This is a genomic window from Bacillus sp. EB106-04-02-XG92, from assembly GCF_058791995.1.
The window spans coordinates 57,672-110,349 of record NZ_JBYTEA010000004.1; the positions used below are offsets into that span (position 1 = coordinate 57,672).

General features: G+C 32.4%; 60 protein-coding genes and 4 pseudogenes (1 of these 64 running past the window's edge). 42 read left to right on the plus strand and 22 right to left on the minus strand.

Annotated elements, in window-relative coordinates:
- Both AC3WVA_RS11665 and AC3WVA_RS11670 read left to right on the plus strand, forming a co-directional pair.
- On the plus strand, positions 1 to 676 hold the 3' portion of the coding sequence (locus AC3WVA_RS11665) for an ABC transporter permease subunit (RefSeq protein WP_141539654.1). It extends 191 nt beyond the left edge of the window; only the last 676 of its 867 coding nucleotides appear in the window; its start codon lies off the left edge, out of view; its stop codon occupies positions 674 to 676.
- Between the two features lies 1 nt (position 677).
- Positions 678 to 1,682 (plus strand): ABC transporter permease, encoded by a 1,005-nt coding sequence (locus AC3WVA_RS11670; RefSeq protein WP_492321922.1) that lies wholly within the window; start codon positions 678 to 680, stop codon positions 1,680 to 1,682.
- Positions 1,683 to 1,733: 51 nt separating this feature from the next.
- Here the strand turns inward: AC3WVA_RS11670 and AC3WVA_RS11675 are convergent, their stop codons facing one another.
- Complete coding sequence (locus tag AC3WVA_RS11675; protein ID WP_098345652.1) at positions 1,734 to 2,471, minus strand: ZIP family metal transporter; 738 nt, start codon at positions 2,469 to 2,471, stop codon at positions 1,734 to 1,736.
- Positions 2,472 to 2,605: 134 nt separating this feature from the next.
- Here AC3WVA_RS11675 and AC3WVA_RS11680 point away from each other — a divergent pair, with 134 nt between their 5' ends.
- The 3 genes from AC3WVA_RS11680 to AC3WVA_RS11690 all read left to right on the plus strand — a co-directional run bounded on the left by AC3WVA_RS11680 (position 2,606) and on the right by AC3WVA_RS11690 (position 5,131).
- The gene (locus tag AC3WVA_RS11680; RefSeq protein ID WP_098521246.1) at positions 2,606 to 3,394 is read left to right on the plus strand and encodes a class I SAM-dependent methyltransferase; all 789 of its coding nucleotides are present in this window, start codon (positions 2,606 to 2,608) and stop codon (positions 3,392 to 3,394) included.
- 48 nt (positions 3,395 to 3,442) lie between these two features.
- Complete coding sequence (locus AC3WVA_RS11685) at positions 3,443 to 4,072, plus strand: immunity protein Imm33 domain-containing protein (protein WP_071758199.1); 630 nt, start codon at positions 3,443 to 3,445, stop codon at positions 4,070 to 4,072.
- Between the two features lie 192 nt (positions 4,073 to 4,264).
- The gene (locus AC3WVA_RS11690; RefSeq protein WP_098880974.1) at positions 4,265 to 5,131 is read left to right on the plus strand and encodes an MBL fold metallo-hydrolase; all 867 of its coding nucleotides are present in this window, start codon (positions 4,265 to 4,267) and stop codon (positions 5,129 to 5,131) included.
- A gap of 164 nt (positions 5,132 to 5,295) precedes the next feature.
- On the opposite strand, the gene AC3WVA_RS11695 is transcribed toward AC3WVA_RS11690, so the two are convergent.
- Positions 5,296 to 6,237, minus strand: coding sequence for a nucleoside hydrolase (locus tag AC3WVA_RS11695; RefSeq protein ID WP_142342008.1), 942 nt, complete (start codon positions 6,235 to 6,237; stop codon positions 5,296 to 5,298).
- Between the two features lie 33 nt (positions 6,238 to 6,270).
- A complete protein-coding gene (locus AC3WVA_RS11700) occupies positions 6,271 to 6,873 on the minus strand; it encodes a DUF2441 domain-containing protein (RefSeq protein WP_001972497.1) in 603 nt (200 codons plus the stop codon).
- A gap of 203 nt (positions 6,874 to 7,076) precedes the next feature.
- Between AC3WVA_RS11700 and AC3WVA_RS11705 the strand changes: the two genes are divergently transcribed.
- The 6 genes from AC3WVA_RS11705 to AC3WVA_RS11730 all read left to right on the plus strand — a co-directional run bounded on the left by AC3WVA_RS11705 (position 7,077) and on the right by AC3WVA_RS11730 (position 11,108).
- Positions 7,077 to 7,562, plus strand: coding sequence for a DUF2798 domain-containing protein (locus AC3WVA_RS11705; protein WP_098880972.1), 486 nt, complete (start codon positions 7,077 to 7,079; stop codon positions 7,560 to 7,562).
- Between the two features lie 179 nt (positions 7,563 to 7,741).
- Entirely contained in the window at positions 7,742 to 8,167 is a 426-nt protein-coding gene (locus tag AC3WVA_RS11710) for a DMT family transporter (protein ID WP_071758204.1), read from the plus strand.
- A gap of 19 nt (positions 8,168 to 8,186) precedes the next feature.
- The gene (locus AC3WVA_RS11715; RefSeq protein ID WP_492321923.1) at positions 8,187 to 8,882 is read left to right on the plus strand and encodes a Crp/Fnr family transcriptional regulator; all 696 of its coding nucleotides are present in this window, start codon (positions 8,187 to 8,189) and stop codon (positions 8,880 to 8,882) included.
- Between the two features lie 16 nt (positions 8,883 to 8,898).
- Positions 8,899 to 9,369, plus strand: a complete 471-nt coding sequence (locus tag AC3WVA_RS11720; protein WP_098880970.1) for a DMT family transporter — start codon at positions 8,899 to 8,901, stop codon at positions 9,367 to 9,369.
- 611 nt (positions 9,370 to 9,980) lie between these two features.
- Complete coding sequence (locus tag AC3WVA_RS11725) at positions 9,981 to 10,388, plus strand: GNAT family N-acetyltransferase (protein WP_098345657.1); 408 nt, start codon at positions 9,981 to 9,983, stop codon at positions 10,386 to 10,388.
- Between the two features lie 66 nt (positions 10,389 to 10,454).
- Positions 10,455 to 11,108 carry an MBL fold metallo-hydrolase gene (locus AC3WVA_RS11730; RefSeq protein WP_098880969.1) on the plus strand — a complete coding sequence of 218 codons (654 nt, stop codon included), beginning with the start codon at positions 10,455 to 10,457 and terminating at the stop codon, positions 11,106 to 11,108.
- A 141-nt stretch (positions 11,109 to 11,249) separates the two neighbouring features.
- Here AC3WVA_RS11730 and AC3WVA_RS11735 read toward each other — a convergent pair whose 3' ends face one another.
- The gene (locus AC3WVA_RS11735; protein WP_492321924.1) at positions 11,250 to 11,867 is read right to left on the minus strand and encodes a TetR/AcrR family transcriptional regulator; all 618 of its coding nucleotides are present in this window, start codon (positions 11,865 to 11,867) and stop codon (positions 11,250 to 11,252) included.
- A 122-nt stretch (positions 11,868 to 11,989) separates the two neighbouring features.
- Here AC3WVA_RS11735 and AC3WVA_RS11740 point away from each other — a divergent pair, with 122 nt between their 5' ends.
- Positions 11,990 to 14,221, plus strand: coding sequence for an MMPL family transporter (locus AC3WVA_RS11740; RefSeq protein WP_098880968.1), 2,232 nt, complete (start codon positions 11,990 to 11,992; stop codon positions 14,219 to 14,221).
- A 47-nt stretch (positions 14,222 to 14,268) separates the two neighbouring features.
- On the opposite strand, the gene AC3WVA_RS11745 is transcribed toward AC3WVA_RS11740, so the two are convergent.
- Positions 14,269 to 14,451 carry a DUF4021 domain-containing protein gene (locus tag AC3WVA_RS11745; RefSeq protein ID WP_098345660.1) on the minus strand — a complete coding sequence of 61 codons (183 nt, stop codon included), beginning with the start codon at positions 14,449 to 14,451 and terminating at the stop codon, positions 14,269 to 14,271.
- Between the two features lie 199 nt (positions 14,452 to 14,650).
- On the opposite strand from AC3WVA_RS11745, the gene catA reads away from it, so the two are divergent.
- The 4 genes from catA (at position 14,651) to AC3WVA_RS11765 (ending at position 17,808) form a co-directional block, all read left to right on the plus strand.
- Complete coding sequence (gene catA / locus AC3WVA_RS11750) at positions 14,651 to 15,301, plus strand: type A chloramphenicol O-acetyltransferase (RefSeq protein ID WP_098345661.1); 651 nt, start codon at positions 14,651 to 14,653, stop codon at positions 15,299 to 15,301.
- 335 nt (positions 15,302 to 15,636) lie between these two features.
- The gene (locus AC3WVA_RS11755; RefSeq protein ID WP_098345662.1) at positions 15,637 to 16,164 is read left to right on the plus strand and encodes a GNAT family N-acetyltransferase; all 528 of its coding nucleotides are present in this window, start codon (positions 15,637 to 15,639) and stop codon (positions 16,162 to 16,164) included.
- Positions 16,165 to 16,215: 51 nt separating this feature from the next.
- Complete coding sequence (locus tag AC3WVA_RS11760; RefSeq protein WP_088315610.1) at positions 16,216 to 17,142, plus strand: GNAT family N-acetyltransferase; 927 nt, start codon at positions 16,216 to 16,218, stop codon at positions 17,140 to 17,142.
- 153 nt (positions 17,143 to 17,295) lie between these two features.
- Entirely contained in the window at positions 17,296 to 17,808 is a 513-nt protein-coding gene (locus AC3WVA_RS11765) for a GNAT family N-acetyltransferase (RefSeq protein WP_098345663.1), read from the plus strand.
- A 38-nt stretch (positions 17,809 to 17,846) separates the two neighbouring features.
- Here the strand turns inward: AC3WVA_RS11765 and AC3WVA_RS11770 are convergent, their stop codons facing one another.
- A complete protein-coding gene (locus AC3WVA_RS11770; RefSeq protein ID WP_098880967.1) occupies positions 17,847 to 18,734 on the minus strand; it encodes a DMT family transporter in 888 nt (295 codons plus the stop codon).
- A 171-nt stretch (positions 18,735 to 18,905) separates the two neighbouring features.
- Here AC3WVA_RS11770 and AC3WVA_RS11775 point away from each other — a divergent pair, with 171 nt between their 5' ends.
- From AC3WVA_RS11775 to AC3WVA_RS11795, 5 genes are all read left to right on the plus strand, one after another.
- A complete protein-coding gene (locus AC3WVA_RS11775; protein WP_098345665.1) occupies positions 18,906 to 19,466 on the plus strand; it encodes a helix-turn-helix domain-containing protein in 561 nt (186 codons plus the stop codon).
- A 25-nt stretch (positions 19,467 to 19,491) separates the two neighbouring features.
- Complete coding sequence (locus AC3WVA_RS11780; RefSeq protein WP_098880966.1) at positions 19,492 to 20,439, plus strand: hypothetical protein; 948 nt, start codon at positions 19,492 to 19,494, stop codon at positions 20,437 to 20,439.
- A 166-nt stretch (positions 20,440 to 20,605) separates the two neighbouring features.
- The gene (locus AC3WVA_RS11785) at positions 20,606 to 20,755 is read left to right on the plus strand and encodes an aspartyl-phosphate phosphatase Spo0E family protein (RefSeq protein WP_048529060.1); all 150 of its coding nucleotides are present in this window, start codon (positions 20,606 to 20,608) and stop codon (positions 20,753 to 20,755) included.
- A 114-nt stretch (positions 20,756 to 20,869) separates the two neighbouring features.
- Positions 20,870 to 21,598 (plus strand): alpha/beta fold hydrolase, encoded by a 729-nt coding sequence (locus AC3WVA_RS11790; RefSeq protein ID WP_098345667.1) that lies wholly within the window; start codon positions 20,870 to 20,872, stop codon positions 21,596 to 21,598.
- A gap of 60 nt (positions 21,599 to 21,658) precedes the next feature.
- Positions 21,659 to 23,059: a protoporphyrinogen oxidase gene (locus tag AC3WVA_RS11795; protein WP_492321925.1), complete on the plus strand. Its 1,401-nt coding sequence runs from the start codon at positions 21,659 to 21,661 to the stop codon at positions 23,057 to 23,059.
- 204 nt (positions 23,060 to 23,263) lie between these two features.
- Here the strand turns inward: AC3WVA_RS11795 and AC3WVA_RS11800 are convergent, their stop codons facing one another.
- The gene (locus tag AC3WVA_RS11800; protein WP_098345669.1) at positions 23,264 to 23,812 is read right to left on the minus strand and encodes a hypothetical protein; all 549 of its coding nucleotides are present in this window, start codon (positions 23,810 to 23,812) and stop codon (positions 23,264 to 23,266) included.
- Between the two features lie 373 nt (positions 23,813 to 24,185).
- Between AC3WVA_RS11800 and AC3WVA_RS11805 the strand changes: the two genes are divergently transcribed.
- Positions 24,186 to 24,737: a GNAT family N-acetyltransferase gene (locus AC3WVA_RS11805; RefSeq protein WP_048529068.1), complete on the plus strand. Its 552-nt coding sequence runs from the start codon at positions 24,186 to 24,188 to the stop codon at positions 24,735 to 24,737.
- A gap of 38 nt (positions 24,738 to 24,775) precedes the next feature.
- Here the strand turns inward: AC3WVA_RS11805 and AC3WVA_RS11810 are convergent, their stop codons facing one another.
- Positions 24,776 to 24,961 (minus strand): cold-shock protein, encoded by a 186-nt coding sequence (locus AC3WVA_RS11810; protein WP_000286198.1) that lies wholly within the window; start codon positions 24,959 to 24,961, stop codon positions 24,776 to 24,778.
- An 86-nt stretch (positions 24,962 to 25,047) separates the two neighbouring features.
- On the minus strand, positions 25,048 to 25,251 hold the full coding sequence (gene cspD, locus AC3WVA_RS11815) for a cold-shock protein CspD (RefSeq protein WP_000176368.1): 204 nt from the start codon (positions 25,249 to 25,251) through the stop codon (positions 25,048 to 25,050).
- A gap of 371 nt (positions 25,252 to 25,622) precedes the next feature.
- Between cspD and AC3WVA_RS11820 the strand changes: the two genes are divergently transcribed.
- Positions 25,623 to 26,513, plus strand: coding sequence for a CPBP family intramembrane glutamic endopeptidase (locus AC3WVA_RS11820; RefSeq protein WP_098345670.1), 891 nt, complete (start codon positions 25,623 to 25,625; stop codon positions 26,511 to 26,513).
- A 4-nt stretch (positions 26,514 to 26,517) separates the two neighbouring features.
- Complete coding sequence (locus AC3WVA_RS11825; RefSeq protein ID WP_141539650.1) at positions 26,518 to 27,177, plus strand: nucleoside/nucleotide kinase family protein; 660 nt, start codon at positions 26,518 to 26,520, stop codon at positions 27,175 to 27,177.
- 37 nt (positions 27,178 to 27,214) lie between these two features.
- Here the strand turns inward: AC3WVA_RS11825 and AC3WVA_RS11830 are convergent, their stop codons facing one another.
- On the minus strand, positions 27,215 to 27,976 hold the full coding sequence (locus tag AC3WVA_RS11830) for an arginase family protein (RefSeq protein ID WP_071759371.1): 762 nt from the start codon (positions 27,974 to 27,976) through the stop codon (positions 27,215 to 27,217).
- A gap of 311 nt (positions 27,977 to 28,287) precedes the next feature.
- On the opposite strand from AC3WVA_RS11830, the gene AC3WVA_RS11835 reads away from it, so the two are divergent.
- The 4 genes and pseudogenes from AC3WVA_RS11835 to AC3WVA_RS11850 form a co-directional block, all read left to right on the plus strand.
- Complete coding sequence (locus AC3WVA_RS11835) at positions 28,288 to 29,061, plus strand: HAD family hydrolase (protein WP_098345671.1); 774 nt, start codon at positions 28,288 to 28,290, stop codon at positions 29,059 to 29,061.
- A gap of 101 nt (positions 29,062 to 29,162) precedes the next feature.
- Positions 29,163 to 29,768 (plus strand): PRK06770 family protein, encoded by a 606-nt coding sequence (locus AC3WVA_RS11840; RefSeq protein ID WP_098345672.1) that lies wholly within the window; start codon positions 29,163 to 29,165, stop codon positions 29,766 to 29,768.
- Positions 29,769 to 29,883: 115 nt separating this feature from the next.
- Entirely contained in the window at positions 29,884 to 30,300 is a 417-nt protein-coding gene (locus tag AC3WVA_RS11845) for a MarR family winged helix-turn-helix transcriptional regulator (protein WP_048529079.1), read from the plus strand.
- 139 nt (positions 30,301 to 30,439) lie between these two features.
- Positions 30,440 to 30,676: pseudogene (locus AC3WVA_RS11850) on the plus strand (MFS transporter); the annotation flags it as partial.
- Here AC3WVA_RS11850 and AC3WVA_RS11855 read toward each other — a convergent pair.
- From AC3WVA_RS11855 to AC3WVA_RS11875, 5 genes are all read right to left on the minus strand, one after another.
- The gene (locus tag AC3WVA_RS11855; protein WP_492321926.1) at positions 30,671 to 31,399 is read right to left on the minus strand and encodes a glycosyltransferase family 2 protein; all 729 of its coding nucleotides are present in this window, start codon (positions 31,397 to 31,399) and stop codon (positions 30,671 to 30,673) included. The pseudogene AC3WVA_RS11850 and the gene AC3WVA_RS11855 overlap by 6 nt on opposite strands.
- Before the next feature lie 476 nt (positions 31,400 to 31,875).
- Positions 31,876 to 32,340 (minus strand): exosporium protein D, encoded by a 465-nt coding sequence (locus AC3WVA_RS11860; RefSeq protein ID WP_071757827.1) that lies wholly within the window; start codon positions 32,338 to 32,340, stop codon positions 31,876 to 31,878.
- Positions 32,341 to 32,747: 407 nt separating this feature from the next.
- On the minus strand, positions 32,748 to 33,032 hold the full coding sequence (locus AC3WVA_RS11865; RefSeq protein ID WP_001123247.1) for a DUF4183 domain-containing protein: 285 nt from the start codon (positions 33,030 to 33,032) through the stop codon (positions 32,748 to 32,750).
- 464 nt (positions 33,033 to 33,496) lie between these two features.
- Positions 33,497 to 33,634: a DUF3956 domain-containing protein gene (locus AC3WVA_RS11870; protein ID WP_048529087.1), complete on the minus strand. Its 138-nt coding sequence runs from the start codon at positions 33,632 to 33,634 to the stop codon at positions 33,497 to 33,499.
- Between the two features lie 106 nt (positions 33,635 to 33,740).
- A complete protein-coding gene (locus AC3WVA_RS11875; protein ID WP_180235633.1) occupies positions 33,741 to 33,899 on the minus strand; it encodes a hypothetical protein in 159 nt (52 codons plus the stop codon).
- 168 nt (positions 33,900 to 34,067) lie between these two features.
- Here AC3WVA_RS11875 and AC3WVA_RS11880 point away from each other — a divergent pair.
- Both AC3WVA_RS11880 and AC3WVA_RS11885 read left to right on the plus strand, forming a co-directional pair.
- Positions 34,068 to 34,289: pseudogene (locus AC3WVA_RS11880) on the plus strand (phage terminase small subunit-related protein); the annotation flags it as partial.
- A gap of 23 nt (positions 34,290 to 34,312) precedes the next feature.
- A complete protein-coding gene (locus AC3WVA_RS11885) occupies positions 34,313 to 34,507 on the plus strand; it encodes a hypothetical protein (protein ID WP_048529091.1) in 195 nt (64 codons plus the stop codon).
- 1,314 nt (positions 34,508 to 35,821) lie between these two features.
- On the opposite strand, the pseudogene AC3WVA_RS11890 reads toward AC3WVA_RS11885, so the two are convergent.
- Positions 35,822 to 36,043, minus strand: a pseudogene (locus AC3WVA_RS11890) (restriction endonuclease); the annotation flags it as partial.
- Between AC3WVA_RS11890 and AC3WVA_RS11895 the strand changes: the two are divergent.
- Positions 36,041 to 36,136 (plus strand): annotated as a pseudogene (locus AC3WVA_RS11895) (replication-relaxation family protein); the annotation flags it as partial. The pseudogenes AC3WVA_RS11890 and AC3WVA_RS11895 overlap by 3 nt on opposite strands.
- 214 nt (positions 36,137 to 36,350) lie before the next feature.
- Here the strand turns inward: AC3WVA_RS11895 and AC3WVA_RS11900 are convergent.
- On the minus strand, positions 36,351 to 37,223 hold the full coding sequence (locus AC3WVA_RS11900; RefSeq protein ID WP_098345675.1) for a LysR family transcriptional regulator: 873 nt from the start codon (positions 37,221 to 37,223) through the stop codon (positions 36,351 to 36,353).
- A gap of 129 nt (positions 37,224 to 37,352) precedes the next feature.
- Here AC3WVA_RS11900 and AC3WVA_RS11905 point away from each other — a divergent pair, with 129 nt between their 5' ends.
- Positions 37,353 to 38,396 (plus strand): aspartate-semialdehyde dehydrogenase, encoded by a 1,044-nt coding sequence (locus AC3WVA_RS11905; protein ID WP_098345676.1) that lies wholly within the window; start codon positions 37,353 to 37,355, stop codon positions 38,394 to 38,396.
- 68 nt (positions 38,397 to 38,464) lie between these two features.
- Here AC3WVA_RS11905 and AC3WVA_RS11910 read toward each other — a convergent pair whose 3' ends face one another.
- A complete protein-coding gene (locus tag AC3WVA_RS11910; protein ID WP_492321927.1) occupies positions 38,465 to 38,887 on the minus strand; it encodes a hypothetical protein in 423 nt (140 codons plus the stop codon).
- Between the two features lie 280 nt (positions 38,888 to 39,167).
- Between AC3WVA_RS11910 and AC3WVA_RS11915 the strand changes: the two genes are divergently transcribed.
- Together AC3WVA_RS11915 and AC3WVA_RS11920 are read left to right on the plus strand one after the other, a co-directional pair.
- Positions 39,168 to 40,274 (plus strand): C45 family autoproteolytic acyltransferase/hydrolase, encoded by a 1,107-nt coding sequence (locus AC3WVA_RS11915; protein WP_098880962.1) that lies wholly within the window; start codon positions 39,168 to 39,170, stop codon positions 40,272 to 40,274.
- Between the two features lie 65 nt (positions 40,275 to 40,339).
- Positions 40,340 to 40,603 (plus strand): hypothetical protein, encoded by a 264-nt coding sequence (locus AC3WVA_RS11920; RefSeq protein ID WP_141539524.1) that lies wholly within the window; start codon positions 40,340 to 40,342, stop codon positions 40,601 to 40,603.
- A gap of 255 nt (positions 40,604 to 40,858) precedes the next feature.
- Here AC3WVA_RS11920 and AC3WVA_RS11925 read toward each other — a convergent pair whose 3' ends face one another.
- Positions 40,859 to 41,761: a LysR family transcriptional regulator gene (locus AC3WVA_RS11925; protein WP_098345680.1), complete on the minus strand. Its 903-nt coding sequence runs from the start codon at positions 41,759 to 41,761 to the stop codon at positions 40,859 to 40,861.
- Between the two features lie 159 nt (positions 41,762 to 41,920).
- On the opposite strand from AC3WVA_RS11925, the gene AC3WVA_RS11930 reads away from it, so the two are divergent.
- The 5 genes from AC3WVA_RS11930 (at position 41,921) to AC3WVA_RS11950 (ending at position 48,148) form a co-directional block, all read left to right on the plus strand.
- Positions 41,921 to 42,607, plus strand: coding sequence for an MOSC domain-containing protein (locus AC3WVA_RS11930; protein ID WP_098880961.1), 687 nt, complete (start codon positions 41,921 to 41,923; stop codon positions 42,605 to 42,607).
- Positions 42,608 to 42,867: 260 nt separating this feature from the next.
- Positions 42,868 to 43,752 carry a GNAT family N-acetyltransferase gene (locus AC3WVA_RS11935; protein WP_492321928.1) on the plus strand — a complete coding sequence of 295 codons (885 nt, stop codon included), beginning with the start codon at positions 42,868 to 42,870 and terminating at the stop codon, positions 43,750 to 43,752.
- Positions 43,753 to 43,785: 33 nt separating this feature from the next.
- Entirely contained in the window at positions 43,786 to 44,382 is a 597-nt protein-coding gene (locus AC3WVA_RS11940; protein WP_048529112.1) for a DUF1349 domain-containing protein, read from the plus strand.
- Between the two features lie 222 nt (positions 44,383 to 44,604).
- The gene (locus AC3WVA_RS11945; RefSeq protein WP_098880959.1) at positions 44,605 to 46,359 is read left to right on the plus strand and encodes an ABC transporter ATP-binding protein; all 1,755 of its coding nucleotides are present in this window, start codon (positions 44,605 to 44,607) and stop codon (positions 46,357 to 46,359) included.
- Positions 46,352 to 48,148: an ABC transporter ATP-binding protein gene (locus tag AC3WVA_RS11950; RefSeq protein WP_098345684.1), complete on the plus strand. Its 1,797-nt coding sequence runs from the start codon at positions 46,352 to 46,354 to the stop codon at positions 48,146 to 48,148. Before AC3WVA_RS11945 ends, AC3WVA_RS11950 begins: the two co-directional genes overlap by 8 nt.
- A gap of 109 nt (positions 48,149 to 48,257) precedes the next feature.
- Here AC3WVA_RS11950 and AC3WVA_RS11955 read toward each other — a convergent pair whose 3' ends face one another.
- Positions 48,258 to 48,515, minus strand: coding sequence for a hypothetical protein (locus tag AC3WVA_RS11955; protein WP_048529120.1), 258 nt, complete (start codon positions 48,513 to 48,515; stop codon positions 48,258 to 48,260).
- 224 nt (positions 48,516 to 48,739) lie between these two features.
- Here AC3WVA_RS11955 and AC3WVA_RS11960 point away from each other — a divergent pair, with 224 nt between their 5' ends.
- Entirely contained in the window at positions 48,740 to 49,477 is a 738-nt protein-coding gene (locus AC3WVA_RS11960) for an N-acetylmuramoyl-L-alanine amidase (RefSeq protein ID WP_048529122.1), read from the plus strand.
- Positions 49,478 to 49,799: 322 nt separating this feature from the next.
- On the opposite strand, the gene AC3WVA_RS11965 is transcribed toward AC3WVA_RS11960, so the two are convergent.
- Complete coding sequence (locus AC3WVA_RS11965; RefSeq protein WP_088315583.1) at positions 49,800 to 50,384, minus strand: LysE family transporter; 585 nt, start codon at positions 50,382 to 50,384, stop codon at positions 49,800 to 49,802.
- A gap of 57 nt (positions 50,385 to 50,441) precedes the next feature.
- Here AC3WVA_RS11965 and AC3WVA_RS11970 point away from each other — a divergent pair, with 57 nt between their 5' ends.
- Positions 50,442 to 51,056: a helix-turn-helix domain-containing protein gene (locus AC3WVA_RS11970; protein WP_141539525.1), complete on the plus strand. Its 615-nt coding sequence runs from the start codon at positions 50,442 to 50,444 to the stop codon at positions 51,054 to 51,056.
- Between the two features lie 404 nt (positions 51,057 to 51,460).
- On the opposite strand, the gene AC3WVA_RS11975 is transcribed toward AC3WVA_RS11970, so the two are convergent.
- Positions 51,461 to 52,084, minus strand: a complete 624-nt coding sequence (locus AC3WVA_RS11975; protein WP_492321929.1) for a BclA C-terminal domain-containing protein — start codon at positions 52,082 to 52,084, stop codon at positions 51,461 to 51,463.
- Positions 52,085 to 52,291: 207 nt separating this feature from the next.
- On the opposite strand from AC3WVA_RS11975, the gene AC3WVA_RS11980 reads away from it, so the two are divergent.
- On the plus strand, positions 52,292 to 52,678 hold a 387-nt coding region (locus tag AC3WVA_RS11980), incomplete at its 3' end, for an exosporium leader peptide-containing protein (protein WP_492321930.1).

Consider the following 52,678-nt stretch of genomic DNA (forward strand, 5'->3'; position numbering starts at 1 on the left):
TCGGGACTCAAGAAAATTATTTCCGCAAATATGGATTCATTATATTGAAACGATGATTGTATTTCTTTCAGCTTTTTTACTCTCTTTGCTTATTGCGTATATACTTGTCATTTGGGTATTACAGCGTTCTCATATGAAACAGAAAATGTGGAACGGGATTTTTCTTACGCTTGAGAGTATACCAGATATATTACTTATTTTATTATCGCAACTTCTTGTCGTAATTATGTTTCAAAAAACAGGATTTATGCCGATCAAACTGGCTGGATTAGGGGAAGAAAGGATACGTTTGTTACCAATTATATGTCTTACAATACCAACAACATTATTGTTTATTAAACTGTTGTTATTACGGTTTAAAGAAGAATTAGAGAAAGATTATAGTTTGTTTGCCAAGAGTAAAGGGCTAAGCTTACGGTATATTTTGACACATCATATTTCAAGAAATGTTTTATTAACGACAATTTATTACGCGAAAACAAATATTTTATTTATGCTTTCCAATTTATATATTATTGAATGGATATTTAATACATATGGTATGTTTGTTTTTGTGAAAGGAAATTCAAAATTAGAAATATTTATGGTGAGTCTAGTAATATTATATGTACCGCTTTTTATACTATTTCGTATATTACATACGCTCTTACAAAATGTGATAAAGGAGCGTGTGTAACATGTGGCAAGTTGTAAAAAGAGATGTGAGATTTTGGATAGGTATTACTTTTTTGAGTGTACTAATGATTGTTAGTATTGGATATACGTTGTTTTTTGATGGGAATATTCGTGAACTTACGATGATGTATAACGAAAAAGGAGAACTAGAGGCAGCTCCATTTTCGCCATCAAGTAAATTTTGGTTTGGAAGTGATGTGAAAGGCCGCGACCTTGTTCAATTAATAATAGAAGGCGCGAAATGGACAGTTGGAGCGAGTATAATTATAGCGATATTACGAGTTATAGTTGGAGGGGGAGCTGGTTTACTGTTTGGTATGTATGGTAAACGTTCTTTTCCAGTTATTTCATCCTTTTTTGATCCTTTTAGTATTGTACCAATGGTCATGATTTCTTATTTTATGCTAAATGAAGTTTTAACGTTTGACAGTGGAGCGGAAGTTGTGCCGTTGTATTTGCGGGTCGCATTTCAAATTATAGTTCTTGTATGTCTTGCTGTACCAACGGTTATGTTGTATGTAGCGCAAGAAGTAAAGCGTATTAAGAAAGAAGAATTTATGTTGGCAGCTACTGTGCTCGGTGGAAGTAAGTGGCATCGGTTGAAGCGCCATATATGGCCGCATATGTTACCACCATTTCTTTTATTAGTAGCTCAACAATTTGTGAGTACTTTATTGCTTCTTTTACACCTTGGTTTGTTGCAATTATTTTTTGGTGGAACTATAACCTTCAGTGGAATGGATCCAGATAGTGTAACAAAAGAATGGACTGGCCTAATTGGTCAAAACTTCCGTCACTTAACTACACATACATGGATTGTACTTATACCAATTGCTTTTTATAGTATGACAATTTTAGCGGGAAATCTAGTTAGTAATAGTATGCAAGATGCGATTAAACTGGGAAATGTAAGAATGACTAAGAGTAAAGATAAAGAAAGGAAGGAAGAGATACAAGTGCAACATACTGTGAATGATTTTTCTTTCTATAGAGAGCTACAAAAATAAAGAAAGATAGCTGAAGACAAATCGTTTTCAGCTATCTTTTTTTCGTTTCATTTAGTGGTGTCCAGTTAATAGAGTAAACACTATTATTAGTAAAAATCCACCAGTTGCCCACATTAAAAATGTAAGGAAAGAAAGCTGTTTCTTTGCCTTCCAAAGCATTTCATGAATTGTAACATAGCCAAGTGAACCGATAGCACTCCCCATAATGAGTCCTTGTAAATGTAGAGCTTTTCCTTCCATCAAAATGCCAAAAACCGTACCAGTACCGAGAATAAGAGAAAGTAATAAAGTTGTTAATAAAAAGGAAACATATTTATGCTTTGTAAAGAGAAAGGGGATAATTAATGCTAATCCTTCAGGAATATGGTGAACGACAATTGCTATTAAAAAAGGAATGGCAGAGTCAGCATGATTAATAAAAGCTGTACCTAAAGCAAATCCACTCGGCAAATTATGAATAAATATAGCGAAAGAGAGAAAAAGGAAAGTTTGCCAAGCTTGTTGATCTTTTTTATGTATCATTGGATGATGACAATAGTTATCTAATAAGCTCATAACTAAAATACCGATAGCTATACCAAGTATAGGACCAATTATTTCAAAGCTTGAAAAAGTTTCAGGAATAATTTCAAGAGATAAAAGTCCTAGCAAAATTCCGCCACATAATGCGTATAAACGATGCATTTTTTCTTCAATTAGCTGGCGCGTAGCAATGCCGACAGCACCGCCTAATAGTAATCCACCGAATGAAAAAAATGTAACTATCATAGGAATCCATAATCGTTCCATCGTATCACACTCCGATTTTTCCGCTTATTTTTAGCTTACGAAAAGGAAAGTTAGATTAGTCCAAGTAATTGTGTTTGATTATAGAGAAAAAACTAGCAATTCGTTATAATTTATATATTAAATATAAGTGGAAAATGAAATGGGGAATACAATTGCAAACAAAATGGAGTCTTTCTGAATATGAAAATCCAAAACGATATGATGCGGAAAATAAAAGTTTTTCAGATTTTCCGTTTTTACTATCATGGGCACAAAAACTAAATATCAAAAATGAATGGATTCTAGATATTGCTTGCGGAACAGGAAGAGTTACCATTCCCTTTATAGAAAACGGATATAAAATAATCGGTGTAGATATACATGAAGGAATGCTTGCTGAAGCGAAGAGAAAATCTATGAAATATAAGAAAGTAAGATGGTTACAACAAGACTGCTTACAATTGAAGATTGAAGAAACAATTCCGTTAGCATTTATGGTTGGCCATGGATTTCAACATTTTCTTACGAACACTGATCAAAATAAGTTATTAACATCTATTCATCATGTGTTAGCTGATAATGGTATATTCATATTCGATACACGTTTTCCTTCAAAAGAAGAATTAATACAACCATCTACAGAAGAATATTGGACAACTATTAGTGATGAAAAGGGAAGAAAATGTGATTTATATACTGAAATGACATATGATTCAATTCAGCAAATACAGCACTACATAACAACAAGAAGGTTTTATGAGGGTGATGTGCAAGTAGAAGAACTGAAAACAACGATTGATCTTCGCTATACTTATCCGCAGGAGTTAGAAAGAGTATTAGTGGCGAATGGTTTTGAACTATTACATATATATAATGATTGGGAAGGAAATGAGTTAGGAGAAGACTGCTATTCTATGGTAGTAGTTAGTCAGAAGAAAAAATAATATTATTTTAAAAATATGAGTGTAAAAAGTTTGTAAGGAGAGAAAAAGATGCCTTGGTACCTAGATAATGTTTATGAATTAAATAAAGAAGCGCCCTATACATTCTACCTTCCTAGTTCAGAAGTGTTGGAGAAGTTAAAGGTTGGAGATTTGGTAAAGTTAATTTTTGTATCTAAAAATGAGGAAGAAGATGGGTTTCATGGTGAAAGAATGTGGGTTGAAATTACTGAAAGGAACGAGAAAAATTTTGTAGGGACACTCAATAATAATCCGTATCGTTTAGATTTAAAAATAGGTGATAAAATTTCATTTGGAATTGACAATATATGCGATACGGAATATAACGATCCAGCTTCAAAAGATTGGGACTTTTATTTTGATACGAAGGTAATTGTTAGTAATGATGTACTTGAAAAAAGAGAATTTAACTTTATGCTTAAAGAGGATTCAAGAGAAGAAGGTGACTCTGGTTGGTCAATACTGAGTGGTTATGAAAGTGATGACTATGTCAATAATCCTAAAAACTTTCAAATTATTTCAATTGGAGTCATTTTGAATATAGATGATTCTATTTTAAAATTTCTTGAGGAACCACCTTTATGTGCATATGAAAGAAATGATGAAGGTAGATTCTATAAAATTGAAGACTACGATTGGGATGCATATTTAAATGGATAGAAGAATTTACTATGTTTTAAAGAAAAGTACATTTAGAGAATCAAGAGCATCCTGCTGAAAAGAAGATGAGAGATTTAATGCAGCATGTACAAGAACAGTATATGAATAAAGTGAAATAGTTATTATGTTAGATCGCAGAAATTTAAAAGTGGTGGAAATTGAAGAGAGTAGTAGTAAATGGAGGGTTTTGTAATGCAGCAAATTAAAAAAATAGGAAACTCATTTTGGTATATGACACCTGTTTCTGAAACAGATAGACCTATATTAGGAATGGTCGTTGGACGAGATAAAACTTTAATGATTGATGCTGGGAATTCAGAAGAACATGCACAATTATTTCTAGAAATGCTAAAAGAACAAAATGTATCAAGTCCGGATCTCGTAGCATTAACGCATTGGCACTGGGATCATATTTTTGGATTGCCTGTACTACAAAATGCATTAACTATTGCGCATGCTGAAACGAAAAAAGAAATGCAATCACTAGTATTTTATGAATGGACAGATGAAGCGTTGGACGCACGCGTAAAAGAGGGTACTGAAATTGCATTTTGTGCGGATTGCATCAAAAAAGAGTTTGAAGAAAAAGAGAGAAATATTAAAATTATTCCTCCAACCTTAACGTTCCAGGATCAAATTGAATTAGACCTTGGTGAAGTGACATGCGTGTTAAAACATGTCGGCGGAGATCATGCACATGATTCAGTTGTTATTTACGTGAAAGAAGAAAAGATATTATTTTTAGGAGACTGTATATATGCAGATATCTTTTCTTCAAAGTGGAATTATACGACGAAACGAACGTTTAAATTAATAGATGAATTAGAGAAATTTGATGCGGAGACATATATTCTGTCTCATGGGACAGCTATAAGTAGGGATGAATTTTTAAACGAGATGTATTTGCTAAAAACAGTAGGAACATATACAGAAGCTCATAAAGGCGATGAAGAGAATATAAAGGAAGCATATAAACGAGACGTAAATAGAGAATTAAATGAAGATGAAATAGAAACAATAACGTTTTTTGTAAATGGTTATGAAATGAATAATCTGTAAAACACAACATTAATCAAATTGAATAAAATTGCGCAAAAAGAGTATTGAAATTTAATTCAATACTCTTTTTAATAGTTAAATATGTAGTTTTAACCAAATTCTAAATATGGGAGTTCATCGTCTGAAGCAATGTCATTCTATCTATTTTTCGTATAGATAGAGGTTCAAGTAGAAGCTTTCTTCGCTAATTCAGTTATATAGTTAAAAAATCCATTGTGGTTTACATCATATACTACATTTACAGGTCGTCCATCAACAGTTTCCATTGTACGCCCCTGGCTAGGTCCATATGTATGAACAGTACTATTAATTGTTTGTAATTTTGCAAGATCAGATTTTCCTACAAACGCAGCAGTTAATACATCCCACAAATAGTAAGTAGAGTTCGTTGAGAAGTGAACGAGAGGAGGAACCATTGCATAGCATTGACCAAGGAAATCAATACCAATATATTTTCTCTCTTTTGCCCAACTTTCACGTATGTCTATAGTTAATGGAACTTGGTTTGTACTTTCTAGCGTTACTAAGTCGATTTTAATTTTTGATTCCCAAACACGGGCTACTGCTTCAGGGTCCCAAAACGAATTCCACTCAGCTGTTCCATCATGTTCGGGTTCATGAACGTTGCCGGCAGTACGAAATGTGCCTCCCATCCAAATAAGACGTTCAATTTTTTCTTCGATTATTGGTGCTTCATATAGTGCACGCGCTAAATCGGTAAGAGGACCCGTAAATAATAAAGTTGTTTTCTCTTCAGTTTGTAGTAAAGTTTCAATTAAATGATGATGTGCAGGTTTTTCTGCTACGGGTGTTACAACTTTTCCAGACTCATTTAATATTGGTAAAGCATCTACATAAAATGCATGCATCCGCCAATCTTTTGGAAATGGATTTTTGGCACGGGAATTTGATGCGGCTACTTCAATATTTCCTTTGCCGAAGCGATCAATAATTTTGCGACTTGCAGACATTGCTGGTTCCAAATAGCAATCAGCAGGGATAACTGAAACACCTGCAAGTTTGACATTATCCATCTGAAGTAATAAAAATAGTGAAATTAAATCATCTACACCACCATCATGATTGAAGTACACTTTTTTCATCATTGTAATCTCCATCCTATTTGATTTAGTTAGAAATTAAACATGAATTGAGGAAAAGTCATCAATAATTTCAACCACTTCAATTTCGCCATTAATGAGTAGTTCAGGGAGTTCGTTATTCACATTTCCTTTCCAATATTCTCTAGCTTGTTCCATTTTTTGAGAAAAAGGAATAGCATCTTCTTTCGGTAAAAGATTCCCGTCACCTTCAAAAGAACTTCCGATTACTCGTAGTTTAACAATCTGCAAAACTTCTCGATTGTAAGAATCAAATAATGCTTTCCATTTTAAAGCATCTTCATAGCTTTTAGCGGCATATAAACAAGACAACCTTGATGGATAATCAGGATATTCTTGCAGCCTAACCATTTCCACAATCGTTTCTCTAATGGCTCTAATTGTTTGATCCATGTAATTCATAACTACTGTAGCATTTTCATTCTTTATATGTAATTCTTCATTTGTATAATGTTCTTTTAATATTTGTATAGAATCTTCACCACTAGAATTTAAATGTTCTCTTTCAAAAAAGAAGTGGAATAACGTATTAGTTTGATTTTTATTAAATTGAATGCTTTGTCCGATCTTCATTTTTTTCCTTGTTACGATATGATATACGAAAAATCCTTGTTCATTCATGGTTCTCCTCCTAGTAGTAATGTTTAAATTTAGTAATTCAACATTGAAATATGTAAAACCTTTATAAGTAAAAGTGAGAATTTGAGTTGAAAGTAAAGAAAATATATGAAAACGTTTTAAATTTGTTCACAAAATGTTCACTTACGAAGAGGTTTCCAATATCGATATAATGACAAAGACTCAAAGAGAAAGGATGATGAATTTTGCCAACAACAAGAAAGGAAAATCTCCAATTTGGTATGATGATGTGCCTTGGGATGGTTATCGTAATGACGTTTTACAATTTACTAACGAATGGATCAGGAGGGCCAATTCATATTAAGGAGATCGCATTAGAACTACTAATTGGATTCATTATTGCACTATTAATTGAAATATGTATCGTTGGACCTTGTGCGAAAAAACTTGTCTTCACGTTACCGTTTGATAAATCGAAAAAAGTAAATATTATTATTTCGATGGCAACAACGATGGTAATCGGAATGGTGTTCTTCATGTCGTTTTATGGTATGGCTATGATGTATTTGCATAATGGGTTACATGGTGAATCATTCGTTTCAATGTATTTCTCGATTTTTATTAAAAACTTCATTATGGCGTATCCATTACAATTAATTATTATGGGGCCGCTAGTGCGTTTCTTATTTGGAAAGTTTGTTTTGAAGAAGAAATCTGTTAATGTAGCGTAGTTATAATTATTAAAATTATATATATTAATAAAAAATAAAAGTGCATCTCAAATATTTTGAGGTGTGTTTTTTTATGGTCATTCGCAGTTATTTTCATACTGATGTGACATTTGTCCTTTTGCCTATATAGGATTATAGCTTTTAATTAAGTCAGAAATAGAAGATTAGGAGATGATTTTTTGAAAGGCATTGTATTTGCTGTATTTGCTGGCGTATTTATTACACTTCAAGGCACATTTAATGCAAAACTTAGTTCACATATTGGTATATGGTCGACAAGTATTATTACGCATTTAATTGGCTTCATTATTGCAACAACAATATTTTTGTTAAAGAAAGAAGAGAAAGTAACGGATTTAAAGCGTGTGAAAAAAATATATTTAGCAGCGGGTGCATTTGGTGTATTAATTATTTGTGCGGAAACGCTGGCAATATATTCACTAGGAGTTACATTGACAGCAGGTACACTTATGGTTGCGCAATTGTTAACAGCAACTTTTATTGAGATGAAAGGATTATTTCAAATGAAAAAGATACAGATGGAGAGATATCATATTGTGGGAACAATAGTAATGATTATAGGTATTGTTGTATTTAATATGTAAATGAAAGGAGGAAATGAAAGTGGAGAATAGATCAGATTTAATTATTCATTACTTGAAAACCAATAAAACACTAGAGGCTTTTTCAGAAATAGATACAGTTTATTTTCAATTAAATCATTTTGAAAAAGGCGAGCTTATTTGCAATATAGATGACGAAATGGATCGTTTATATTTTGTTGTTAAAGGTAAAGTAAAGGTTTATACGATTACACCAGAGGGAAAGAAACTGATTCTTCGTTTTATCAATCTATTGGCGGTTGTTGGTGATATTGAATTCATACAAAATAGCAAAGCGCATAATGCGGTTGAAGCTTGTTCCGAAGTTGTAGCGATCTCTATTTCTCATACGGTTATTAGAAACAAGTTATTACAACATCCTAAATTAATGAATTTCTTGCTTGAAAACATTGCGAACACATTAAAAATATCGACTCGTTTTACAGCTCTTAATTTACTTTATCCTGTAGAAGTACGTGTAGCTAGTTATTTATTTTCAATTTCAACAGATTGTAACGGGAATATGTATAAAGGGGATTTGGATGCAACTTCGGTAACGAGTATTGCGGATTTTATAGGGGGAAGTTATAGGCACGTAATACGGGTATTACAAAAATTTTATAATGAAAAATTAATTGAAAAGAGTAATGGAGTTATTGTAATTAAAGATTTTTCTAGAATGAAGGAAGTCGCTAAAGATAATATATATGAGCAATGAAGGGGAGAGGAAGATTTTGATTGGATTTAGTTTAGCTATATTAGCAGGAATATTAATTAGCTTACAATCTGTTTTTAATGCAAAAGTAAATGAAAATGAAGGACAGTGGTTAACGACTACATGTGTCCTTGGAATAGGTCTCATTAGCTCTATTCTATTTTATATCATTACAGAAAACAGTATTAACATTAAAGTGTATACTACAAATTATTTGTTTTATGTAAGTGGACTGTTTGGCATCGGGTTAATTATTTGTATAATGGGTGCAATAAAGAGCTTAGGTCCAGCATATACGGTGCTAATTAGTCTTATTACTCAATTGGTCGTTGCATTATCCATTGATACATTTGGATTGTTCGGAATGGAGATCGTCCCATTACAAATAAATAAGTTAGTTGGTATAGGCTTATTAATTTTTGGAGTAGGAATTTTTAAAAATATCTTTTCGAATAAGAGAGCTATTAGAATAACTGAGGATGAGATTTAAAGGTTATAAGGATGTTAATAATCAGATTATAGATGTTTATGTATTGGGGAAGGCATTTCATACATGTCTCTGTTAGTGAAGGGTTTATATATATTCGATAAAAAACGTGAATTAGCTATTAGTGTAGTTGAAAAGAAGACGTCAATAAGTTGAGGTCTTCTTATGTATTGTTCTGAGGTTATCAGAACTTAAGTATAAGGGGATGAGAAGTGGTTTAAGTTAAGAAGAATATGACCGAAAATAAAATATTACTAAACATATATAACTAATGAATACAATGTCTTTTTCAGTTATTAAGTTGTAAATCATTTTATGATAAAATCTTTTACATAATTTAATAAAGGGGTAGTATTCAATGGGTTATTTCTCAAATGGTTTATTAGTTTTGTTTGTGCTAATCGTATGCAGTTGTATATTTTTTGGTTGATAATATAATGAGAGTCTTACATAAAAGAAGTTATCTCAAGTGAGATAACTTCTTTTTATTTTATGTTGAGAAGGAATTCTATCTTTCTTATTGAAGGTTGTTCTAGTTATTTTCACGTCAATCGCAATTTTCATAAGGGAAATTTTATGGAACATTAACAAACTATAGAATAAGGAGTATTTACATGAAAAATAGTATACACTACACAAGTGAACATCCTACAAAATTTAATGAATTATTAGCTTTATATGAATCTTTAGGATGGAATTCTCTTAAATTAACAGTGAATGAATTAGAACAAATGTGTAAACAAAGTTGGTATGCAATATACGCATTTAAAGAGGAACAATTAATTGGGATGGGGCGTGTTATATCCGATGGAGTAATAACAGGCGTTATTTGCGGTGTATGTGTAATGCCGGAGTATCAGTATATTGGTATTGGAAAAGACATAGTGAAACGATTAATCCATCACTGCGAACAAAACAAGGTTATTCCGCAACTTATGTGTGTGGAAAAATTGCAATCTTATTATGAATCTATGGGGTTTGAAGTATTCTCTATTGGGATGACAAAGCATATTATGAGATAGCGGCGCTTTATATTTTCAGTATACTCGTACATATTTTCAAACTTCAGTATAAAGGAGAGTTACTGTATGGAGATTGCTAAAGGAGTAGAAATGTTACAACTTGAGTTTCAAGAATTTATAATTCACCCAATTCTTTTATGGGATGATGAAATGGCAGTTTTAATAGATACTGGTTTCCCTGGACAATTTGAAGATATACAAGTAGAGATGGAGAGAGTTGGGATATCTGTTGATAAGGTAAAAGTTGTGATTTTGACACACCAGGATATAGATCATATAGGTAGCCTTCCTAATGTATTGGAGAATGGTGTAAGCGATATTAAAGTTTATGCGCACAAGTTAGATAAGCCATATATTGAGGGAGATTTACCTTTATTGAAAGATGTACAATTAGAGAACCTACCAAAAGGAAAAGTGAGTGACACTGTGATTGACGGGCAAGAACTTCCGTATTGCGGTGGGATACTAATTCTCCATACTCCAGGGCATACTCCGGGGCATATTAGTTTATATTTGAAACGAAGCAAAATTCTTGTCGCTGGAGACTCGATGTATAGTGTGAATGGAGTGTTAGGAGGAGTTCATGCTCCAACAACTTTAAATATTATGGAAGCACGGCAGTCTTTGAAGAAGTATTTAAATCTAGATATTGAATCTGTAGTTTGTTACCACGGGGGATTAAGTAAGGGGAATATAAAGATTCAACTTCAAAATTTGTAAAAGGTAAAGATAATAATTTTTTAATAATGGATGCTAAAGTGTAGTCTAATTGTTGGTGTATACATAAAACACTTAAATGATAAAAAAGCATGTTTGAAGAAATACAAACATGCTTTTTTATTAAAGGAAACCCATGTAATTTTAACGTCCTAATCCGTTCCAATAAAAAGAAACGATTTCTTGTGCTAATTCATCTATATTTGTAAGAATAGGATTGTCATTTTCATCTTTAAAATTCCCAATTGATAATAAAGATACGAATGCATGAGCGGCAAATTTAGGGTTTCCTTTTTGGATTTCTCCAAATTGCATCGCTTTAGCGAGTGCTTTTTCTAACACTTCATACATGCTATCTTCAGCTTTTTTTAATTCCTTCAATTGTTCTTCAGATAACGACAGTTTTGCATCTTTCATAAAATTTTTCATATCGATATCCATTGTGGCATGTAAGTAAACTTTAGCAAAGTTTAATAATCTCTCTTCTAAAGTATTGTTTGTAGAGAGTATTTGCGACATATTCTCCCGTATACGTACCATCATTTGAATCATAGTAGCGGTAAATAAATCTGTTTTTGTTGAATAGTAATAGTAGACGGTTGCTTTCGTAACACCACAAACTTTTGCGACTTCATCCATGGAAACGACTTGATAATTTTGAGTAAGAAATAGCCGAGTTGCCACTTCTAAAATGGTTTCTTTTGTAGATTTTGTATTTTTATTTTGACGAGGCCTTCCAAGAGGACGTTGTTTTTGTTCCAAATCTATTCGCTCCTGACATGTATTGTTGAGATAATTATAACACAAATTTTTATTCATTCTTGATTAATTAACCGACCAGTATATATAATTAATGGTGGAAGAGAAAAGAAAGGTGGGTTTTTATGAAAAAGCATCCGTTACATATGTTAGGGAGGCTTGTAGCAGGGAAGCATACGCAATGGATAACTTTATCGGTATGGATTCTTATTACATTACTACTTTCATTTACGTTACCACAAGTAAATAGTACGAAAGAACCGAATCCGAAAAATTTACCAGAAACAGCTATGTCGCAGCAAGCGGAAGCACTTATGAAAAAAGAGTTTCCGAATAATGCAGGGAATCCTTTATTAGTAGTATGGTATAGAGATGGTGGATTACAGTCGCAGGATTATAAACTCATACAAGACGTTTATAAAGAGTTAAAGGCTAGTCCTTTAATAGAACAATCAACATTACCACCATTTGATACAATCCCGGAACAAGTATTATCAAAAAGTGCATCAAAAGATGGTACATCATTTGTTACACCAGTATTCTTTAACAAGGCTGCTGGAACAGATATATTAAAAGGAAATCTTGATGATTTAAGAAAGATAGTGAATAGTAAGGTCGATGGAGATCCATTTAAACAAAAAATAAGTGATTCTGGATTACATGTTCGATTATCTGGACCAGTAGGCATTCAAACAGATGCAGTTAGTTTGTTTAGTCAAGCAGATGTGAAATTATTAATTGCAACTGTACTACTCGTATTAGTCCTATTAATTTTACTGTATCGTTCACCAATATTAGCAATTTTACCTTTACTTGTTGTTGGCTTTGCATACGGTATTATTAGTCCGACTCTTGGTTTTTTAGCTGATCATGGATGGATTAAAGTAGATGCACAGGCGATATCAATTATGACTGTACTATTGTTTGGTGCTGGGACGGATTATTGTCTATTTTTAATTTCGAGATATCGAGAATACTTGCTAGAAGAAGAAAGTAAATATAAGGCATTGCAACTTGCAATTAAAGCTTCTGGCGGAGCAATTATAATGAGTGCGTTAACTGTTGTACTTGGGTTAGGAACATTATTACTTGCTCATTATGGTGCCTTTCATCGATTTGCAGTGCCATTTAGTGTTGCTGTATTTATAATGGGAATTGCTGCTTTAACGATTTTACCAGCGTTATTATTAATTTTCGGTAGAGCTGCATTCTTCCCATTTATACCGAGAACAACTTCGATGAATGAGGAATTGATAAGAAAGAAAAAGAAAGTAGTAAAAGTTAAAAAATCAAAAGGTGCCTTTAGTAAAAAACTTGGAGATGTTGTAGTACGAAGACCGTGGACAATAATTATGCTCACTGTATTTGTATTAGGTGGATTGGCATCATTTGTACCACGTATTCAATACACATATGACTTATTAGAATCGTTCCCTAAAGATATGCCTTCACGCGAAGGATTTACGTTAATTAGTGATCATTTCTCAGCTGGTGAATTAGCACCAGTAAAAGTTGTTGTTGATACGAAAGGAAAAGAGCTTCCTATAAAAGAAGAACTAGAGAAATTTTCTTTTGTAAATACAGTTAAAGACCCAAAAGAGGGTAAAGAAAATAAGCAAATACAAATGTATGAGGTTTCTTTAGTTGAAAATCCATACTCAATTGAAGCGTTAGATCAAATTCCTAAATTGAAAAACAGTGTAGAAAAAGTATTAAAAGATGCTGGGATTAGTAATGCAGAAAATCAACTATGGATTGGCGGAGAAACAGCGTCATTATATGATACAAAGCAAATTACGGAACGTGATGAAGCAGTTATCATTCCAGTAATGATTAGTATTATAGCTTTATTATTACTTGTTTACTTACGATCAATTGTTGCGATGGTTTATTTAATTGTAACGGTTGTATTATCATTCTTCTCGGCATTAGGAGCAGGATGGTTATTACTTCATTATGGTATGGGGGCACCGGCCATTCAAGGTGCGATACCGTTATATGCATTCGTATTTTTGGTTGCTTTAGGTGAAGATTATAATATCTTTATGGTTTCAGAAATATGGAAAAACAGAAAGACACAAAATCATTTGGACGCAGTAAAAAATGGGGTTATACAAACAGGTAGTGTCATTACATCAGCAGGTTTAATTTTAGCAGGAACTTTTGCGGTATTAGGTACACTTCCAATTCAAGTTCTCGTTCAATTTGGTATTGTAACAGCAATTGGTGTATTACTAGATACCTTTATTGTTAGACCATTACTTGTACCAGCAATTACAGTTGTTCTAGGACGCTTTGCTTTTTGGCCAGGAAAGCTTTCAAGAAAAAGTGAAGAAGTACAAAAGGTGGATGCATAGTTAAAAAAGCCAAGGAAATTTTCCTTGGCTTTTTTCTATGTAGTACCTTAATTTTTTGAAGTAAAATCTTCAGTTTCAGTATGATCAGCATCTTCAATAGCAGTTTCTGGCATTCCATATAAGCCGTTCATTGCTTGTTCTTCGATATTAAGGTTTGCAGTATTATTATTTTGAATAGGTGTAGCGTTTTCGGTAACATTTTCTTTTTTATTTACATTTTTATTATTCATGTAGGCATCCTCCAAATTTTATCTGATTTATGTATAGTATGTGGTTGTATTTCTAGAAATATGTGAATAGATTTTTGCAGACGTTATATAATTAAATAAAAACTTGTAGATAAATTTAAATTGTAAGGAGTGAATAGGTGTGGTGAAAACAAGAAAGTTAGCCTTCTAAAATAAAATGACATTTTAGGAGGCTATTAAAATGAGGTTTCATATAATTGACAGAGAAAATTGGAATAGAGAGCAGTATTTTGAACATTATTTAAAGTTGAAATGTACGTTTAGTATGACTGTGAATGTTGATATCACGAGGTTATTAAAGGAATTACATCAAAAGGGAATAAAATTTTATCCCGTTTTTATATATTTAATTTCTAAAGTAGTAAATAATCATAAAGAATTTCGAACATCTTTTAACGATGAAGGAATTTTAGGATATTGGGAGGAAATGATCCCAAGTTATACAATCTTCCATAAAGATGATAAGTCTTTTTCAAGTATATGGACGGATTGTTCTAGTGATTTTCACATCTTCTATAAAAACTATGAAGAGGATATGAGGTTGTATACTAATGTTCATGGTCTCTTCACGAAAGAAAACATTCCTCCCAATGTTTTTCCGATTTCTAGCATACCTTGGGCTAGTTTTACTGGATTTAATCTAAATATTAATAATGATGGTGATTTTCTATTACCGATTATAACTTGTGGGAAATATTTTAACGAAGAGAATAAGGTTATGCTACCAATTTCATTACAAGTACATCATTCGGTTTGTGATGGATATCATGCGAGTCGATTCCTAGAGGATTTACAGCAGCTGATTAGTAATTGTAACGAATGGCTTAACTAATTTTTATTCTTTAGCGAGAATAGGTTTTGTTATTTAATCGATAAAGTAGAAAATAAAAAAGAAGAGCATCTGTGAACTGCACCCCAATTGTTAGACATAGTCTAACAATTGGGGTGCAGTTCACTGTATATTTTACAGATGCTCTTCTTTTTATACCTTTATTCTATTTTTTTTTTTTTTTTTTTTTTTTTTTTTTTTTTTTTTTTTTTTTGTGTGGAAAATATAGGTATATTTATAGTTTAATAGAAAAGAGATGATCAGTTTAAAATTTCTCTATTTTTAAATAACTATATGTGTTAAATGATTTATCGGTTTTAATAGAAGGGGGAGGTAGAATGAAATTTTTACGTATTGAAAAGGATGAGGTTTTAATCAATAATATGGCACAGTTATATTGTAAAGTATTTGAGAAAACAAATTTTACTGAAATGATTGAGCGAATTAAAAGACATATAGAATATGCAGATTTTAAAGGTATAGTAGCAATAAATAAGGAAAATGAAGTTGTTGGTTTTACTTATGGTTATCGTTCATTAGAAGGACAGTACTATAATCAATTAATGAGAAAATCATTAAATTTTGGACAAATAGAGCAATGGTTAGAAGATTGTTTTGAATTTGTAGAGTTAGCAGTGCACCCACAATATCAAAATGAAGGACTTGGAACGAGATTACATAATGAATTATTAGAAGGTATTTCAAATAGAACAAGTATTTTAACAACACAAATAAACAATAAAAAGGCGCGTTCTTTATATAAAAGATTAGATTGGGTGGATGTATTAGAGCCATTTCATCCAAGTGAAAATGATGTTCCATATGTAATAATGGGGAAATATTTAAAAGTAAAAGTAACTGAATAACTATTTCGTTCATAAAAGTTATTGGCTTGTAACAATGAAGGGGAAAATAAAATGACAATAATATCTATAGAAAAAGCTACAATTTTAGATGCCGAAAAGTTAACAGAGATAATGACAAAAACATTTGATGAAGAAGCAAAACGATGGCTATCCGTTCAAGGTGATGTTATTGACTATAACATCCAACCACCAGGATATTCTTCAGTAGAAATGATGAAATATTCGATTGAAGAGCTAGATTCTTTCAAAGTGATAGTGGATGAAAAAATAATCGGTGGAATTATAGTTACAATCTCCGGTAAGTCATACGGTCGAATTGATCGTATTTTTGTAGATCCTGTTTATCAAGGAAAAGGGATTGGGTCATTTGTTATTAAATTAATAGAAGAGGTATATCCGAGCATACGGATTTGGGATCTCGAAACATCTAGTAGACAAATAAATAATCATTATTTTTATAAAAAAATGGGCTATGAAATAATTTTTAAATCTGAAGATGAGTATTGTTATGTAAAAAGAATCACTGTAGATTCAGCTGAAGAAGACCTAATAAAAAATAAAGATATGAAAAATAGCCAATACGAAAACTGTAATCTAGCAAATACAGAGTATTATCAAGTGAATTTAAAAAACGGTTCCTTTGTTGGTAGCAATATGATGAATCTGAAGATGAGTAATTGTAATGTGAGTCAATCAAATTTTAGAAATATAAATTTTAGAAATTCTTCATATGCAGATTTAAATCTTTCTGGTAGTAAATTTGATTTTGTGACTTTAGGTGGAGTTCAATTTAAAGATACAAATCTCGGAGAAGATAAAGATCCTATTTCATTTAATAGATGTGATTTAGAAGGTAGTACGATTAGTAATAGTAATCTGAAAAATATTGAAATAGAAAATTGTGACATATCCGGTATGAAAATAAATGGTATTCCAGTTGAAAATCTACTTGAGTTATATAATAAAGTAAAAAGTTAACCTGTATTGTGTGGAGTAGATATGCTGTTCGTAAATCGGGTTTTATACTGAAATAATTGTGTAAAAATAACATAAAGAAATATAGAAGGGAAGGGATTTCACCCAGGGGTCTAGAATGGATATGTATTGTTATGAATATGGAGAGGAGAAAATATGGAGATTAAACTAAGAGCGGTAGAAATACAAGATGCTAGAGCAATTCATCGTATATGTATACAAGATGACGTTTTACCTTATATGGTTTTTTTACCGAGCATGCGTGTGGATGCGATGGAAAATAGAATTCGTAATTTAGCGCCAAATCAATATGAATTTGTTGCAGAGTATGATGGAGAAGTTGTTGGATTTGTTGGGTTAACCCAAAGTTCTGGGCGTAGATCTCATTCGGGTGATTTGTTTATAGGGGTAGATAGTGAATATCATAATAAGGGCATTGGAAGAGCACTTCTTACAAAAATGCTTGATTTGGCGGATAATTGGTTAATGTTAGAGCGAGTGGAACTAGGTGTTTTAGAAACGAATCCGAAAGCGAAATCGCTATATGAAAAATTCGGATTTGTAGAAGAGGGAGTAAAGATAGGGAATTTGAAGGCTCACGGAAAGTTTATTAATGAAATTATGATGAGTCGTTTTAGACCTGATGGTTTAATCGTACATAACGGATAGTGAAAAGCATGACAGTATAATGTCATGCTTTTTATTTGTTAGTTGTGATTAGGCAGTTTTGGTTGCATTAAAAATAATGCTAAACCAATGAAAATAATTGAAATACCTAGTGCTTGTTGTATTGAAATAGCCTCATTTAATATAAAGTACGCTAATATACAAGTTCCAATTGTTTCTCCTAAAATACTCATAGAGATTACAGTAGCACTCATCCATTTTAATAACCAATTGAATATCGTTTGACCTAAAATCGTAGCAACAAACGCTAAGCCAGTAAAGCATAGCCAAGTTTGTGTAGAGTAGTGAATGAAAGATTCATTTTGCATATAAGCAAATATACCGAGAAAACAGGCGCTACTTCCATAACTAATTACCGAATACGGAATAAGTGATACATCTTTACGAACATGTTGGCTAATGAAAAAGTAAGCTGTAATAATTCCGGCCGCAATAAACGCTAAAATATCCCCGTACAAAGCTTCTCCACTAATTTGGAAGTCTTGCCATCCGATAACGATACTTCCTGAAATAGCGATGAGGCAACCAATAATCGCTCCTTTTGTAAATCTCTCTTTAACTAGAAAGTAACCACCAATCATTGAAAATAAAGGTTGTAACGTTACGATAACTGTAGAACTTGCTACAGAAGTATATTGTAATGATTCAAACCAAAGTACATAATGTGCAGCTAAAAATAGCCCAGATATGAATCCGAATCCCCATTGTCTTCTTGTTACTGTTTTTATCTCGTTTCGATTATTTTTATTAAAAAGTAACAAGGGTAACAGAATTAGTGCAGCAAAGAATAATCGATAAAAAGCACTGATAGCAGCAGGAGCATCTGCTAATTTTACAAAAATTGCTGAAGTTGATAGGGCGAATACGCCGAAAAATAATATGCAATATGAAAGAATAGGTGATTTCACAGTTTGTCCCTCCAATAGAATGTTTATTATAATGAACTTGATACGATATAATGTACAAAGGTTAGTATATAAGTCCCTGAGAAGTTAGGAAAGGATTATTTGCCTTTGTTTACTATGTCAGCACAAATGTAATGAAACATGCAATATGATGGACGAAAGGAAGTTTTTACAATGATACATGATAGACTCGGACAAACTGTATTAAGTTATCGCAAGAAAAATAATATGACGATTCGTGAATTTGCTAATTATGCCGGGATTAGTACTTCATTAATTAGTCAAATTGAACGAGGATATGCAAATCCTTCTTTAAATGTATTGGAATTAATTGCGAAAGCATTAAATGTACCACTATTTACACTTTTTATTAATGAAATCGATACAGATTCACTCATATCTAAGAAAAAAGATCGAAAAAAAGTATATCGAGAAAATAATGATCACATTGTATATGATGTATTAACACCAGATTTTATGAAAGCGCGTATTGAAATGTTAATGATGGATTTAAATAAAAAAGCAAATACAACGGAAAGTCACTATTCACATGAAGATAAGGAAGAGATTGCTGTTGTTATGAAAGGGGAAGTGTATGTGGAATTAGAAGGAAAAGAGTATTTTTTAGAAGCAGGTGATGTTGTACGTATTCCGCCAAATGTGAAACATCGTTTTTTAAATAAAAGTGATGAATCTAATCATATTTTATTTGTATTGACGCCATCTTTAGGATGAGTATAAAGTGATGAGGGATAAAAAGATGGAAAATAAAACTGTTTTAAGAGATGGCCTTTCAATTATTTCTCAATGTAAAAGACAAACAAATGATATTTGGCATGCACATTTCGGAGCAGCTGCAATTGCTAGTTATTTTTTCATCAAAGATAACAATATGGAAGAAGAGATTACTCGTAGTATGTATTCTCAAACAAAAATGATGTTGAACAATCAAAAACTAGTTGGAATAATTGATAGTAAAGAAGAAATTGATTTTCAAAGTGCTGAAAAAATGATTATAAAATCATTGGAACAAACAATTGATGAACTTCATTGGGTGGGGCATAATGTCATTTATGCTGCATTAAGTTTATTAGCTATAAAAGAGTTACAAAAATGGGGAGATAATCAAGAGATTGAAGGGATTACTAATCTTATATTATCGTTTCGAAAAACAATTCCAGGTAGATCATGGATTGGTTTTACAACAAAGGAAGTAAAACAATTACATATAAATGATGAGATAGTAAATGAATTAAGAAATCCGAAACAATTATCTAAGTTTATTTTAAAGGAGCTCTCGCAATTTAATCTTATTTATAGAGCGGAAGCACACCATGATTTAATTGGTCATTTACTTACTTTTTCTCATGCAATTAATATAATGTATGACTTAGGGCATAGTGATATATTTCATCGAGGGATACGACCACTGTTAAAGCTAGTATACGTGTTACGTGCTAGTCAAAATCTTATGCCGAATACTGAAATAAACTTGCACTCACCTATAGATCGTTTACCTTTAATCGAATCTAAACGTGCTCATGTATTACCAACAGAAAATCAATTTTGGCTAAAAGACTATAGTGCATTTAATTGGGATTTTGGGCATGTTTTTAAATTCTCATATAGTTATTTTGATCATATAAAGAGGGTTCCGGAATATAAAGATATTACATTAGATAAATTCCGATTTGTTATTAATACGTAATGAAGTTTAATGATCTGTATAAAGGGTTAAATTTAAAATTTTTTGTTGATAGTATATTATTTTTATATTTGTAAGATTTTACATGCTTATTTTACTTTTACTAATTATGTAAATAGGCTATACTAAAATACATATATTTTAGTATTGGAGAGAGAAGTAAAACGACATGGAATTAGTAAAATTAGAAAAAGCAATTGAAATAAAGAAAGAAGAACTTTTATATTTAGTATCGGATTACGGAATTCAACATGAAAAAGTATTGGCATTAAGCCAAGAATTAGACAAACTGATTAATTACTTTATGTTTTTAAAATAGAAAGAACTATGACATGATGTGAAAATGTTATAGTTCTTTTTTATTTGGAAATTCAAATGTATATTTTATATACTTATGATAGATGGAATATTCAGTTTTTAAGGAGGGGTAAATATGATTTTACATACTCATATTTCAGGTGAAGGGGAACCAATGGTGCTTTTACATTCAGGTGGTATGACAGGTTTAGTAGAATTCGAAGAGCAGGTAGCATTTTTTCAAGAACAAAATTATCAAGTCATTCGTCCTGATTTAAGAGGGCATGGAAAGTCAGGGGGGACATTGGAGAATTATTTCCTAAGTTCCGTAGAGGATTTACATGATACGTTAGTACATTTACAAATTGATAGATGTCATATAGCTGGTGTTTCCCTAGGAGGATTAATCGCTTTATTATTTGCAAAAAACTATCCAGAAAGAGTGAGAACATTAACTTTTTCAGGTATCTTTCCAGTTAAGAGAGAAAATTGGGAGCAGTCTCAGGAGTATGAAGCGAATTGTCATGAGCAACTGATGGAAAATGAAGAAGTAGTAACGTATATGAATCAAATTCATGAAAATAGCGATTGGAAAGCATTGCTTGAATCGTGGCAAGTTAAAGGTTGGTACCCATTCGAAGAAACCGGTGATGTAGCTAATCTTCAAGTACCTACACTTTGTATTGCTGGGGGAGATTCAGAAGATGAAGTTGTAGCTGCTACAACGTTCAAACAATTAAATAACAACATTCATATTGCTGTTATTCCGTTTGCCGGTCATTTAGTACATAATGATCAACCAGGAGTATATTCGAATATATTGTCTAATTTCTTACAGAATGCGCAAGCTGCTAGTCGAATATAAGGACTTTTGGGTATAATAAGAAAGGAATTATTAATTGTATCGGTTAGGAGCGCAGCACATATGAAAACAGTTGTTGTTATCGGTGGAGGTATAACGGGAGTTTCTACTATGTTTTATTTAGAAAAATTAAAAAAGGATAATAATATCGATTTAAATTTAATCCTTGTAGAAAAAGAAGAGTACTTAGGTGGTAAAATCCATAGTGTAGAAGAAAAGGATTTTATTATGGAATCAGGAGCGGATTCTATCGTTGCTCGTAATGAACATGTTATGCCACTTGTAAAAGATTTAAATTTAGAAGAAGAAATGGTGTATAACGAAACAGGTATTTCTTACATATATTCTGATAATATTTTACATCCAATCCCTTCAGATACTATATTTGGGATACCGATGAGTGCCCGATCATTGTTTAGCAGTACGCTAGTATCAACGAAGGGGAAAATCGTAGCTTTAAAAGATTTCATAACGAAAAATAAAGAGTTTACAAAAGATACTTCACTTGCTGTGTTTTTAGAAAGCTTTTTAGGGAAAGAGTTAGTGGAAAGACAAATCGCCCCAGTGCTTTCAGGTGTATATTCCGGTAAATTGAATGAACTTACTATGGCATCGACATTACCGTATTTACTGGATTATAAAAATAAATATGGAAGTATTATTAAAGGTTTTGAAGAGAATAAAAAACAGTTTCAATCAGCAGGAAACAAAAAGTTCGTATCATTTAAAGGCGGACTATCTACGATTATTGATCGTTTAGAAGAAGTGCTGACTGAGACAGTTGTTAAGAAAGGTACTGTAACGACAGCTGTAAGAAAACAAGGTGATCGCTATGAAATCTCCTTTGCCAATCATGAATCTATCCAAGCTGATTATGTTGTCTTGGCAGCTCCGCATGATATCGCAGAATCCTTATTACAGTGTAATGAGTTAAATGAGCAGTTTCATACATTTAAAAATTCATCTCTTATAAGTATTTATTTAGGATTTGACATATTAGATGAACAATTACCGGCAGATGGCACAGGATTTATCGTAACGGAAAATAGTGATTTACATTGTGATGCTTGTACATGGACAAGCAGGAAGTGGAAACATACATCTGGAAAACAAAAGCTATTAGTACGAATGTTTTATAAAAGTACCAATCCAGTATATGAAACGATTAAAAATTATAGTGAAGAAGAATTAGTACGAGTCGCTTTATATGATATTGAAAAGAGTCTCGGAATTAAAGGTGAACCAGAAGTAGTTGAAGTTACAAATTGGAAAGATTTAATGCCGAAATATCATTTAGAACATAATCAAGCGGTTCAAACATTACAAGAAAAAATGACGGATCTTTATCCGAATGTATACTTAGCTGGTGCTTCATATTACGGTGTCGGAATTGGTGCATGTATTGGAAATGGAAAGAACACTGCAAATGAAATAATTGCAACATTAAAGGAACCTTCAAAATAGAATACATATATAAATAAAATGTCCCTTCAGTATATTGGAGGGACATTTTATTTATCCCACTTTAATGGGCAGTAAGACCCCCACCTCAAAATTCAGCGAAAGTAAAGAAGTTAGGTGGGGGATAAACTGCCCATTAAAGTCCGATTGGTGAGGGCTGATAATCAGTGGGGGATGAAGAACCCCCCCACTGATTAAAGTTTCACTTTATTTCACTTGAATGGAGATTTTTTTATTAGTTGTATTATTCTCAGTAATCGTTAATGTTATATTCCCGGACTCTTTAAATGAATAAGAAGAGAGTTGATAAAGTTCTTTTATACCGTGTTTCTCTTTTAATGTATTAGCAGGAAGTAACGTTATGTTCGGTTTCCATGATTCTTGTTTTCCTGAAGGATAGTTTACTATTATTTCTGGATTATTTAATTGCATTTGTTCCCAGGAGGCAAAATGTAGTTCAACTGCTGTATCTTTTTTTAGTAACTCTTCGGAGAAATATCCAAGTTCTCCAATATTACCGAAAACAGTAAAGTTTTGATTTTGAACTTTGATATCTAAATGTTTAGGTTGATATGTTGCTGCGTGATAGATTCCGTAGGAAAGTGAAAGAGTGGCGGCGATTAAAATGCTGATTGAAAATGTTTTAAAGCTATTACCTTTAAAACTAGTCATCATAAATGAGTTTGGAGCGAACTTTTTTGCAAATAAAAATATAAGTAAGATGAGTAAGAGGGATAAACCGATGAATATATACATAGAAAATATACACCTCCATAACAAATTATATTTTAACTATATTTTACCATAAATGTATGGGGTAGGGTGTTGTTTTAGATGGGAAAAGTGGGCAAGGGATCGAATTAATAAGACATATTATTATGAGCGGAGTGATGGAGGTGAAAATAATACAATTAATTTTAAAATTAGAGAATAAAGAGATGATCATACTATTTTGATCATCTCTTTATTTTTTAAATCATATAAAAGCAAGAAGGGTTACTCTTAGTTCGTATTGAATTAAGAGAATAAGCTTCTCTTGAAATATTTGATTAATGGGACATTAAGGACTTTCCTAATTTTAAATGTTTTTTCTGCTATAATGAATGAGTAGAAAGAAAGGAATGATTCTATGGCATTTCCTATATTAGAAACTGAACGTTTGCGTTTAGTTGAAATAGAACAATCTTATTGTCAAAAAATATATGAAATCTTTTCATTAGATGAGGTAACATGTTATTACGGTATGAATTCTTTTACGGAGTTTGGACAAGCTTCACGTATGATTGAATCTTTTTCAAAAAATTATTTTGAGAAAAAGGCGATACGATGGGGGATTGTATTAAAAGAAACTAATACTTTAGTAGGTACAATTGGATTAAATAATTTACAACTATGGAGTAAACGATCTGAAATTGGATATGACTTACATCCTCGTTATTGGGGCAATGGTTATGCGTCAGAAGCGGCCGAGGAAATTATTCATTATGGATTTCAAGATTTAGGCTTATTTAGAATTGGAGCTATTACATACCCTGAAAATGTTACTTCTTGTAAAATGTTATCTAAAATAGGGTTTCATAAGGAAGGGCTATTACGTGGATATATTCATCAAGGAAATAAGCAACATGATGCACTGCTGTATTCTATAGTTCGAACGGATGTAGAAGAAATAAATTTATAACAAAAAACCCCTCTTATAAAAGAGGGGTTAAGTAAAAGTTAACCTAACTTAGGTAATAAACGTTCTCCGCTTTTCATGCTACTTTTACATAAAGGGCATTTAGGCTCTTCTTCAAATGAAAAGTTCTTTCTCATCCACCCTAAACAATCCTCTGCTTCACATTCCCAAACAGGGGTTTGTTCTGGTGGTACTTCTGCTACATCGTTCTTTCGATTGCGATACATGTAACCACTCCTTTTATGTAAAAAATTTTAGTTATATATTAAAAAGGTTGTTAACCGTGCTGGTAACAACCTTTTTATTGTTTGAATTATAGCTTTACAACGTTTTTAGCTTGAGGTCCACGGTTACCGTCTTCAACTTCGAAGCTAACTTCTTGACCTTCGTCAAGAGATTTGAAGCCGTCGCCAGTGATAGCTGAGAAGTGAACGAATACGTCGTTACCGCCTTCAACTTCGATGAAACCGAAACCTTTTTCGCTGTTAAACCATTTTACTTTACCTGTTAATGTCATGGTAATGCCTCCTAAAATTTAAAAAGATTACAATATGATCGGCCTTATTTGAATGAAAAATAAAAGTTCACATATTATCAAAAACCAATAAGTAGTACAAAATGTTCCTGATTGATACTTGATAATATGCAAAGAAAATATATTGTTAAATTGACCTTAATTACTATCTTACAACAAATGGTGGGAAATAGCAAGTGCTGGTAATACCAGTGAATAATCTTGGTGATAATAGTAAAACGCACAAAGTCATCTCTTTTATTTATATATTATTCCTAATTTGGGTTTATGCTAAACTAAGGACATTTTTATTAGGAATTTGTATTAGAAAAACGATATATAGTATTGATATATTTGTTAAGGAGGCGAGAATATTGCAATTTACTCAATTTAAAATAATTGAAGCCGCTAAAGAAGGAAGAAGAAAGGTTCATCCGGTATTCGCTGTCATACTTGCGATTGTATTTTTAACTTTAGGTGAATTGTTCATGTTATTTATACTGTTTTTACCGGAAGCAAAGACGGGCTTAATGAAGGCAATCTATAGTGATATTGAGATGATATTGACGTTTGGCGGAGCTATATTTTTTGTTTTTTTATGGATTAGATTTGTAGAGAAAAGATCAGTTTCATCCATTGGCTTTTGGAAAAACCAGTGGATTAGAAAATATTTGAGAGGTGCATTATTAGGTTTTATTTTCATTTCAATACCAGTCCTGCTCCTTCTATTAACAGGAAATGTACAATTACAAATGCAACAAATTACACCAACAGCTATACTTGGAATTACAGGATCTTTAGTTGCTTTTTTAATACAAGGTGCAACAGAAGAAATCGTTGTTAGAGGTTGGTTATTTCCAGTTCTTTCTGTTAGGAGCCGTATATGGATTGGGATTGTTGTTACTTCTTTTTTATTTGGTTTTCTTCATTTACTAAATCCAGGTATTACAATTCTTTCAATATCGAATATAATATTAGTTGGTGTATTTGCAGCTTTTTACGTTTTGAAAGACAGTAGTCTTTGGGGGATATGTGCATGGCATTCCATTTGGAATTGGGCACAATATAACGTATTTGGTTTTGCAGTTAGTGGAATGGCAATGTATTCTACACCACTTTTTAAACCTGTCACAAACGGATCGGAATTCCTTCATGGAGGTTCGTTCGGGATTGAGGGGAGTATCATAACGACAATATTGCTTTCGATCGCTTCAATTGTTTTATGGAGACAGTTATGGGGGAGAAAAGTGAAGCAAAGAGATTAACTTAATGAAAGTGGGAGAAATTATGGGGATTATAGCGTTTGAGGGAGCAAGTGCGGTTGGTAAGAGCACTACGTGTCGTGAGTTAGAAAAAAATTATGGTGCTTACATTATACCTGAAGTGAATGGATTATTTGAAAGACCAAAAAACGAACATAGAACATGGTATTTTGAAAAGCAAGTAGAGCGCTGGAAAATAGCAGTGCAGAAGTCAAAGCAATATGAATTAGTAATACTTGATGGCGATATTTATCAGCCACTTAGTTATAATTGGTGTTTCCATTTTGATATATTTGATCAGCCATTATCTTTAATAGAAAACTTTTATAAAGAAAAGCTGATCAATAAGGAAATTGGTTTTCCCGATCAATATTTTTATTTATATACAAATGATGAAGAACTGAGAAAGCGGAAAGAATCTGACGAGACAAAAAGAAGAAGAAACTTTGAAAAACATTTACATATATCAAAATCGTTTCAACGTTATTATGAAAATTTAAATACCGTTACAGACGGGTACTGCAAAATGATTGACGCGAAAAGTGTAAAATCGAATGAATTAGAAATTGTAAACAGTTTGAACTGTTTACATGTGTGTGAAGAGAGCCGTTTTGATGTTTCGAGGTTAGACGCGATTACGAAGTGGTTAAAAGAACAACGTGCATAAAAAAAACGACGAGCCCTTATAAGGTGCCCGTCGTTTTTTATGTATTATATATTGAATTTAAAATTTGTAAATTTGCTTTTTCATTTTTTTTAATAGCATTTGTATATTTAGCTAGAAAGAGCTGAGAAGGATAAACTGGTAGTTCACCACAAATATCGATACCATAGACGTTTTTATTCTTAATAAGAGAATGAATACATTTTAAAAGTGTAGAGAGTTCCATTTGTCCTTGATCCCAATTCGTAATAGTTACTTTTGAGTCTAAAACATCTTTATCGATGCTTACATATATAGTGTTTGTATGAATATGCGAAAGTATTGTATGTGTAGATAATTCGTTTGATGTATCTATTGGGAACACTTCAACGCATGAATAATCGTTGGAATGAATTGTTAAAGAAGAAGGTCCAATAATAATTACTTTCTTTAATTTCGGGTTATTTTGAAGAGCGAACGATACCCATGACCCGCAAGAAATAAGAGTATGTTCATTTTCTTCTTTTAAGTTCATGTCAGTGTGATGATCAAATAGAATAAGGGTAAATGGCTCATCTATTTCTTTTAGTAGTAAATAAGATACATAATGATAATTTCCAGAACCGATAAAAGTGACTCCTTTTTGCTTTCTACGGTTTAACTCCTGTTTTATCCGCAGTAAAGAAGGAGGCTCGCAATACAGGTTTGCGTGCTCTAAATGACTAAAATCAATATCTTCATGTGAATAAGAATGAAGTTTATTTTGTAATAAATATGTATCGTCAAAGTTTAAAAAAGTTAAACCACTATACAATAAACTCATATTTATTCATCTCCTTTATATGTAGGCTAGCATATATTTTTATAAATTTAAAACGAAATGCTTAGAGGTGGATTTGAAATAGATGGGTTATTTTTACAGAATAATCTTTCAATTTATAAAGAAAAGAAATATAATATGAGGAAATATGTATGTGTTTCAGGAAATAGAAACTATGTAATAAATGAAAATGAGACTTGAAATGGAATTGAGAAAAAAAGTAGATAAAGAATAACTATCAGCAAAAGCTCAGTTAATTCAACGAATAATTAATATTTCAAGTTATTATTTGTGAAAGGAGAATAAATGTAAGTATGAAAAAGATTATTATTTCAGATCTTGATGGGACTTTATTAAGAAGCGATAAAACAATTTCAGAGAAATCTATAAATATTTTAAGGGAATGTAAAAATAATGGAGACGAATTGATTTTTGCTACAGCAAGGCCGCCAAGAGCTGTAAAACAGTATATACCTAACGTGTTAAAGAGTGAAATTATAATTTGTTATAACGGGGCTTTAGTTCTTAAAGGTAAGGATATTTTATATGAAATGAAGATTTCTAAAAATAACATTTTAGAAATTATAGAAATAGCAAAAAAGTATAATCTTCATGAGATTTGTCTTGAAATAGGTGATAAGTTGTATTCAAATTTTGATGTTACTGATTATTTTGGTAATGTACCATGTGAAATTATGGATGTAAGAGATTTAGACTTTGAAAAAGCTTCTAAAGCAATTATTTGTACTAAAGGCTCAATAAACAACGAGTTTATTAAAGAATTGCCTCGTGAATGCAAGGCGGTAATTACAGATGACGGGACATTGTGTCAAATTATGCATGCAGAAGTTTCAAAATGGAATAGTATTCAACATGTTTTACAGCACTTAAATCGAGACGTATCTGAAGTAATTGCCTTTGGGGATGACTACAATGATATGGAAATGATAGAGAAATGTGGGGTTGGTGTAGCGATGAGCAACGCTGTTGAGGAATTAAAGGCAGTCGCTAAATTTATTGCTAAAAGTAACGATGAGGATGGAGTTGCTATATTTTTAGAAAGTGAAAGTTATGTTTATGTAAAATAGTATAAAAAAATAAATTGCGGTAGGTTGTGAAAAAAGAGATGCTATATCTGTTTTTGATAAACAGATATTATGAATGAGGCATGTGGGAGGAAACAAGTAAGATGAAAACATTATTTAAAATAATAGGTATTATAGCTGGTATGGCGATAATCGGCGTAGGTGTAACATATGGTATGCTATATTATTTGAATAATAGTAAACCAGCTGCGAAAAAGGCATCACCAGCAGCTCCGGCAGCCGAAGTACTAGCTGATAGTAATGTAAAAGCTGAAGATGCAAAGCTTTTAGAAAATGGCAATCATTCAATACCAAATAGCGGTTTTAATAAAAATTTCAAGTGGACAGATGAGAACATACAGACAGCATTACATGAAATGGCACATCAAAAAACGAAAGCTGATCAAAAGTGGGGTTATATTTTAATCACACAAGAGCGTATTGAAAGTTTACTTGAGATTATAAATAGTAATGATGTTGCACAAAAAAGTACATATGTGGATATTTTAGAACGATGGAAACAAGGGAAATATGAAAAAGTTGACGTGGATCACAATAAAATTTGGAAATTACAAAGCGGGAATTTAGGTGAAGGAAAAGGTGTAATGTCAGAAGCGGAACAAAAAGAGTTAATTAATCAACTGTTTATGCAAAAAGGTACATATTCAGGTAGTAAATTAATTGCAGGTGGGGGACAGGCTAATAAATAAGAGCTATGTTGAAACACCTTTGTCATTATAATGACAAAGGTGTTTTTGTTGACACAAGAAATAAATGGAAATATAATTCATATGTGAAATAAATTAGAGGGGCTTAAATATACATATGAATAACAGGGAGCTTTACGCAAATATTCGTGATGTTTATCATTTACTCCAAAAAAATCTAGATAGGGCAATTGAGCAATATGATATAAGTTACGTACAATTTGGAGTGATTCAGGTACTCGCAAAATCTGGGAAAGTATCTATGTCAAAGTTAATTGAAAACATGGGGTGTGTCCCAAGTAATATGACAACAATGATTCAACGGATGAAGCGTGATGGTTACGTTATGACAGAGAAGAATCCAAATGACCAACGTGAAACGCTCGTTTATTTAACTAAAAAAGGTGAAGAAATAAAAAAGCAAGTAGATGTGCAATATAGTGATTTTTTAAAAGAAAACTGTGGTTGTTTTACGAAAGAAGAAGAAGAGCATTTAGATGCTTTACTATTAAAGTGGAAGAAGCATTTGAATTAAATATAATAAAAATGTAACACGCTGTTACATTTTTATTTATATAAATACTTCATATATGAAATAAAAATCGATGCGGTAAAAAAAAGAAGAGGGGATAAAAATAAAGAATTATTTCATATATGAAATAAAGGGGGTATATATGGAGTTAAAGTGGATGATACGTATTTTGGCAACTGTAGCTTTTTTTGTTGGGTTAGATTCATTATTAGTGGCACCTCTATTACCAGCTATTACAGAAACAATTCGTATTCCTGATGGAAGTGGAGGGCTATTAATTACTAGTTATGCACTTTGTTATGGAATAACTGCACCTTTATTTGGACCAATGTCTGATAGAGTTGGAAGGAAACGAATGTTCTTTTTAGATGTATTAATAGTTAGGAAAACATAAATCTGGAAATAAAACTTGATATTCAGGGATTAATCGAAGATCAATAGTTGAGGTAGCAAAAGATATATATTTTTTTTCTAATTCATCAAGTGTTGCTAGGTGATGAGTACCTAAGCCATGCTGGATGCTATATTTAGAAAGAGTCGGACCAATTTGTAATTTTCGATTTTTCATAACTTTATTCCATGGGCTATAAAAGAATTTTAAAATAAAAGCAGGATACATGTAAACGATAAATGGATGAAACGACCAATGTCGCCCCACGGAATAGTTACCTTCCGAGTAATTGTGGAGGAATCTACCACCGTAGTAAGGGGCAGGTGGATTAGGGTGGATTATTATCCCATGATAACGCTGTTTGACTAGCGGAATACCGTATCTCGGATTGGTATAACCGTGAGAAGGTTCATCCACCATCAGAATAGTCCTAATGGAATACATGTTTTTTCCTAAAGTAGCAAGAGAAGAGAAAAAGGCTTCCTTATCAAAACAGCAAAGAAATTCAGTGGTATTTAAAACCATTTTCCATCCCGAAATTTCTTTTTCTATTTCCATTACTTCTTGATCAACTAATAAGGCATCAAACTCTAATACTTTTGAATCTCGGATTTCCCAACGAGGTGCAAATAATCTACATATTTCTACTGAACGATCAGTAGATCCTCGATTAATAAGGATACCGTGATTAAATAGTTTTGTGTGGTGCATTAACCACCAAGGGAGTAGATACTCTTCATTATAAAAATGAGAAATTACAGTTGTATTAATAAAAACACCTCCTTATAAAAGCAGCTAAAATATTTTTGTTTTATTTATAATATGAGCATTAAAACCCAAAAAGGAAATGTATAATACTTGTCTATATAAATATATGTTCAGTTCATAAAAGTGTGTAAAAAAACATTTACATAAAAACTTCACTTTGTAGAAAAGGGGAAAGGATATATGTAATTATTGGGAAAACGCAGTTAAAGAGTTCTTTAAGAGGAGAGAACTGGAACGAAATAAAAGAGCAGCTAGCAAAAGCTAACTGCTCCGTGAATAAGAAAAACAAAATGGTTATTCGTATTCAACCTTGGTGTATCTATAGTATTAAGATGTTTAAAAATTTTTAATAAAAAAGGGGAAAATGAGAGAAGTGTAAGGACCCTTTATATAAAGGGTCCTTTTGGTGATTTAATCTATTAATTGCACTCGTGGTAATATTCACCGCATGAATTGTTATTATCGTTACAGCAGATACAAAATGTTTTCTGAATAAATAAACTAACTACACTAGTAGGACCTTCCTGCTTTGTAAGAGTAAGACTTTGAAAATCTTCAACTTGAAATATTTTTGTTTGAACGGGTTGTAATGTAGTAGTAATTGGTATGCTAGATCTTCTTGTTAGAATAGTTACTTGAACGGGTGCACTCATACCGACAATGAATAACTGAATTAATGTTTTATTGTGATTGTTGGTGAAATCTTCAAATACTGTTTGTGGAGTGGTATTTAGGAGGTCAATAGATATAGGTATATTTCCATTTAAATTTTCTCCTGAACCACTAATTGTATGGGTCTCAACAAAACAGTTATTTTTTTGATGGTCCGAATGCGGTTGGTTTTTATAATACTTTTTACCATCTTTATAAAAGTAATCAGCCATATGAATTTAAAGCTCCCTTCTTTTAGATGTCTATATACTCTATTTAATAAAGCGAAGTAGTGCTTGTACAACATAATAAAATCCGCTCTCGTAATTACTTGAAAATGTTATTTGAAAATTAAAGAGCGCCTTTGGAGGAAGGCGCTTTATGACCAAGGCTTATTTAGACAAAAGGTTTCACATCATATTGTATGTATGGTTTTTAGAGAGGTACAGTTTTATAAAAAGATTTGTATTTCGTAACAAGAGAAAAGAGCACCATATAAGTGCTCTTTTTGAGAGTGAGTATAAATACCAATTATCCTATACTAGTATATGAACTGTATTATGTAGTTGCTACTAAAATGAATTTCAGTTTTCAAAATTAGAGGTTTCTTTTAATGAAACCTCTAAAAAGATAACTAAATTTACGTTATTGTAAATTCGATTGCGATAGGAGTTCCTCCATCTAGGACAGCTCCTCCTACAATAGTAGCAGCTGTAGTAGTCACACCAGTAATAGTATCACCTGTTTGAATAACACCATTAATATAAAGCGTTAAAAAAGCATAAGAAGCAGGGAATGTTGTTACAGCACCAGTGTCATCAGTGAAGTCTGTGTTAGCAAAAGTTAAATCCGCTCCAGCAGCAGTCCCTGTAGCAGCTGTACTTACAAACCGTCTTCCAGCTATAAAAGGCTTAACGATAGGCATTTATGTTCACCTCTTTTTGAGAATAAACTCAGACAATTTTTTTGAAAGGCTTGTCCTGTATTTTATTCTATGTTGTGCTTCTTTTAAAAGAGACGGCTTGTATACTAGTAAAAAAGTATAATTCTTATGAGTTTGATTTCTTAATGTGGTCATCATTAGTATTAGACAACGTAATTAAAATAACATGTGTTTGTGTGGGGACAGCAATTATCTACGCTACTTTAAAATCGAGAAAAACAGAAACAAAGACAACTAATTATAGTGTGACTGTTAATGCTCCTAATTTAAGTAAAGAAAGAACAGAACAACTCGCTAAAAATGTAGTAGATAATATGAAGAAGGGAGTAAATAAATATTATTGTAGGCGCTGCCATGAACTTGGTTAGCGTTTTTTTGTTGTTAAGGAAAGATAACGGGAAAATAAAAAAGAGAGCTAATGCCCTCTTTTTTTAGTGGTACGGTAATTAATCGCAGATTGGTATTCCAAGCACTCTTAAAGCTAATGCTACTTGAAGAGAAATCTCTAATCTAGCAATTTCGATACCAGCTACTGAAAGAACTAATAAAGGTTGTCCGTTTACAAACACAACGCAACTATCCATGGTTACGCCTCCTTTCTAACAATCTACTATAATATATGAAAGAAACGTTAATATGTAATAGTTGAACTGATGAGTTTAATAGAATTAATAGATTAACCTAACCTATTTAAAACAAACAAAAGAACTCAACGAATGGAAAAAGCAAGAATGAAATGATTCCTGCTAGATGGTGATATAAGATGGATAATCCGATAGTGCTAATAAACTCTGGTGAAATGTAAAAATCTAATTTAAATCCGTTTAGTGTCTTGATTTTTAGTTTCATGATTTCTCTCCTGTAAATTTAGTTTTACATTGCTATATACAGACCAAAAGGAAAGTGGTAACAAATAAACGAGAAATATTTTTAAAATAAGATTCATTTAGTGATTAGAGTAAGGAATGAAATCATGGAAATATAAAATTCAAACGTGAGGTGGCAGGTGAAATGTAGATGGGGAGACAGCGTAGTCCAGACTGTGATAAATCATTTAAAATATAAAAAGCAAGCAATGGTGAGAAGGCACTTGTTGAGATTGCAAAGGAATTAAACCTGAAGCCATCTCAAATTAGAAAGTGGAGATCGCAAGATAAATGGGAAGAACAATTAAAAGGTAACGTTACTATTGCGAAAAGTAGCATTACTCATGTTAAAAATCCTGAGACAAAAGCCAAGAAGAGCTGACGGGAAAAGATCACATGCTGAAAGATATTAATATACTTGGTAAACATGCGACAAGTGGATGGACAGGTACAGAGATTCTTATGGAAGCTACAACACCAATGTCTTACAACGATAACATAAAATGCAACAACATTACGATTACAAGCTTGAAGAAGGGAATCCATTTACGAGTAGATCCAAAAATAATAAAAGAAGCTGATATGGCTTAGGTAAATGCGAACTGCTTCCATCAAATTACGCTTATGAACTTTGAATACGGTTTGTATTTAGATTGTCACCCGAACTACGTAATGTGGGTCTACCGGTTGATACAAGTCTTGCGGTCCCCCCCTTACGCTAAACAACTGCCGAGGTGGAATTGTAAATGTTACTGATCCAATAAACGAGTTTACGCCTTCAGGCTCACAATAGATACATCCTCCGTTACCATCCCCACTGCGTACTTCATCATCTGAACCGCCGTTATCATTGTTAATTAACTCCCCACAAAGATATCCTTATAAAGGATATACATTGGCCTCGCAAGTATCTTGATAATTTTGTACCGATATAGTTAGAGTTTGAGGCTTGTCTGTTTGATTAAGTGCAAAAACTAGAATAAAATCAGTATCAGCATTACAGTATAAGGGCCGGATGTATACGCTTGGTAGCGAGGTGCATAATGACAATCACAGTCGCATTTTTTCGCTTTTTACGATAACACTTATTTGAACGGTTGTAATAATAGTTTGACATATTAATTACGCACCTCCTTTTTAGTAAATGCTATTCGAAAGGTAGGAGGGGGCTTGGATAATAGAGTATAGTTATTTAAGAAAGAAATAGAAAAGACCATCCCATTTAGAGACAGTCTTTTTAATTATTATAATCTAGTATTTATCAGTTCATAGGACATGTTCTTTGCCTATAAGCTGGCACTGAAAAATTTAACAATGTTTCTTTTTACAATGACAACAAATAAAGAAACATTTACAACGACACTTATTTCGCTTAAACTTCCAATCATTATCACAATGGTGTTTATCTTTAGATTTCCACCAATCGTCATCACAATGATGCTTATCTTTAGATTTCCACCAATCGTCATTACAATTGTGCTTATCTTTAGATTTCCACCAATCATCACAACAATGATTTTTCTTAGAACTCCAGCAATCAATATTCCAGGACATTTTTTATACCTCCCTTCGATTAGGGTTCATATTATTCTATGTTTTAGTAAAAAGAACGCTTGTTTATTAACCTATTATTATATTTTTATATAATAGAGAGCTTTCTACTAGATATAGAATTCATACAAGCTATGCTAATTTTTAAGAGGTAGTGGAGAGAACTACTAGTTCCGGTATTGATCAACAAATACTAGTTGAAGAAAAATATTCTCATTTTAAATAATATCTTATCTTTGAGTACGCTTTTTGGATGTATATTTCACAATAGCGAAGGAAAAACATATTATATAAATGCAAATGAAGCCTATGTGTATGTGAAGTAAAAACAAGCCGTCCTATTGGACGGCTTGTTTAGTTTGTATCTAAATTCATCATGTTAATAAGAGCACCCCCATCAATTAACTCGATGTTCTTATTAGCTGCATATTTCCTTGTATTTTTATTGAAATTACTCAGTGTAACGAAATTTTCTCAAACAGCATAAGCATCAACAATGGCACCATGGAGTTTCTGGATAGCAGGTCTTCAAATCGCTCCCTGTGTATGTCTTTTCACTTCAACAAATTTAGTTTCTCTTCCTTGACTAAATACAGAGAAAAGAAACTGGAAGAGTTAGCAGCTAAATATGATGTTTTTGTGAGAGCGTATGTATTGGAGGGAATATAAAAAAGTGCTAACTAGTTTGCAAACGAACTTGCTAACACCTATTCGAAATAGACATAGATTATCGCTGATATGTCGTCTTTGAAAATAGTTTTAATTAATGAAATCACACTTATACGAAAAACTCATAAAAACAGCCTTTATATAAGTAGTATTAAAGAAAATGTGAGTTGATATTCTTCAAAGGATTTCAAAGCAGGTTTTCTTTCATATTATTTTATACTTTTATTACCTTTAATAGTGAAAGAAACGACTGTACTACAGGTGAAATCCATCTAGATTTATGATAGATTACATGGCTTTGAATAACTGCTGGCGTTTCGATAGGCTGAAAACAGAGTTGTTCTTTTTCGCAACTTTCTTGTACAACGATGTAAGGAAGAATTGAAATTCCTAATTCACACATGACAGATTGTTTAATGACTTCAACGTTGGAAGTTTCAAATGTTTTAGCTGGAACATTTCCGCTTTGCCGTAAAAAACGATCTACCATCGGTCTATAGCCGCAGCTTTGTTCTGTAAAGATAAACTGGGTATCGTTTAGTAAACAAAATGGATTAGAGTGTGTTGAGTAATGTGTAGGTAAAATCCATCCAAATGCTTCATTACAAAAAGTACGCGTAATAAAATCATTATGTTCCATGCTTTCCCCAATTATGAAAATAACATCTGATTCTCCTTCACGTAGCTTATTCATTGCTTGTTCGTTTGTAGTAGTTTCCAGTATGATATTTACTTTCGGATTCTCTTGTTTGTACATACGTAATAATTGTGGTAATCGGTACACTGCTAATGATTCGTTAGATGTAATACTTAATGTTCCCTCTAAATTATCACTATTTTGAGGGATCTCTTGTGCTTTTTCATAAATAGCTAGTAATTCTAGAGCATAGGGATGAAATTGATGACCTGCTTTTGTAAGAAGTATTTTTTTCCCTAATCGATCAAAAAGAGGGAGGTGTAAATCGTTTTCTAATGCTTTCATATGCGCTGTTACAGTAGATTGCGCATAACCTAACGCCTGAGCAGCTTTAGAAAAGCTACCATACTTAACGATGGCACAAAAAGTTTTAACATGTCTCATTTCCATAAGTGATCCCTCTTTTATTATCATGATTTGTGAATGATTATATCACGTATTTCAATTTTCCAAATGGTTAAATTCTCTATAAAATAAAATTATAGAAATATTCATTTAAGTTATATTGGAGGAGAAATGATGATCGAAAAGGGCTATCATGTAGCTGTAGTTGGTGCTACAGGTGCAGTTGGACAGAAAATTATTGAACTGTTAGAGAAAGAAACTAATTTTAATATAGTTGAAGTTACATTACTTTCGTCAAAACGATCAGCTGGTAAGGTAATGCAGTTTCAAGGACGAGAGATAATAATACAAGAGGCAAAAGCAACTAGCTTTGAAGGAGTAGATATTGCCTTTTTTAGTGCAGGAGGAGAAGTTTCAAAACGATTTGTTAATCATGCAGTGTCTAGTGGTGCAATCGTAATTGATAACACGAGTGAATACCGAATGGTTCACGATGTACCGCTCGTTGTTCCAGAAGTAAATGCGCACACTTTAAAGGAGCATAACGGTATCATTGCAGTTCCGAATTGTTCAGCATTACAGATGGTGACAGCTCTTCAGCCAATACGAAAATCATTTGGTTTAGAACGAATTATCGTTTCAACGTATCAAGCTGTATCAGGATCAGGAATTCATGCGATTCAGGAGTTAAAAGAACAGGCTAAGTCAATGCTTGCAGGTGAAGAAGTGGAGAGTACTATATTGCCCGCGAAAAAAGACAAAAAACACTATCCAATTGCGTTTAATGTAATGCCACAAGTAGATATATTTACAGATAATGATTATACATTTGAAGAAGTAAAAATGATTCAAGAAACGAAGAAAATTTTGGAGGATCAAAATTTGAAAATGGCAGCAACTTGTGTGCGTGTTCCAGTTGTTTCAGGACATTCAGAATCTGTTTATATTGAGCTTGAAAAAGAAGCGACCGTTGCAGAAATAAGAGAAGTACTGCTAGATGCACCAGGTGTTATATTACAAGATAATCCTAATGAACAGCTGTATCCAATGCCGTTATATGCAGAAGGGAAAATAGACACATTTGTCGGGAGAATTAGAAAAGATCCTGATACGCCAAAAGGGTTCCATCTTTGGATTGTTTCCGATAATTTATTAAAAGGTGCTGCTTGGAACTCAGTTCAAATTGCAGAAACGTTGGTGGAGGAAGGGATTATTTAGTATAGAATTAAACAAGTACTATAAGAACTAGGAAACTATAGATTCCTAGTTCTTACTTTTGTGAGAATTTAATATAAATTAGTTTTTATAGTGTTTTTGTAAATATCTACTTTATTCGCGGGAAATATTAACGTTTTAGATTCTTCATTAATAGTAAGAATTATATGGATTGTTACAGGTAGATTAAGTTTTTTTACTACATCTTCTAAAGCAATATACTCATCTTCTGTTTCATTATAGTAAACAACAGATCTAATTAATACCTCTTCATGTTCTATATCAATTTCGCACATCATAGGGAATTTTTCATCATTATGTAAGAGTAATTCGCTTAGTACTATTGAACGGTTTAGCTCTTCTGTAAAGTTAGTAGTTGCCGCTGGTTTCACCCATGTTTCATCATATTCTTCTTCATCTATTGCCCATTCCCATATGGGGTTTTGTTTCAAATCTTCAATTGTTAGTTCATCAATCGGTTTGCAATTGCTCATAAATATGTTCTCCTTTTGTACTGTAAAATAATTTTTTATTACAATAATTAATTGATTACTTATAAGTGGACTCAATATAGAATTTTGCTCATTTAATATTAAACTACTTTATTTTGAAATAAAGCTACGGTAATAGTAACAAGTGTCTAGATTTCTATCAAATAATTATTAGAAGAGATTTTTAAATGGGATGGTGTTAAGGGGGATAGTAAAAAACATCAAGAATGAATAAAATCCATTTGGTATGATATGGATATAATCAATGCGAGGGGGAAATGTGATGTATGAAGTAAAGGGGTATTTTTCATCATTAAAAGGAAGTTATTATGATATCGGAAAGCAACAAGGAGAGTTTGTGAAAAATCATCCGTATCTTATTCCGCAATTCATACAACAAGAACATATAGTATCAGATAACTATTGGATAGAATCTAGAAATATATTACATCAATATTGTCCTGGAATTAATGAAGAAATTGAAGGTTTTTGTGAAGTATTGAAAATTCCTGCTAAACATATGATGTATTATTATCAAACATTATTAAAAGCAGGATGTAGTCATTGTGTCGTGTTACCTAAAAAAACAGATTCAAAGCACACATATGTACTAAGAAATTATGATTTGTCTCCAAAAGTAGATGATATGCGTTTTTGCTCGACGCATGTTGAAGGTGCATATGTGCATAGTGGCTTTTCTACTCAATATTTTGGCCGAACAGAAGGAGTTAACGAGCGTGGGTTATCTGTTACATTTTCAGCATGCGGTCAGCCAGTAGGAAATATTGAAGGTTTACGAAAGCCAGCGGTAAGTGGTTTACAATGTTTTGCAGTAATTCGAGTATTATTGGAGAAATGTAAAAATGTGCAGGAGGCGAAATTACTAATAGATGAAATGCCAATTGCAAGTAATATTAATCTAATTGTGGCGGATTCTCTAGACGCAGCGCGTATTGAAATATTTGATGGGTATAAATCCATAACCACAATTGATGAGGAAAGTCATGATTTTATCGTATCAACAAACCATGCGATTAGTTTACCTATTCAAAAATTGAATAATAGAAGATTAGAACAATCAACAAACAGATATCACACATTGTATGAATATTTAAATGAAAATGAACTAGTGAGTATGGAGTCTTTAAAAGGATTAGTAGAAAAAGAGTATCCTACTGGGCTGACAGTACACAATTATGAAGAATGGTTTGGAACTTTACATTCTGTCTTATTTGATTTACATAATCGTACAATGAATATTTGTTTTGGATCTCCACTTTTTAACGACTGGTACTCATTGAAAGTTGGAGAACGTCTTCCGTTTTCTAAGGTGAATGTGAACTTAAAAAATAAAACGTATGCCGACTTTTGGAGGGAAGAACGTTATTAATTGATTCCAAAAAGAGCAATGGGTAATATGGTAATAGCGAGGCCTACATACGGGAGGGAATGCCATTGCTAAAAGTTATGTTACCGATTGTTCTTATCTTATTTGTTACCGTTTCAATGTATATTACTTATGAAAAAAGAAAAAAAGCAGGGGTAAAAGGATTGAAGAGTGCGTTAACTTCAATTTGTTTCTTTACACTAGCAATCTTGAATTTGTTTGCATATTGGTTTAACTTTGGCGGGATTTTTATTTGGTTCATTTCAATTGTTTTATTGCTAGTTGGAGCATATTTTACGAAATATATTTCAATATCTAAAAAGGTACATTGAAATTTATCCTGCTTTAATGGGCAGTAAGACCCCCACCTCAAAATGCAGCGAAAGCAAAGAATTTAGGTGGGGGGCGGGCTGCCCATTAAAGTCCGATTGGTGAGGGCTAATAATCAGTAGGGGATGAAGAAAACCCCCACTAATTAAAGTTTCACTTTATGCGAATGTTAATATAATATTATATTTTGTTTTGAAAAGAGATGATTCTACTAAGTCGTTGTGAAACGGGTTTATAGGATAATCTCTTTTGTTCGTTTAGCTTTGTAAAGAATGTACCGTTCTTTTTAGTTGCTCAATAAACTCTCGAGTTGCAGCACACATATATTTATCTTTTCTATAAATAAGCCCTATTTCTATTGTTGGAGTAGGATTTTCTATTTTAATAGCTCGAATGTTTTTATTTTGTAAAAAGTCTATATAAGGTTTTGGTAACACTGTAATTCCCATTCCTTTCGAAACCATTTGGATTAAAGATTCCATCATACTAATTTCTAAAATTGGTTTTGGTTTAAAGTTGAATTTTTGACAATGAGATGTAAATAGTTCGGTTAAAAAGAAATTTTTAGGTAAAAGAATGAAAGGGTAGTTCTGTAATTCAGCAATAGATACATGATTACGTTCAGCTAATCGATGACCAGTTGGTACGACTAATGTAAGTTCACTTTTGTATAGAGGGATAGAAATAATCTCCTTATCTTGCAATGGGAGAAATGTAATTCCAATGTCTAGTTCATTTTGCAATAATTTTTCACGAATATCTCCGGTGCGAAGCCCTAATACAGAAAGTTCTATATTGGGATATAAATGATTGAAATTTAAAATAGCTGGTGGTAGTAAGTAATTTACGACGGTTAACAAAGAACCAATTGTTAAGGTACCTTGCTGTAATCCGTTTAAATCTTGAATAGCAGAACGAGCTTGTTCGATTTCATGAAAAATGGTTTTACTATGTAATAATAAAATCCTTCCGGCATCAGTTAAAGATATTTTTTTACCAATGCGATCGAAAAGAGGCACTCCTACTTCATGTTCTAATGCACGTATTTGCTGACTGAGAGAAGGTTGTGAAATATTTAGTTTCTCAGCTGCTTTTGTGAAATGCAATTCTTTTGAAACAGCTAAAAAATATTCAAGTTGTCGTAATTCGATTGGAATCACCTCAAGTTTAATGATAGGTTATACCTATCATTATTATATAAATAATTGGATTGAACAATGATTTTCCGAGTTTTATAATCAACTTTATATTACGGAGGTAATAGTGAAAACGAAATTGAGAGTGAAAAGTCATGTTACACCTTTAAAGGAGGAAATATAATGGATAATGAATATCAATTATTATCTTTAAATATAGGGTTGCCAAAAGAGGTTATATACGGCGGAAAGGTAATTCATACAGGTATAAATAAAAAACAAGTAAAGGAACCGGTGTTTTTATCCTTTGTGAAATTTAATGGGGATGGCCAGGCGGATTTGTTTCATCATGGCGGAGTAGATAAAGCAGTGTGCGTATATTCGGCGGAACATTATGACTACTGGGAAAAAGAGCTGAATCAAGGTCTTGTATATGGAGCATTCGGAGAAAATATAACAATTAGTGATATGCGTGAAGAGGATGTTTGCATTGGTGATACATTTCAAATTGGAGAAGCGATTGTACAAGTAACGCAGCCAAGACAACCTTGTTTTAAATTAGCAAAGAAATATAATACTCCAAAGTTACCATTATATTTTCAAGAAACAGGATATACAGGGTTTTATTTTCGTGTATTAGAAGAAGGTTGGGTATCACCTGTTGATACATTAAAGTTAATAAAGCTTGATCCGAAAGGTGTTACAGTAGCATTTGCTAATCGTATTATGCATAAGGAAAAACAAAATATAGAAGGGCTAAAAAGGGTCTTAGAAGTACGTGCGCTTTCTACAAGTTGGAGAAATACATTTGAAAAGCGAATGAGGGGGGAAGAAATTAATACGAAGGAGAGACTAGAAGGGAAAAAATAATAAAAAATCTTTTTTATAAATGGTGTATTTCTATGAGTAAAAACGAAGTAGAAAGCACTATTTTTATATAATAAACTTATTAATATTCAATAATCTTAATATTGTTTTATTCGACTTATTTTCGAATAGTCAAAACATAAAATTAATTAGACTCTTTTTTTATATTTTATGATAGTATATTGATTGGTAAGACCTATTACATTAAGAGCAGGTCATATAACTAAATCTAATTTGATGCAATTAACGTATGGAGGGACAACATGGGGAATGTTGAAATTTTTGAAAAACTTCTTTTAGCAGAACCGAAAAGAGAGCAGTTATTTCCTTTATTTGAAGAAGTGTTTGGAATTACAATTCAAACATTGAATGATTTTTCAGAGAGAGGTTATTGGGATGATACATACAAAGCCTTATCATTTTTACATGACGATGAAGCGATTGCGAATGTTGCGGTATTTTCGCTACCATTGCTAGTAAATGGTGAAAGAATAAATGCAGCGGGCATTCAATCGGTAATGACTCACCCTAATTTTCGTAGACAAGGACTTATGACGCAATTAATAAGTAAAATGATAGAAGAAATCGATAAGAAATGTGAATGTACATTATTGTTTACGGAAAAACCTGAACTATATGCATCATTTGGGTTTAAAGTTGTGCAGGAGTATTTAATGACTATTCTATATGATAAAAAGAATAATAATGATTCCTTACTTAGAAAATTAGATTATTATAGGGAAGAGGATAGAAAGTTAATACATGAAACTATTGATAGTAGCCAAAGAATTTCAAATAATTTTTCAACATTAAACTTCCATCCTTCGTTTTATTTGAATATGTATGATTCGGAATGGAATGAGAAATTGTATTATTCAGAGAAACTAGATGCTCTAATTGTATATGAAGTAGATAATGAAAAGTTGAAATTATATGGAGTATTTGCACCAGTAATTCCAGTTTTAGATGAAATATGCGGGGAAATCGCCGAAAGATTTACAGAAATCGAATTTTACTTTTCTCCAGATCAATTAGGGATTGAGGATGTACAGTTTACAGAATTACAGTCAAGTAAGTATTTAATGGCTCGAAGTAATAAAGAGTTAGATTTTAAAGGATATAAATTCCCAGTATTAGCGGAGTTTTAAAGGTTTGTATAAAGGCTTTATTATGGAGGAACTATGAATATATCATATATACCTAAACATGTTGAGCAGCTCACTATAATGAATGTCCCTGAATATTATAAAATTAATGACAATCAGGCGTTTATTGTCCGTTCGAAAGCAGAAACAGATTTTTGGCTTAAAACACATTATGGTTTTGAAGTAATGAATGGTCATGTATTTTATAATGAAATGATGACAGACTTTCAAGCTGAAGTACAATTGTGTATGAATCCAAATTCAAAATACGATCAAGCAGGTCTTTTTGTTATGATTTCGGAAAAGTGTTGGTTGAAAACTTCATTAGAGTATATTCCTGATGGCCCTTCTCATTTAGGAGCAGTCGTAACGAATAATGGATATTCTGATTGGTCAACACAAGACTTTCCAACAGAATTAGCTAACGAGCAACTTCGTTTTCGAATTGTTCGTAAACGTGGCGATTATATAATATATGTAAAAAACAGCTGTCAATGGGAACAAATAAGAATCGCTCATTTGATGGAGGATATAGGGAATGCACCTGTTAAAATAGGTTTTTACACGTGTAGTCCTTCTAAAAACAATGGATTTGAGACTGAGTTTTTAGATTTTACAATTGAAGAGATATAGATGAAAAACCGTATTCTTTCTACTTAAGAATACGGTTTTTCTATTTGCGTAGTATAAAGCACATTTATTGACCAGAAAGTCATAAATGCTTATCATTTAATAATGTTAAATATTAATTTACATAATATAATAGAAATAAGAAAGAAATTACAAACTACATCGTTTAAGTAAGGAGGGGATGAATTATTAAATGGTAATTTCAAAGGAAAAAGGAGATTATGTATGAAATCATTTCGCAAGTTATTACAGTATTTAAAACCATACATGTTCTTCGCTATTATTGGACCGCTATTTATGGTACTTGAGGTTGCGATGGACTTAATTCAACCGACTATTATGCAACATATTATTGATGTTGGGATAGCAAACCGTGATTTGAATTATGTAATAAAAATGGGGCTTCTTATGATAGGAGCTGCAGCACTCGGATTAGTTGGAGGACTTGGGTGCATGATGTATTCTACAAAAGCAGCAGTTAATTTCGCTACAGACATACGAAAAGATGTATTTGCGAAAATAGAAACATTTTCTAGTGAAAATCGTGATTCATTTGGAACTGGGAAATTATTAACGATTGTGACAAATGATATTACTTCAATTCAATCGGCGATGACGATGACATTACGTGTTCTTGTTCGTGGTCCTTTGTTATTTATCGGAAGTATAATAATTGTTTTTGTAACAGCACGTGAGTTATTTCCTATATTACTCGTAGTCGTTCCAATTTTATTGCTTGCGATTATATTTATTGCAAGTAAAGCGAGCGGAACGTTCAAAAAAGTGCAAGAAGCATTAGATAAAGTGAATACAAAGTTGCAAGAAAATTTATCTGGTGTACGTGTTATTAAAGCGTATGTAAGACAAAAATATGAAATCACTCAGTTTGGAAAAGTAAATACAAATTTAACGAAGATAAATATTCGAGCAGTGCAGCTTATTTCTTTAATGATGCCAATCATTATGTTAGTTGTAAGCGGCGGGATTGTCGCAACATTATGGATCGGTGGAGAAAAAGTATTTAATGGAACGCTTCAAGTAGGAGCTATATTAGCGTTTATTAACTATTTGAATATTATTTTAATGTCACTTATGTCTATCAGTATGGTATTTATGCAAATCGCGCGAGCATTTCCGTCCGCGGATCGTGTACAGCAAGTTTTAAATACTGAGGTTGATATTAAGAGTGAAACAAATGCGCTTGTGCCTAAGAAAATTGAGGGGCAAATTGACTTTAAAAATGTTAGTTATAGTTATACGAAAAATAATGAATATGTTTTAAAAGATATTTCATTTCGCATATGTAAAGGTGAAAAGATAGGGATTATCGGTTCTACAGGGAGTGGTAAATCTACTTTAGCAAAACTGTTACCGCGTTTATATGATGTTGATCAAGGTGAAATATGCATTGATGGAATAAATGTTAAGGCGTATGATTTACAAAAACTTCGTGCTTCTATAGGCTTTGTACCGCAAAAGGCATTGTTGTTTTCAGGTAGTATAGAAGAGAACTTACGTTATGGTAAAGAAGATGCAACGAAGGGCGAACTGGAAGTAGCAGCTTCAGCAGCTTGTGCGACTGAGTTTATTAATAAGCTAGAAGATTCTTATCAATACCATTTAACACAAGGTGCTACGAATTTATCAGGCGGACAAAAACAACGTGTATCAATCGCAAGGGCGCTTGTGAGAAAGCCATCTATTCTTATATTAGATGATTCAACATCTGCTGTAGATGCTAAATCAGAATCTAACATTCAATCGGCATTAAGAACAGAATATAAAGGAACCACAACAATATTAATTGCCTCTAAAATTTCATCTATAATAGATGCTGATAAAATTCTCGTTTTAGATAACGGTGAATTAGTAGGTAATGGCACACATGAAGAATTGGTAGAACAATGTGAGGTATATCAAGAAATCTATCTTTCCCAAGGTGGTAATTTATATAAAGAAGGTGGGAAAGAACATGCGTAATTTCCAAGGACAATTTGCTAATAAAGGTGGGCGTAACGCGCCTAAGGTGGGTAAAGCTAAAAATACGAAAGGAACTGTAATGCGCGTATGGAACTATATGGGCTATCAAAAGGCTGCTCTTACGTTCGTTATATTTTTAGTATTTGTTACGACGTTACTCGGGCTGTTAGGTCCATATTTAATGGGAGTAATTATCGATCAATATATTGTGCCGAAAGATTTAAGTGGTACGGCGAGAATGTGTTTGTTACTTATTGCGATTTATGGTGTAACGGTATTATTAACATGGTTGCAAACATTTGTCATGGTTAACGTTGCATTAAAAACGATTCAAAAAATACGACAAGATATTTTTGAGAAAATCCAAACGCTTTCTTTACGGTTCTTTGATGTACGTTCTCAAGGGGATTTAATGAGTCGTGTGACAAATGATATAGATAATTTGAATCAAGCGTTAACACAAAGTGTTGTACAAATTATTTCATCAGCATTAACCTTTATAGGTGTAACAATTGCGATGTTCGCATTAGATTGGATTTTAGCAATTGTTACACTAATTACAGTACCTATTATGTTTTTCGTTACAAAAAAATTAGTTGCTTATAGTGGTAAAAACTTCGCAAAGCGTCAAAAAGATTTAGGAGAATTAAATGGTTTTATTGAAGAAGCTATAACTGGAGCGGATGTTACAACGTTATACGGGAAAGAAAAAGAAACCGTACAAAATTTCAATAAAATTAATGAACAACTCAGAATGTCTGCTACGAAGGCGGATACATTTTCAGCTTTTATTTTTCCAAGTATGAACTTTATAAATAACTTAGGTATGGGGCTTGTAATTGGGACTGGATCAGTAATGGTTTTAAATGGAATGACAACAGTAGGTGTCATTGCAGCTTTTATTAATTATTCTCGTCAATTCTCAAGACCGCTCAGTCAATTCGCAACTTTGATGAATACGATTCAAGCGGCAGTTGCTGGTGGAGAACGTGTCTTTGAAATTATGGATGAAGTACCAGAAATCCAAAATAAAAAAGATGCATTCATCGTACAAAATTTACAAGGACATGTTGCGCTTGAGAATGTTTCATTCGGTTATGAGGAAAATAAAACAATTTTAAAAGAAGTGAGTCTTAAGGCGCAGCCAGGGGAGACAATTGCTTTAGTTGGTCCAACTGGATCGGGTAAAACAACAATTATTAATTTGCTAACGCGCTTTTACGATATACAGCAAGGACAAATTCATATTGATGGAAAAAATATAAAAGATTATGATATGAATTCGTTACGAAGTAAAATAGGAGTAGTTTTACAAGATACGTATTTATTTGCCGGGACAATTATGGATAATATTCGTTATGGTCGATTAGATGCTAGCGATGAAGAAGTAATCAATGCAGCTAGGGCAGCATCTGCGCATTCTTTTATAAAGCATTTACCGAATCAATATGAAACAAAAATAGCTTCAGAAGGATCGAATTTAAGTCAAGGACAAAAACAACTTCTTGCGATTGCACGAGCGATTTTAGCAGATGCGGATATATTAATTCTTGACGAAGCAACTTCTAATATTGATACGAGAACAGAATTGCAAATACAAGAAGGACTAAATAATTTAATGAGAGGTCGGACAAGTTTCGTAATCGCTCATCGATTGAAAACGATTGAAAAAGCGGATCAAATCCTTGTTATAAAAGATGGAAGTATTCTTGAAAAAGGAAATCATGAATCTCTTATGGAAGATAGAGGCTTTTACTTTGACTTGTATACGAGTCAGTTTAAAATTTAATAACAATTTTGAAATGGTGCGGTTTCTCTTAGAAGGAGAAACCGCATTTTTATATTTGTAAAGATAATTAGAAATATAGAGTTGAAGTTTTTAAATACACGGATTGTTACTAAAAACAAGCAACTTCAGTGCTAGATGGAAGAATTAATTTACGTGGAATTGTAATAATCTCAAGAGCCATCTGTGCCGAATAGAGAAGTATTGGAGTTAATTCTAAAGCATGAGTTAATAATAATAGAAAGCTTGTTAAGATTGTAAAGCTCCCCCAAAAGAAACTTTTTGAAGTGTTACGGAAATCTTTTATTAAGGAAAAGAAAGAAAAAAATACTGTAACAATGAGTATCAAAAATTTATATTTATCTGCCATTAAACCCCTCCTAAAGAACAGTAACTTATATTATAACGTACTTTTCTGTATTACAATAAAAAGATTTCTAAATAAATAGTTTAAATGGATAAATGTCGTAACTTAAAATATTTGTTTTAGAGAATAGATTAGTGCCCTAATTATTGTTTGCTTGAGCTGTACAGGATATTTGACCGGACAATAAGACGAGCTTTGAATATATTGATAAAAAAGGATGTGGAACAATGGCTAGATATAGTTTACATGGAGGTCACAATAGTATTGTACAAGGTGCAAATTATGGGAATCGGAAAGAACACATTATGGATCGACAAGTTAAGGATGCAGTTGTTGCTAAATTAAGAGCTTTAGGGCATACAGTTTATGATGACACTGATGAAGTAGGGACAACGCAAGCTCAAAATTTAAATAACATCGTATCTAAAACAAACTCACATGATGTAGACTTAGTAGTTTCATTTCACTTAAACTCATATGATACGAATGCTAATGGTGTTGAAGTTCTGTACTATGACCAACAAGCTTTATCAGCAAAAGTAGCAGCGCAACTTTCAAAAGATATCGGCTGGACAAATCGTGGTGCTAAGGAACGAAAAGACCTTTATGTATTAGCGAATACGAAAGCACCTGCAATTTTAATTGAACTTGGATTTATCGATAATGAAGCAGATATGGCAAAATGGAATCCAGATAAGATTGCAAATTCAATTGTGTATGCTTTAACTGGGCAGTCTAGTGGGACAACTCCGCCATCTAAACAAAATATCATTCAAACAGGAGCTTTTTCCCCTTATGAAACACCTGATGTGATGGGAGCATTAACATCTCTTAAAATGACGGCCAAATTCATCTTACAATCGGATGGTCTAACATATTTTATCTCTGAACCAACTTCAGATGCACAGCTTAAAGGAATGACGGATTACCTTGATCGTAAAGGTTGGTGGTATGAAGTTAAGTAAAGAGTTTAGTTTGAGGAACAGTATATTTAAAATACAATCGGCACAAAAAAGAGGATTACTTTTAATGAGTAATCCTCTTTTTATAATTTTATCCCGCATTAACAGGAAGTAAGCCCCCATCTAAATTCAGAAAAAGCAAAGAATTTAGGTGGGGATCGGGCTGATTAAAGACTAAAGATTCGCTTTATTTCGTATGAATTAGATTAGATAGAGGGGACGCCTACTGCCTTGAAAATTAATAAGTATTGTATGAGAGAGTTTTATTGGAAATCTGAGCTTTATAGGTAATACATAGTATTAAATAGAATTTTAGAATTTGAATTTAATTGGCTAAAATTGAAATAGCGCTAAACATTAATAAAACGGCCATAATGATATTAAATGATTTCGTATGCTTTAATAAAAGTTTTTGAAACATGGAACCAAATAAGCACCAACTAAATGTACTCATTAAGCCGACTACACCTAGAAATAATGAAAAAAGTAGATAACTTGAATATGAATTGTAGTAAGGGAGAATAAAAGTTGATACTACAGTTAGCCCGAATAGTATTCCTTTAGGGTTAACAAACTGAAGGAATATTCCTACTGTGAATAAATTTTTATTATATTTTTCATCGGGATCTGTGCTAGTTTTACTAGTAAGAATTTTAAAAGCTAAATAAAGCATATAAACTACACCTAAAATTTTTAATGGAAATTCAATTATGGGTAGAATTTTAATTAGGACAATATTAAAGAAGCTACATAAGGAAGTGAGGATGAAAAATCCGAAAGCTACTCCGAAGCAAAATTGCATACTCCTTTTTAAACCATGTTGATTAGCGTATGTCATTGCTAAAAAATTGTTAGGTCCGGGTGTGAAGCTACTTATAAAAACAAATAACAAAAAAGAAAATATAGGCATTTCAAAACCCCCTAATTATTTTGTATGTTATAATGACCGAAAAGAACAATATAACGTGTGCTTTTTATTATACATAACGGTCGTTATGTTGTATATAGTATAGGAGTGTTTCTTATGGAAGAAATTCAACTTATTCTGGCGAAAAATTTAAAAACAATACGAGAGAAAGAAAAATTAAGTTTAGAAAAAGTTTCCCAATTAACAGGTGTAAGTAAAACGATGATTGGACAAATTGAACGTGGAGAGTCAAGTCCAACATTAACAACGATATGGAAAATAGCTAACGGGTTGAAAGTGTCTTTTACTTCTTTAATTAATAATCCCCAACCGGATACGAAAGTCGTTTTACGAAGTGATGTTCAAGCATTATTAGAAGACAATGGGAGATATAAAGTGTATCCATCTTTTCCTTTTCAAGATGATAGGAACTTTGAAATCTATACGGTTGAAATTGAAACAGAAGGAAAATTAAGTTCGGAAGGCCATAAAGAAGGGACCGAAGAATTTATAACGGTTTTTGAAGGGGAATTGACAATTGAAATAAATGATTGTAAATATACATTAAATAGCGGAGATGCAATTCGCTTTAAGGCGGATAGACCACACTTTTATCATAATTCCGGAAGTACGCTAACTCGGTTAAGTATGACCATTTATTATCCAGCTGCATAAACTTGTTATGGCATCAGGAATATAAAGAAATGTGTTTTGATAAACCATCTATAAAAGATGGTTTTATTTTTTGAAATTCATAAAAAAAGACACTCGTTTGAGTGTCAACATAGTATTGCTCTCGCGTATAGGATTGGAGTATGTTTCTCAAAAACGTATTGTGATGGTTCGCATTTGAGAAACTGTCTTCTTAGTCAATGTAACATCGGCAGGAAGAAGTGTAAATTGATAATGTATATACGGAAAATTTAGTATAGATATTTTCTACTATTAATATAGTGCAAAATGTTTTTTATTGCTTAATCACTATCGTGTAGTTATTGAAAGAATATTAGCTTTAATTACGTAATCTTTTCTATTTGACCATTTAAGAATGATTATTATAAAAAAGAACGAATCATTTTTTAATCAATTCGTATAATTGTTAAAGAGGCACCAGTTGAACCACCTCCAACTAAATTAACTACGGATAACACGCCGAATAGTTGAAGTGAAATTGTATTACCGGCAATAAAATTGATTATTAAATTATTATTATAATTTGAAGTTGATATTGCGGGTGAAAAAATAGATCCAGGAATTGGAGTTGAAGAGTTTAATAGTAGCCTTGTACCAGCAAGTAGTGCAGTTGTCGTATTAACTTGATAGGTTAAATAATATCTCTCAGTAACAGGAATTGTAAATATATCATTTGAAGCGTTCACTGTAAAATTACCGAGACTTTGGTTATTAGAAAGTGGGATATTAGTTCCACCTAATATGACTGAAATCGGACCACCTAACGTATTATTAGCGAACATAGAGTTTGTTGTGATAATAGGTCCAGTAACGCCCGTAGGCCCAGTAATGCCTGTGGACCCAGTAATGCCTGTAGGCCCAGTAATGCCTGTGGACCCAGTAATGCCTGTAGGTCCAGTAACCCCTGTAGGCCCAGTAGGACCTGTAAGTCTGTATGGAAGAATAATTTCAAGAGCCAGTGATAATAGTTCTTTTTTTATTTCTTCATTCTTATCTTGAATATAAATCACCTCATTTTTAAATTAGAGCGTAACCGATTTATTATTTTGAAATGGAACTATTGTTTTATTATATTAATACTTCTAGTTATAGCAACGGTAAAAAGTTTACTATATGTAAAAATCATTTAAGAATGAAAAAAGTAGTGATGGAATTCTTCTTAAAATGATAGATGTATTATTTTGTTGATTAGTAAACAAAAATATGGAGGTATTAACTTGAATCGTAATGACAAATTATCGTTGAATAAAGGTATGGTTGGACCAGATAATATTGGACCTACCTTTCCGGCTCTTCCGCCAATTTATATTCCAACAGGCCCGACTGGTGTAACGGGAGCAACAGGGATAACAGGTCCGACTGGTGTAACGGGGTCACCTGGAATAACAGGTCCGACTGGTGTAACGGGGTCACCTGGAATAACAGGCCCAACTGGTGTAACGGGAGCAACAGGGATAACAGGCCCAACTGGTGTAACGGGAGCAACAGGGATAACAGGCCCGACTGGTGTAACGGGGTCACCTGGAATAACAGGCCCAACTGGTGTAACGGGAGCAACAGGGATAACAGGCCCAACTGGTGTAACGGGAGCAACAGGGATAACA

Coding starts and splice junctions, on each gene's coding strand:
- AC3WVA_RS11670 (WP_492321922.1), top strand. CDS start 678: ATGTGGCAAGTTGTAAAAAGAGATGTGAGATTTTGGATAGGTATTACT.
- AC3WVA_RS11675 (WP_098345652.1), bottom strand. CDS start 2,471: ATGGAACGATTATGGATTCCTATGATAGTTACATTTTTTTCATTCGGT.
- AC3WVA_RS11680 (WP_098521246.1), top strand. CDS start 2,606: ATGAAATGGGGAATACAATTGCAAACAAAATGGAGTCTTTCTGAATAT.
- AC3WVA_RS11685 (WP_071758199.1), top strand. CDS start 3,443: ATGCCTTGGTACCTAGATAATGTTTATGAATTAAATAAAGAAGCGCCC.
- AC3WVA_RS11690 (WP_098880974.1), top strand. CDS start 4,265: ATGCAGCAAATTAAAAAAATAGGAAACTCATTTTGGTATATGACACCT.
- AC3WVA_RS11695 (WP_142342008.1), bottom strand. CDS start 6,237: ATGATGAAAAAAGTGTACTTCAATCATGATGGTGGTGTAGATGATTTA.
- AC3WVA_RS11700 (WP_001972497.1), bottom strand. CDS start 6,873: ATGAATGAACAAGGATTTTTCGTATATCATATCGTAACAAGGAAAAAA.
- AC3WVA_RS11725 (WP_098345657.1), top strand. CDS start 9,981: ATGAAAAATAGTATACACTACACAAGTGAACATCCTACAAAATTTAAT.
- AC3WVA_RS11730 (WP_098880969.1), top strand. CDS start 10,455: ATGGAGATTGCTAAAGGAGTAGAAATGTTACAACTTGAGTTTCAAGAA.
- AC3WVA_RS11740 (WP_098880968.1), top strand. CDS start 11,990: ATGAAAAAGCATCCGTTACATATGTTAGGGAGGCTTGTAGCAGGGAAG.
- AC3WVA_RS11745 (WP_098345660.1), bottom strand. CDS start 14,451: ATGAATAATAAAAATGTAAATAAAAAAGAAAATGTTACCGAAAACGCT.
- catA (WP_098345661.1), top strand. CDS start 14,651: ATGAGGTTTCATATAATTGACAGAGAAAATTGGAATAGAGAGCAGTAT.
- AC3WVA_RS11755 (WP_098345662.1), top strand. CDS start 15,637: ATGAAATTTTTACGTATTGAAAAGGATGAGGTTTTAATCAATAATATG.
- AC3WVA_RS11760 (WP_088315610.1), top strand. CDS start 16,216: ATGACAATAATATCTATAGAAAAAGCTACAATTTTAGATGCCGAAAAG.
- AC3WVA_RS11765 (WP_098345663.1), top strand. CDS start 17,296: ATGGAGATTAAACTAAGAGCGGTAGAAATACAAGATGCTAGAGCAATT.
- AC3WVA_RS11775 (WP_098345665.1), top strand. CDS start 18,906: ATGATACATGATAGACTCGGACAAACTGTATTAAGTTATCGCAAGAAA.
- AC3WVA_RS11780 (WP_098880966.1), top strand. CDS start 19,492: ATGGAAAATAAAACTGTTTTAAGAGATGGCCTTTCAATTATTTCTCAA.
- AC3WVA_RS11785 (WP_048529060.1), top strand. CDS start 20,606: ATGGAATTAGTAAAATTAGAAAAAGCAATTGAAATAAAGAAAGAAGAA.
- AC3WVA_RS11790 (WP_098345667.1), top strand. CDS start 20,870: ATGATTTTACATACTCATATTTCAGGTGAAGGGGAACCAATGGTGCTT.
- AC3WVA_RS11795 (WP_492321925.1), top strand. CDS start 21,659: ATGAAAACAGTTGTTGTTATCGGTGGAGGTATAACGGGAGTTTCTACT.
- AC3WVA_RS11800 (WP_098345669.1), bottom strand. CDS start 23,812: ATGTATATATTCATCGGTTTATCCCTCTTACTCATCTTACTTATATTT.
- AC3WVA_RS11805 (WP_048529068.1), top strand. CDS start 24,186: ATGGCATTTCCTATATTAGAAACTGAACGTTTGCGTTTAGTTGAAATA.
- AC3WVA_RS11810 (WP_000286198.1), bottom strand. CDS start 24,961: ATGTATCGCAATCGAAAGAACGATGTAGCAGAAGTACCACCAGAACAA.
- cspD (WP_000176368.1), bottom strand. CDS start 25,251: ATGACATTAACAGGTAAAGTAAAATGGTTTAACAGCGAAAAAGGTTTC.
- AC3WVA_RS11825 (WP_141539650.1), top strand. CDS start 26,518: ATGAAAGTGGGAGAAATTATGGGGATTATAGCGTTTGAGGGAGCAAGT.
- AC3WVA_RS11830 (WP_071759371.1), bottom strand. CDS start 27,976: ATGAGTTTATTGTATAGTGGTTTAACTTTTTTAAACTTTGACGATACA.
- AC3WVA_RS11835 (WP_098345671.1), top strand. CDS start 28,288: ATGAAAAAGATTATTATTTCAGATCTTGATGGGACTTTATTAAGAAGC.
- AC3WVA_RS11840 (WP_098345672.1), top strand. CDS start 29,163: ATGAAAACATTATTTAAAATAATAGGTATTATAGCTGGTATGGCGATA.
- AC3WVA_RS11845 (WP_048529079.1), top strand. CDS start 29,884: ATGAATAACAGGGAGCTTTACGCAAATATTCGTGATGTTTATCATTTA.
- AC3WVA_RS11855 (WP_492321926.1), bottom strand. CDS start 31,399: ATGCACCACACAAAACTATTTAATCACGGTATCCTTATTAATCGAGGA.
- AC3WVA_RS11860 (WP_071757827.1), bottom strand. CDS start 32,340: ATGGCTGATTACTTTTATAAAGATGGTAAAAAGTATTATAAAAACCAA.
- AC3WVA_RS11865 (WP_001123247.1), bottom strand. CDS start 33,032: ATGCCTATCGTTAAGCCTTTTATAGCTGGAAGACGGTTTGTAAGTACA.
- AC3WVA_RS11870 (WP_048529087.1), bottom strand. CDS start 33,634: ATGGATAGTTGCGTTGTGTTTGTAAACGGACAACCTTTATTAGTTCTT.
- AC3WVA_RS11875 (WP_180235633.1), bottom strand. CDS start 33,899: ATGAAACTAAAAATCAAGACACTAAACGGATTTAAATTAGATTTTTAC.
- AC3WVA_RS11885 (WP_048529091.1), top strand. CDS start 34,313: ATGCTGAAAGATATTAATATACTTGGTAAACATGCGACAAGTGGATGG.
- AC3WVA_RS11900 (WP_098345675.1), bottom strand. CDS start 37,223: ATGGAAATGAGACATGTTAAAACTTTTTGTGCCATCGTTAAGTATGGT.
- AC3WVA_RS11905 (WP_098345676.1), top strand. CDS start 37,353: ATGATCGAAAAGGGCTATCATGTAGCTGTAGTTGGTGCTACAGGTGCA.
- AC3WVA_RS11910 (WP_492321927.1), bottom strand. CDS start 38,887: ATGAGCAATTGCAAACCGATTGATGAACTAACAATTGAAGATTTGAAA.
- AC3WVA_RS11915 (WP_098880962.1), top strand. CDS start 39,168: ATGTATGAAGTAAAGGGGTATTTTTCATCATTAAAAGGAAGTTATTAT.
- AC3WVA_RS11930 (WP_098880961.1), top strand. CDS start 41,921: ATGGATAATGAATATCAATTATTATCTTTAAATATAGGGTTGCCAAAA.
- AC3WVA_RS11935 (WP_492321928.1), top strand. CDS start 42,868: ATGGGGAATGTTGAAATTTTTGAAAAACTTCTTTTAGCAGAACCGAAA.
- AC3WVA_RS11940 (WP_048529112.1), top strand. CDS start 43,786: ATGAATATATCATATATACCTAAACATGTTGAGCAGCTCACTATAATG.
- AC3WVA_RS11945 (WP_098880959.1), top strand. CDS start 44,605: ATGAAATCATTTCGCAAGTTATTACAGTATTTAAAACCATACATGTTC.
- AC3WVA_RS11950 (WP_098345684.1), top strand. CDS start 46,352: ATGCGTAATTTCCAAGGACAATTTGCTAATAAAGGTGGGCGTAACGCG.
- AC3WVA_RS11955 (WP_048529120.1), bottom strand. CDS start 48,515: ATGGCAGATAAATATAAATTTTTGATACTCATTGTTACAGTATTTTTT.
- AC3WVA_RS11960 (WP_048529122.1), top strand. CDS start 48,740: ATGGCTAGATATAGTTTACATGGAGGTCACAATAGTATTGTACAAGGT.
- AC3WVA_RS11965 (WP_088315583.1), bottom strand. CDS start 50,384: ATGCCTATATTTTCTTTTTTGTTATTTGTTTTTATAAGTAGCTTCACA.